Source organism: Streptomyces sp. NPDC001544 (genome assembly GCF_042894285.1).
Taxonomy (GTDB): domain Bacteria; phylum Actinomycetota; class Actinomycetes; order Streptomycetales; family Streptomycetaceae; genus Streptomyces.
This window is the reverse complement of record NZ_JBIAVN010000005.1, coordinates 413,779-464,160: the sequence shown is the minus strand read 5'-3', so window position 1 is coordinate 464,160 and position 50,382 is coordinate 413,779. Positions and strand designations below refer to the sequence as shown.

Below are 50,382 nucleotides of genomic sequence, written 5' to 3'. Positions count from 1 at the left end.
GGTTCTCGCCCGCCGACTGCCGTACCTGCCCCAGTCTCCGGGACTGCGTCAGCTCGCCCAAAGCCCAACGCAGGGAGATCACCCTGCGGCCCCGGGACGAGTACGAAGCCCTCCACCAGGCCCGGCAGCTACAGGCGACCGACGAGTGGAAGGATCGCTACAAGATCCGTGCCGGGGTCGAAGGAACCATCTCCCAAGGAGTGCAAGCCTGCGGCTTGCGCAGATCCCGCTACCGCGGACTCGCCAAGACCAGCCTCCAGCACCAGCTCACCGGCGCCGCGATCAACCTCATCCGCATCAACGCCTGGCTCAGCGACAAGCCACGCGCCCGGACCCGCACCAGCCCACTGGCAGCACTTCGCCCCGCCGCATAACGACGGGGCGAAGCATCAGGGCCGGGGATTAAGCCAACAGCGTCCCGTACGGCTTCCGGCCCCTCAGGAGTGCTGCGACCGGGATCAGGCGGCCACGCCCACGGTGCCGTGCAGACGCGCGACGACCTCGGTGAGCTGGGCGGCGACCTCGGAGTCGTCGACCGGGTGGGTCTCGGCGAAGCGGGTGACGGAGCCGGGGATGGACAGCTTGATGTCCTCGACCACCTTGCCGCCGGCGATGCCCACGGCCTTGCGGGCCTCGTCCTGCGCCCACACGCCGCCGTACTGGCCGAAGGCGGTGCCGACCACGGCGACGGGCTTGCCGCCGAAGGCGCCGGCGCCGTACGGGCGGGACAGCCAGTCGATGGCGTTCTTCAGGACGGCCGTGATGGTGCCGTTGTACTCGGGGGAGAAGAGCAGGAACGCGTCGGCGGCCCGGGCGGCCTCACGCAGCCTGGCGGCGGCGGCCGGGACGCCGCCCTCGACGTCGAGGTCCTCGTTGTAGAAGGGGATGTCGGCCAGGCCCTCGTACAGGACGACCTCGGCACCCTCCGGAGCCAGCTTGACGGCGGCCTCGGCGAGCTGGCGGTTGTGCGAACCGGCGCGGAGGCTGCCGACGAGCGCAAGGATGCGAACAGACATTGCGGTACTCCAAGGGTGGGGCTGAAACATCGTCGTTACGATCCGGACCGAGGTCCGTTTAACTTTCTACCACCCTAAGCGGACCGCGGTCCAGTTTTGTTCCGGATGCTTTACGCTGTCTTCATGTCCAGCGCCCTGCCGCCCTTCCCCGATCTCCAGGAGCCCCTCGACGAGCCCCGGCTGCTGGAGGTCGGCTCAGCTCCCGACGAGCCGTGCCTGCGCGCCGACGCCGCCCGCAACCGCGCCAAGCTGCTCCAGGCCGCGGCCCGGCTGATCGCGGAGCAGGGCGTCGCCGGGGTCACGATGGAGGCGGTGGCCGCGGCGGCCCAGGTGGGCAAGGGCACGGTCTTCCGCCGTTTCGGCGACCGCACCGGGCTGCTGCTGGCACTGCTGGACCACTCGGCAAGGCAGCTGCAGGCCGATTTCCTCGGCGGGCCGCCGCCGCTGGGCCCCGGTGCGCCGCCGCTCGAGCGGCTGAGGGCGTTCGGCGTCGCGGTGCTCCGCCACTCGGCCGAGCGACTGGACCTGCAGTTGGCCGCCCAGCCGGAACCGACCCGCCGATTCTCCCACCCCGCACTCAGGGCGCTGCGCGCGCACGTCGTGATGCTGCTGCGGCAGATCCAGCCGGACGCCGACTGCGAGCTGCTCTCCCTGACCCTGCTGGCGTATCTCGACCCGGCGCTGATCAGTCATCTGATCAGGCAGTGCGAGATGCCCATGGAGCGCCTGGAGGCCGGCTGGACCGACCTCGTCGACCGTGTGACGGGCGCCGCGCCACCCCGCTGACCGACCAGGTTCGTCCAACGGTGAACCACATTCCCCCGCCCGTCGTGCGCCCCGGGGCTTCTGCCAAGATGCGGTACGTCATGGTGCAGATACCCAACTCGCCCTCGCCCGGGTCGCCCGCACCGCGCTCCGTTCCCACGAGTGCCGATGTGGCCCGCCTGGCCGGCGTCTCGCGCGCGACCGTCTCCTACGTCCTGAACAACACCAGCGCCGTACGGATCAGCGAGCCGACGCGCCGCCGTGTCCGCCAGGCCGCGAAGGAGCTGGGCTACGTGCCCCACGCGGCGGCCCGCAGCCTGCGCGCCGGGCACAGCCGCATGGTGCTCATGCCGGCCCCGGCCGTGCCCGTGGGGCCGCTCTACGGCCAGTTCATCAGCGAACTGCAGTGGGCCCTCGGCCGTCTCGACTACACGGTCGTGCAGTACGGCAGCGTCGGGCTGCACGGTGACGAGGCCGCCCGGGCCTGGGCCGAACTGCGGCCCGTCGCCGTCCTGGTGCCCGGCGCCGGCCTCGGCCCCGAGGGGGTCGCCGTCCTCAAGCGGGCCGGTGCCCGCGCGGTGGTCACCCTCGGTCCCGAACGGGTCGAGGGCGCCCACGCGCTGCTGATGGACCACGCCGGCGTCGGCCACTGCGCGGGTGCCCACCTCCATGCCCGCGGCCGGCGACGCGTCGGCGTCGTCGTCCCCGAGGAATCGGGCCTGGAGGTCTTCTCCCGGCCCCGGCTGGAGGGCGTACGACGGGCCCTGCGCGACACGGACGCCACGGTCACCGGGCTCCCGCTCGCCCATGACGAGGAGGCCGCCGCACAACTCGCCCGGAGGTGGCGGGCGCTGGAGCTCGACGCGGTGTTCGCGTACAACGACGAGTACGCGATGCTGCTGATGCGCGCCCTGCAGGACGAAGGCGTCCGGATCCCCGAGGAGACGGCCGTGATCGGCGCCGACGACCTGATGCTCGGCCGTCTGCTGCGGCCCCGGCTCAGCACGGTCCACGTCGAGCTGCCCTCCGGCCGCGACCTCGCCGAACTGGTCGACCGCGCGGTGCGCGACCCCTCCGCCGCGCCCGAGACCCACAAGGTGCTCGGGGCGTCCGTGGTGCAGCGGGACTCCAGCTGATCGTCCGGCCGCAGGAAGCCTGTCGCGCCTTCCGGTTGCCTAGGATGTTGCTCGCTCAACCAAATGCACTTCCGGTGAACGGAGAGCCGCCATGCCGTTGCTCGACCCGAAGACTTGGCAGTCCCGCACTTCCCGCCCCCTGACCGGACCCCAGTACGCCGTCACCGAGCCCGCCACCGGCGACTCGCTCGCCGCCGTCGCCCTCGCCGCTCCCGCGGACGTCCGGACGGCCGCACGGGTCGCCGGCGCCGCCCAGCGGGAATGGGCCCGCGCCCCCCACTTCGTCCGCGCACAGGTGCTGCGCAAGGCCGGTGACCTGTTCACCGCGCACGCCGACGAACTGCGCGAGTGGATCGTCCGCGAGTCCGGATCCATACCCGACAAGGCGGACTTCGAGCTCCACGTCGCCGCCCAGGAGTGCTACGAGGCCGCCGCCCTCGCCTCCCGTCCCGCCGGACAGATCCTGCCCAGCGAGGCGCCCCGGCTGTCGTACACCCGCCGGGTTCCCGCCGGGGTGGTCGGCGTGATCTCCCCCTTCAACGCCCCGCTGATCCTCTCCATACGCTCGGTCGCCCCGGCCCTCGCCCTGGGCAACGCGGTCGTGCTCAAGCCGGATCCGCGCACCGCGGTCTGCGGCGGTCTCGCCCTCGCGGCCGTCTTCGCCGAGGCGGGCCTGCCCGAGGATCTGCTGCAGATACTGCCGGGCGGGGCCGAGGTCGGCGGCGCCCTCGTCGAGGACCCGCGCGTGCCGGTCGTCTCCTTCACCGGGTCGACCGCGGCCGGCCGCGCCGTCGGTGAGGCGGCCGGCCGCCACCTCAAGCGCGCGCACCTCGAACTGGGCGGCAACTCCGCCCTGGTCGTGCTGGAGGACGCCGACCTCGACGCGGTGATCTCCACGGCCGCCTGGGGCTCGTTCTTCCACCAGGGGCAGATCTGCATGACGACCGGCCGCCACCTGGTGCACGCCTCCCTCTACGAGGAGTACGTCGAACGGCTCGCCGCCAAGGCCGACTCCCTCGCGGTCGGCGACCCGCACCGCGACCAGGTGCACCTGGGCCCGGTCATCGACGAGGGGCAACTCGCCAAGATCCGCGGCCTGGTGGAGACGAGCACCGCCCGCGGCGCGAAACTCGCCGCGGGCGGTGTCCACGACCGGCTCTTCTACCGGCCGACCGTCCTGTCCGGCGTCGACGACGACACCCCCGCGTACGCCGAGGAGGTGTTCGGCCCCGTCGCGCCCGTACGCTCCTTCCGGACCGCCGACGAGGCGGCCGCCCTGGCGGCCGACAGCCCCTACGGGCTCTCCCTCGGCATCGTCACCAGGGACACCGCCCGCGGCCTGGACCTGGCCGAGCGCATTCCGACCGGCATCGTCCACATCAACGACCAGACGGTCAACGACGAAGCCGTGGCCCCCTTCGGCGGGATCGCCGCCTCCGGCACCGGCGCCCGCTTCGGCGGCGAGGCCAACCTGGAGGCCTTCACCGAGGTGCGCTGGACGACGGTGCGCGGGGACGTGGCGGCGTACCCCTTCTAGGGATGTTCCGCATTCAGGGATGTTCCGAATCAAGGGATGTTCGCATCCCGCCCGGGGCTACTCGCCCTGGGCCTCACCCTGCTGGGCGGCGATGCTCTTGCGGACCTCGTCCATGTCCAGGTTGCGGGCCTGCCCGATGACGTCCGTCAGGGCGGACTCGGGCAGCGCGCCCGGCTGGGCGAACACGGCGACCTGGTCACGGACGATCATCAGGGTCGGGATCGACTGGATGCCGAAGGCCTGGGCCAGCTCCGGCTGGGCCTCGGTGTCCACCTTGCCGAAGACCAGGTCGGGGTTCTCCTCGGCCGCCTTCTCGTACACGGGCGCGAACTGACGGCACGGCCCGCACCAGGACGCCCAGAAGTCGATCAGGACGAACTCGTTGTCCGTGACCGTCTGGTCGAAGTTCTCCTTGGTGAGCTCCACGGTGCTGCTCATGCGTCTACCTCTTCCTCGACATGGGGGCAAAAGCCGTGGGCAAAACACGGCCCTCTGAGTACATATTCCGGCCGCCTACCCATGTGGCCCCCCGGCACACCACCGACCAGACTGTGCCCATGACGGAAACGGAATCCATCGCTTACGACGTCGTGGTGCTCGGTGCCGGCCCGGTGGGGGAGAACGTCGCCGACCGCACGCGGGCGGCGGGGCTGACCACCGCGGTCGTGGAGAGCGAGCTGGTCGGCGGCGAGTGCTCCTACTGGGCGTGCATGCCCAGCAAGGCCCTGCTGCGCCCGGTGATCGCCCACGCCGACGCCCGCCGCCTGCCCGGCCTGAGCCAGGCCGTCCAGGGGCCGCTCGACGCCGCCGCGGTGCTCGCCCGGCGGGACGAGTACACCTCGCACTGGAAGGACGACGGCCAGGTCGGCTGGCTGGACGGCGTCGGCGCCGACCTCTACCGGGGCCACGGCAGGCTCGCCGGGGCCCGCACGGTGACCGTGACCGGTCCCGGCGGCGGGCTCACGACCCTCACCGCCCGGCACGCCGTCGCCGTGTGCACCGGTACCCGTGCCGGACTGCCGGACCTGCCCGGGCTCGCCGAGGTGAAGCCGTGGACCAGCCGGGAGGCCACCAGCGGGAAGTCCGCGCCGGGCCGGCTGATCGTGGTCGGCGGCGGTGTCGTCGCCACCGAGATGGCCACCGCCTGGCAGGCCCTCGGCTCGCAGGTCACCGTCCTGGTCCGCGGCAAGGGCCTGCTGTCCCGCATGGAGCCGTTCGCCGGTGAACTGGTCGCCGAGTCGCTCACCCGGGCGGGCGTCGACGTGCGCACCGGCACGTCCGTGGAGTCGGTGACCCGGGAGAACGGCACCGTCGTGGCCGTCACCGGCTCCGGCGACCGTATCGAGGCCGACGAGATCCTCTTCGCCACCGGCCGCGCTCCGCGCACCGACGACATCGGCCTCGACACCGTCGGACTGGAGCCGGGCTCCTGGCTGGACGTCGACGACAGCCTGCGTGTGAACGGCAGCGACTGGCTGTACGCCGTGGGCGACGTCAACCACCGAGCCCTCCTCACCCACCAGGGCAAGTACCAGGCCCGCATCGCCGGCGCCGCCATCGCCGCCCGTGCCTCCGGCGGGACCGTTCCGGACTCCGAACCCTGGGGCGCCCACGCCGCCACCGCCGACCACCACGCCGTACCGCAGGTCGTCTTCACCGACCCCGAGGCCGCCGCGGTCGGCCTCTCGCTCGCCGAGGCGGAGCAGGCCGGGCACCGGGTCCGGGCCGTCGACGTCGAGTTCTCCTCGGTCGCCGGGGCGGGCCTGTACGGCGACGGCTACCGCGGCCGCGCCCGCATGGTCGTCGACCTCGAGGCCGAGATCCTGCGCGGCGTCACCTTCGTCGGCCCGGGCGTCGGCGAACTCATCCACTCGGCGACCATCGCGGTCGCCGGCCAGGTCCCCGTCAGCCGCCTGTGGCACGCCGTGCCGTCGTATCCGACCCTGAGCGAGGTGTGGCTGCGGTTGCTGGAGGCGTACCGGGGCTGAGTTCACCACGCGGGGCGGCGCCGGCGCGAACCCCCGGGTCGTCTCGCCCCCGCCGCCCCTACCCTTCCCGTCCCCAGGGGCTCCGCCCCTTCGGCCCCGCCAGGGGGCTGCGCCCCCTGGACCCCCCTTCGGCCTGAACGGCGGGTGGTGGGTGGGCACAGGCCGGGGTGCCGGGGGCGGAGCCCCCAGCGGCCCGGACCGCCTACGGCAGCTCGAACCCCAGCTCCCGCGCGGCACGCTCAGGCGTCGGCTGAGGCCAGCGCAGCGCCATCGCCTCGTTCGACGACAGAGACCGCAGCTCAGCCCGGTCCAGGTACAGCGTGCCGTCGAGATGGTCCGTCTCGTGCTGCACGATCCGCGCGGGCCAGCCCGTGAAGACCTCGTCGAGCATCCGCCCGTGCTCGTCCTCCCCCCGCAGCCGCACCTCGGCGTGCCGGGCCACCACCGCCTGCCAGCCCGGCACGCTCAGACAGCCCTCGAAGAACACGGCCCTGCCGCTGCCGACGCCCTCGTACGAGGGATTGACCAGCACCCGGAACGGCTGCGGCACCCGGCCACGAGCCAGCCGGATCTCCTCCGGCACCGGCGCCGGGTCCTCGATGACCGCGATCCGCAGCCCCACCCCGACCTGCGGCGCGGCGAGCCCCACCCCCGGGGCCGTCTGCATGGTCAGACGCAGCGCCCGGACGAAGCGCTCCAGCAGCGCGGGCCCCAACTGGCCATCGAACGGCTCGGCGCGGCGCCGCAGCACCGGGTCACCGGCCGCCACGATCGGCAACGGGCCGTCGGCGGCGAGGAGTTCCTCTACCCGCTCGGCAAGGGACGTACCACCGGAGGGAGATGCCATCCCGTCAGGATCGCACGCCCACCGCCCGGCCCGCGTGACGCACGCCACTGCGGACATGGGGAACCTGCGCGTCAGCCGCCCCGACTACTGGACCACCGACAGTGAGAGAACGAACCCCGGAGAGCCCTGCCGATGTCCACCGCTCCCTCGCCCGCCAAGGACGAGGCCCCCCGACACCCCGCCCCGGCCCCCTCCCCAGGGCGCGCGGCCCCGCTCCGTCCCCTGGTCCTGCGTCTGCACTTCTACGCGGGCGTGCTGGTCGCGCCGTTCCTGCTCGTCGCGGCCGTGACCGGCCTGCTGTACGCCGGCTCGTTCCAGGCGGAGAAGATCCTGTACGCACACGAGACGACCGTCCCGGTCGGCAGGACCAAGCTGCCGGTCTCCCAGCAGGTGACCGCCGCGCGCAAGGCCCACCCGGAGGGCACGGTCTCCGCCGTGCGCCCCTCGCCGGAGGCGGGCGCGACCACCAGGGTGCTGCTGTCCGGCGTCGAGGGCGTCGGCGACGGCCACACCCTCGCCGTCTTCGTCGACCCCTACACCGGCGAGGTGCGCGGCGCGCTCGAACAGTACGGCTCGACCGGCGCGCTGCCGCTGCGCACCTGGATCGACGAACTCCACCGCGATCTGCACCTCGGCGACACCGGCCGTCTCTACAGCGAGTTCGCGGCGAGCTGGCTGTGGGTGGTCTCCGGCGGCGGGCTCGTGCTGTGGTTCTCCCGGCGCCGCGCCCTGCGCAGGGTGCGCGGCACCAGCGGGCGGCGCCGCACCCTCGGCCTGCACGGCACCGTCGGTGTCTGGGCGGCGGCCGGATTCTTCTTCCTGTCGGCGACCGGTCTGACCTGGTCGGCCTACGCCGGTGCCAACATCGACGAGCTGCGCACCTCCCTGGGCCAGGCCACCCCCTCGGTGTCGGCGACGGCCGGCGGTGAACACGCCGGCCACGGCACGGCCACCGCCTCCGGAGGGGACGCCGGGCACGGCGTCGGCCTCGACAAGGTGCTCGCCGCGGCGCGGGGGAAGGGCCTCACCGACCCGGTCGAGATCGTCCCGCCCGCGGACGCGGGTTCGGCCTACGTCGTCAAGCAGATCCAGCGCAGCTGGCCCGAGAAGCAGGACGCCGTCGCCGTCGACCCGGCCACCGGCCGCGTCACCGACGTGGTGCGGTTCGACGACCATCCGGTGCTCGCCAAGCTGACCCGCTGGGGCATCGACCTGCACACCGGCACCCTGTTCGGGATCGTCAACCAGATCGCCCTCGCGCTGCTCGCGCTCGCCCTGATCCTGCTGATCCTGTGGGGCTACCGCATGTGGTGGCAGCGCGGCCGGGGCTCGGCCTTCGGCCGCCCGATACCGCGCGGCGCCTGGGCGCAGGTGCCCCCGTACCTCCTGGTCCCGGCGCTGGCGGTGATCACGGTGCTCGGCTGGTTCGTCCCGCTGCTCGGCATACCACTGGCCGCCTTCCTGGCCGCGGACATCGTCCTCGGCGAGATCGCGCACCGTCGAGGACGCCGGACGTACGGGAGCGCCCCGACGTGAAGTGGCCTGGCGCGCCAGGGGTTGGCCGGACCGTGCCGCCGGTGACAGGGCCCGGTCCGGTGCTGGAACCCGGCCCCGAACGGTGATGCGTCACCCGTCGAGGGCGGCCAGTTCCGCGTTCGCCCGTTCGGTGACCAGGCTGAGCACGCGTCCCGCGGCGGCCCGGTCCGCTTCGGGGATGCCGGCGTAGAGCCTGGTGGCGACGGCCGTGGTCTCGGCGGAGCCCTTGGCGTACAGCTCCCGTCCGGCGTCGGTGACCCGTATGCGCAACGGCTCCTCGGGGGCCAGCAGCCCGGCGTCGACCAGTTCCTCCACCGTGCCGCGCACATCCGCCGGGCCCGCCTTCACGGTGGTGACGACCCCGTCGACGAGGTCGTCCGTCCGCATCGGTCCGTCCGCGACGGTGGCGAGCCGCAGGGTGACGAACTGCTGGAACGTGACCCCGTGGGGCGCCAGAACGCGTTCGAGGACGGCGCGCGAGGCGTAGTGGGCGAGGCCGATGACGCGGCCGTCGACAAGGGGTGTGGTGGTGGTCATGACTGCTCCGTCTCATTGCCGTTCGCGGTGAAGGGATCAAGCGGTGCGTCGAGCAGGGTCGCCAGGTCGCGGGTGAACTCACGGGCCCGTGCGCTGTCGAGCCCGCCGAGCGGCTCCAGCAGCTGACGCAGCAGTCCCTGGACGACCGTGATGGCCCGCCCGGTGACCTCGCGTCCCTGCCCGGTGAGGGCGAGCCGCACCGCGCGTGGATCCCGGGGGTCCCTGGTGCGTTCCAGCAGTCCCGCGGACTCCAGGGAGCGCGCCAGTTTGGACACGTACAGCGGTTCCAGACCGGTGTGATCGGCCAGCTCGCGCTGGCTGGGCCGCAGTCCCGAGCGATGCATGCCGTACAACGACGCCAGCAGCGAGTACTGGGCATGGGTGAGACCCAGCGGGGCCACCGCCCGGTCGACCGCGACCCGCCACTTCATGGACAGGCGCCACACCAGAAAACCGGGCGTGGCTCCTTCGGAACCCTTGCTCATGGCGCATACAGTACATGGCTATTATGTACATGGCTACTATCCGCTCGGCCGCGCGCCGTTGTCCCTGTCCGCAGAAACCGGCCCCGTACGTCGCGGCTGAATCGTACGGATCGATTCGGTGCCGCACAGGGGAGCAGCCGCGCCCGATGCGCGGACTGAGCCGCCGGCCGCCGGGACTCCGCGCCTACTATGGGTGGGCACACGTGCGGCCACAGTGATCAGGGCGGAACAGGAGAGGGATGTGACGGACGACGCCAGTGGCTTGGAGGATCCGCCCGCCGAGGTGCTGGCGGCCGCCGCTGCCGCGTTCGGGCTGCTCGCCTCTTCCGCACGGCTGCACCTGATGTGGGCGCTGTCCCAGGGCGAGAGCGATGTCACGCATCTTGCCGACCGGGTGGGCGGCGCGCTGCCCGCGGTCAGCCAGCACCTCGCCAAGCTGAAGCTCGCCGGTCTGGTCCGCTCGCGACGCGAGGGCCGGCGCCAGGTCTATTACATAGACGATCCCGGCGTCCTGACGCTGGTACGGGTGATGGTCGGTCAGCTGACCGCGCGCTCCCAGCACGCCGCCGCCCCGGTTCACCGGCTGCGCGGGATCGCCGCTCGGCCGGTGAGCCCCGGAGACACCCGGGCCGGCGCCCCCTCACACAGGTCTTAGGCACCCTGCGGTACAAGGGGGTTGGGCGGACCTGGGGGCAGGGAGACGAGTCATGTCCGATTCCGGGGCGCGAAAGCGCCGGCGCTGGATTCCCCTGTTGGTCCTCGCGTTGGCGCTGTACGTCATCGTGCGTGCTGCCAACACCCCGCAGGGCGGCACGTCGCCTCCAGTGCAGGCGCCCGTCTCCCCGCGGACCTCCTCGGCCGGTTCCTGAGCGCGGGCACCGCCGCCCTCCGAGGAGCCCGATCACGTACGCTGCCACCACACCGGGCCCGCACCGGGACGCGTCCTGTCCCAGGCGCATGCGATGCTCCAGCTGTGAATCGGGTGTGAAACGTGCTGCTCGGGGCCCCTGTTTGTTAGATTGCGCAATCACGCAACTGAGCGGGGCGGCGCCTCGCTCGTCCGTACACCGCCGCGCATGCCCGGCCGCCCCCGACGGCCCGGCCTGACGGGCCCGACCGTTCATGGGAGTGGTAAATGAGCGACCCGTGGGACGGCCCGGCCGGTCAGGGCACACGCAGCCGCACCGCCCGGTTGCCCGGGGGCCCCGGGTCCCGGGCCGACGGCATGCGCCCGCCGGGGGGCAGGGCCGCGGCCAGGGCGGCCTCCCGCTCGAGCGTCGGCTCCAGGTCGCGGCGCGGGACCCGTCCGGTGGGACGCGGCAGGCGGTTCCTGAAGACGGCCGCGGTCACCCTGTCCGCCCTCGTCATGGTCACCGCCGGTGCAGGCTGGTGGTTCTACGAGCATCTGAACGGCAACATCAACAGCGTGTCGCTGGACGGCAAGGGCGGAACCGAGAAGGCGGACGCGTTCGGGCGTACACCGATCAACATCCTGGTCATGGGATCGGACGGCCGGACCAGCAAGGCGGACTGCAAGCTCGGCGGCGGCTGTTCGAAGACCGGCGTCCAGACGGGCAGCAACGCGGATGTGGAGATGGTGGTGCACATATCCGCCGACCGCTCCAACGCCACGGTGATGAGCATCCCCCGGGACACCATGACCAAGGTTCCCGCCTGCCAGGACAGTGCGACCGGCCAGTCCACGCCCGGCTACTACGGACAGATCAACAGCGCGCTGGAGTACGGTCCGGCCTGCCAGGTCGCCACCGTGCACCAGCTCACCGGCATCCCCATCGACCACTTCGTCAAGCTGGACTTCTCCGGCGTGGTGAAGATGTCCGACGCGGTCGGCGGTGTCTCCGTGTGCGTCAGCGACGACGTCTACGACACCTACTCGCATCTGAAGCTGTCCAAGGGCAACCACACCCTCAAGGGCGTCGCGGCACTGGAGTTCGTACGCTCCCGGCACGGTTTCGGCGACGGCAGCGACCTGGGCCGTACGGTCTCCCAGCACATCTTCCTCAGCGCGATGATCCGCAAGTTCAAGAGCGCGGGCACGCTCACCGACCCGGCCGCCGTCTACGATCTCGCCGACGCCGCGACCAAGGCACTGACCGTGGACGACGGCCTCGACAGCGTCAAGAAGCTGATATCGCTCGCCGCCGACGTGAACAAGGTCCCCACCAAGCGCATGACCTTCACGACGATGCAGACGGCCCCCGACCCGACCAACAAGGAACGTGTGGTGGTGGGCCCAGGGGCCAAGACCCTCTTCGCCACCATGGCCGACGACCAGTCACTGACGACCGGTTCCGGCAAGAAGTCCTCGGCCGCCTCCGCGACCGCCGAAGCGACGGCCGCCGCCCCGGCCGTACCCGCCTCACAGCTCGCCGTGACGGTGGAGAACGGCACCCCCCTCACCGGCCGCGCCTCCGCCGTCGCCACCGCCCTCACCGACCAGGGATTCAACTCCGGCACGACCACCGCCAACGCGCCGAGCCCCGCCACGACCACGACCCTGACCTACGGCACCGGCCAGAAGGCACAGGCGCAGACGGTCGCCAAGGCACTCGGCCTGCCCGCCTCGCACCTCGAGCAGGGCACCGGCACGGGCCTGACCCTGGTGGTCGGCAGCGACTGGCCGAGCGGCACGCGTTACCCGGGCGGAGCGTCGTCGTCCGCTCCGGCCGACGCGAAGGCCGCGGTCGGAGGCGCCCACGCCCAGACCGCCGACCAGGCCAAGACCTGCGCCAAGGTCAGCCCGTACAAGACCGTCTCACTGAACGGCGTCCCCATGACCCCGTCCCAGGCGTACGCGGCCGCGAGGAACAGGCCCGACTCCGACAGCTGACAGGACGGCCGGGGGCGACCGGCCCGGCACAGGGTTGTACAGTTGCGCGATGTCGCAATCATGGCGGTAGGTGTGGCACGTCTGGCCCACACCGCCGTCGGCGTGAAGCATGAAGAAGGGGTGGGCGGGATGCTCCGCAACGGGCTGGAACCCTGGCACCTGCTGATCGTGGCCATCGTCATGATCCTGCTGTTCGGCTCCAAGAAGCTGCCCGAGGCCGCCCGCGGTCTGGGCAAGTCCATGCGCATCCTCAAGAGCGAGGCCAAGGCCATGAAGGACGACGGCACCGCTCGCCCCTCCACCACCCCCACCGAGAGCGCGGTCGAGGCCCGGACGGCTCGCTGAGACCCGCCCGCCCCGCCGGTCGGAGGCCGGCGATGTCGAAGCCGTACCTGAGACGCTCGTCGGCGACGGTGTGCTCCCCGCGTCAGACGTACAACGCTGCCGCGCACACCGGGCGGCGCGGCCTCCACCTGGTTTCCCGGTCCACGGTGCCGGTCGTCTCCACGCGGACATTTCAGGGGCGCTCAAGCAGGGCTCAGGACGGGCGACGACCCATCGCCCGTTCCGAGCGTTCCGCCATGCCGCTCGCACCACCCTGATGGCGGAATCCGAGAACGATGGATGTCTGGAGCATCACGGGTGTTTTCACGAATAAACGGCACAAACGGGTGGGCCGCATGGCGACAGCCGCGAGCGATGTTCTGGGTCACAGCGGGTGTGGCGGCGCTCGGAGTCCTCATCGCGCTGGAGATCGTCGCACGTCGCTACTGCGGCCAGCCGGGGCCGATCACCAATCAGGCGAGAGAGGTGATCTTAGCTCCCAAACCCGGGCCGCTGTACGGCGGCATGGCCTTGATGCTGGTGGTGCTCACCTGGCGGCAACGGTTCATCGCGGTCGCTGCCGCGATCGGCATCGACGCCGTCTTCGTGCTGGTGCGGTGGGCGGTCGGCGCCAGGACGAGCGGCAGTCATCCCTTCGGCAACGGGGCGTTGTGGGTGATGCTGGGCTGTGCGTTCATCGCCGTCACCCGCCGCACCGGTCAGGAACGGGTCCTGCTGCTGAAGGGCGTCGGGCTGGGCCTGCTGCTGGTGACCGGCCGCAAGATCGGTGACACCTGGCTGCTCATCACGTCCAGGACGCGACCGATGGTGCTCGACCAGTACGTGGCGGCCGCCGATCACGCGCTGGGCAACCCGTCGTGGCTGGCAGGCCGGATCGTCGGGGCCACCGACCCGATCGGCCCCCTTCTCCTCCACCTGGTCTACGGTCAGCTCGCGGTGGCCGCGGTCGTCGTCGCGCTGTACCAACTGCGCGACGTGGCGGCCGAGCGCCGCTTCCCGCGTCACCATCTGGTGCGGACCTTCCTGGTGATCGGCCTTCTCGGGCCGGGCATCTACATGCTCTTCCCGATGGTCGGACCAGTCTTCGCCTACGGCCCGGGCGCCTCCGGCACCGGCGGGGTGCAGTGGGCGGTGGCCGACCTGTGGCCCCACACGCCGCCGCCGATCCACACCCCGCACCCCATGCCCTACGACGAGATCACCCCGCGCAACTGCATGCCCAGCCTGCACACCGCGTGGGCCACCGCGATCTTCCTCCACACCCGCAAGGGCCCGAGGTTCCTGCGGTTCGCGGGTGCGTTCTGGCTGATCGCCACCCTCACCGCGACACTGGGATTCGGCTACCACTACGGCGCGGATCTGGTCGCCGGGGTCGTGTTCGCGCTCACCATCGAGGCAGCGCTCCGCTCGTTCGACCGCGGCTGGGACCGGGCCGGGCTCCGGCTGGTCGCGCACGGCACGACGGTCTTCGCCGCGCTCCTGCTGGCGTACCGCTACCTGCCCGTGGAGATGGCGGGACAACCGTGGCTGTCCGGCCCGCTTCTCCTTCTGGCGATGGCCTCGGTGATCCACGGCTTCATACGGACCACCAGGTCGTGGGAGCCGCGCCTCGCGCCAGTACGGCAGCGGGAGACTCAACCCGAACCGGTCTGAGAAGGGCACTCAAGGCGTAGACCCAACTGCCCATGCCGGCAGGGCAGTAGTACTTGCGACGGAGCTCCGGCGTCGTAGCGACGGGTGACGCACAAGATCATTCCAACGCCTAGCGTTGCATGTGATCGGAAACGGCCTGCGGGCCGACTGTGCTTCTGGTCGCCCCCTTCCGCGCCCATCCGGAGCTTCGTCATGCCCAGAGCACCGTTCATCGTGGTTCCACCAGCGGCCCTCACGCTCGTCCTCGGCACGTGGGGGCTCACGCGGGGGAACAGCATGTGGCGCGACGAGGCGGCGACGTGGGAGGCGACCCACAGGACCGTCCCCGAGATCTGGCACCTGCTGGGCCGGATCGACGTGGTCCACGGCCTCTACTACCTCCTGATGCACATCGTTTTCACGGTCTTCGGAGACAGCCTCTACTCCCTGCGACTGCCTTCCGTCCTGGCCATGGCAGGCGCCGCTGTCGTGGTCACCCTGCTGGGTTCCCGACTGGCCGGCCGCTGCACAGGACTGGCCGCGGGCCTGGCGTTCGCTCTTCTCCCCGCGGTACAGCAGTACGCGCAGGAGGGACGCCCGTACGCTCTGGTGACCGCCTGTGTGGCACTGTCCTGCCGGCTGCTCGTAGCGGCGATCGACAGCCCGGGCACAGGCCGCTGGGCGGCGTACGGCACGGCCGTGCTGGCGGCCGCGCTCCTCAACTGGTTCTCCCTCATGGTGCTGTGCGCGCACGCGCTGACCATGGTCCTCGCCGGCCCGCCGCGCGCGACGGTCGTGCGATGGGCACTCGCGGCGTGCGCCGCCGTGCTGGGCGCGGTGCCCCTTGTCGTGGCGAGCCGGGCACAGGCGGAGCAGATCGCCTGGATCCCTCCGACCGGACCGGGCACGCTGCTCGGCCTCTTACTGACACTGCCGGCAGGTGGGCTGTGCGCATGGCTCGCGCGACCCGGAACGGCCGGTGGCGGGCCGCGCGGCGCCCGGCCCACGCTCACCACGCTGGCCCTGCCGCTCCTCGTCGTCCCGCCGCTCCTGCTGACCGCCGTCTCCACGGTCCGCCCCGTCTACCAGGCCCGCTACGTCCTGTTCAGCCAGGTCGGACTCGCCCTGCTCATCGGCGCCGCGTGCCACGCACTCGCGTCTCGCGTCCGGACCCCACCCCGCCGCACCATCGCCGCGGTCACGGTTCTCGCCTTTCTCGGGCTGCTGCCCGTCGAGGTGTCACTGCGCGGCGCGAGCGGACGGATCGACGACGTGCTGTCCACGGCCCGGAACGTCGCCACGGTCCGTGAACCGGGTGACGCGGTGTTGTTCATCCCCGCGGCGCGCCGTGACACCGCCCTGGTCTCGCCTGCCGCGTTCACCGGGGCCGACGACGTGGCACTCGCCGAGAGCCCGCTGGGGTCCGGCACCCTGAACGGTGTGGAGGGCACCCCGCGGCAGATAGCGGACGCCATGCTGACCGCACGCCGCATCGTGGTCGTCACCGACGACAGCGCGGTGCCCCTGACCACGGCCCGAGACCGGACCAAACAGCGGGTCCTGCGCACCCACTTCGTCCGCTGCCTCGAAAGGAGCGGAGCAGGGCGCAAGGTCGTGGTCTACGAACGCCGTCCGGGCTGAACGGCCCCGCGCTCGGCCCCGCCCCGGGCGGAGGCCCCGCCCGACGCGGCCCGCCGGCCGGATCCGCGGACCGCCTTGCCGGAGGCGGCGCCGGTCGCAGCCCCGGCCCCGGACTGGCGGCCGGAACCGCGCCCGCCCGTTCCGGCGGCGCTACCGGGGGAACCGCCGGAACCCGCGCGGCGGGCAGAACCGCGCCCCCCGGTCGCCGAGGTGCCGGCGGACGCCGTCGTCCCGGCCGCGGCCCGGCGTTCGGAGCTCCGGCCCCCCGTCCTGGCGCCGGCACCGGTCGCCGCTTTGGCCCCTCCGCCGTTCCGGCTCCGGCGGCCGGCCCGCCTGCCCGGCTTGGCGTCCGCCTTCCCGTCCGGGCGGGATGCCGCCGGTGTCGCCGGCTGGGGGACCTCGATGGTGACGGGCACGCCGGACGGCTCCCGGGCGCCGGTGATGGCGGCCAGTTCCGCGTCGCTCGAACCGACGCGGGCCGCCCGAGGACGGATGCCCGCGTCCGACATGAGCCGGGTGACGTCCCGTTTCTGGTCCGGCAGGACCAGCGTGACCACGCTGCCGGAGCCGCCCGCGCGGGCCGTGCGGCCGCCCCGGTGGAGGTAGTCCTTGTGGTCGGCCGGGGGATCGACGTTCACGACGAGATCCAGGTCGTCGATGTGTATGCCCCGGGCCGCGACGTTCGTCGCCACCAGCGCGGTGACCTGACCGTTCTTGAACTGCTCCAGCGTGCGGTTGCGCTGCGGCTGGGAACGACCTCCGTGCAGCGCCGCCGCGCGGACACCGACGGCCAGGAGCCGCTTGGCGAGCCGGTCGGCCGACCTCTTGGTGTCGAGGAAGAGGATGACCCGGCCGTCACGGGCCGCGATGCGGGTGGTGACGGCCTTCTTGTCGGTCTCGTCCTGGACGTGGAGCACATGGTGCTCCATGGTGGTCACCGCTCCCGCGGACGGGTCCACGGAGTGCACCACGGGGTCGGTCAGGAACCGCTGCACCAGACGGTCGATGTTGCGGTCCAGGGTGGCCGAGAAGAGCATGCGCTGCCCGTCGGGCCGTACCTGCTGGATCAGCTTGGTGATCTGCGGCAGGAAGCCCATGTCGGTCATCTGGTCGGCTTCGTCCAGCACCGTGATGCGTACGTCGTCGAGCACGCAGTCGCCGCGTTCCACGAGGTCGTTGAGCCTGCCGGGGCTCGCCACGACCACCTCCGCGCCGCGCCGGAGCGCACCGGCCTGCTTGGTGATGGACAGTCCGCCGACCACGGTGGCCATCCGGAGGTTGACCGCCGTCGCGTACGGGGTCAGCGCGTCGGTCACCTGCTGGGCGAGTTCCCGCGTGGGCACCAGCACCAGGGCGAGGGGTGCCCTGGGCTCCGCCCGCAGCCCGGCCGTGCGGGCCAGGAGCGCCAGCCCGAACGCGAGGGTCTTGCCGGAGCCGGTGCGTCCCCGGCCCAGCAGGTCACGGCCGGCGAGGGAGTTGGGCAGGGTGGCGGCCTGGATGGGGAAGGGGGTGGTCACGCCCTGCGCGGTGAGGGTCTTCAGCAGCCCCGCGGGCATGCCCAGAGCGGCGAACTCCTCTACGGCGGGGAGCCCGGGTGTCGTGCTTTCCGGCAGCTTGAACTCCCTCGACGACGACGCGGACGGTGGGGGTGACGAGGCGCGTCGGTTCGGTTTCTGGGGCCTGCGGGACATGCGGTTGTCTGCCTTCCTGGAAACAGCACGAACCGGGGTCCGCACCATGGCGGTGCGGACCCCGGTGCGTCGATACGCGTCCGGCGCTCAGGCGGGGACGATGTTCTCCGCCTGCGGGCCCTTCTGGCCCTGCGTGACGTCGAAGGAGACCCGCTGGCCCTCCTGGAGCTCACGGAAGCCCTGCGACTGGATGTTCGAGTAGTGGGCGAAGACGTCGGGGCCGCCGCCGTCCTGCTGGATGAAGCCGAAACCCTTTTCGGCGTTGAACCACTTGACGGTTCCCTGTGCCATGACTTTCTCCTTCTGTAGGCAGAGGGCCCATCCGGAGATGCCGGAAAACAAATAATGCGCCCTAGGAGAAGCATTCCCGTCAGGCGCACATAAGTATATGGGTACCACAACTGCAACAACGAGACCGTAGCACAGCTCGGCGGTCGGTGCCGGACAATCGAGGCGCGCGTCGGCGGGGCGCCATGCCGGCACCGTGTCAGCACCCCTCCGGCACCCGGTCGTCGCACCCTTCCCCGCGGCTTCAACGGCCTCACGCCTTGGCCGGAGAGGCACCGGCGACGGTGGCACGGAGTGCGGCGTTCTGCAACGCCGTGACGCGCTCGACGACGAGTGCCGCCGGCACGGCCGCCGCGATCATGAGAGCCTCTGCCACCACGAGGAGGGCCATCGGCTCCGGGGCCAGGCGGCTTGCCACGACCACCAGCGCGTGCGTGACCCAGGCGGCCCACCACAGATTCACCAGTGTCGTGTCTCGCCGCTCCCCCCACGCGCCGGAGCTCGCCCGCCCGATGTCGAGGACGACCTGGCGGGGGGCGTAGAAGTTGACCACGGGTACGAACCACGCGCCGATCGTCCGACCCCTGCTCGGGACCGAGGCCTGGGGGGGACAGCTCCTGGGCGTTGTGCCGGCAACGGTCGAGCCACACGAGGAACAGCACGGTCGGGAGAGTCATCAGATCGACGAAGAGCATGGAGACGAGGCCCGACTCGTGCAGGGACGCATCCGTGTGGTGCAGGTAGTCGTTCCGGACGGCCACCGCGCGGAAGACGTCCGCCACGGCGGCCGCCGCTATCGCCGCCTGCGCGGAGCGGGCAAGGATACGGGGAGCTTTGCGGGCGGCACTCGTCATCGTCTTGTGGCCTGTCGCGGAGGCGTGGGCGGTCACGGCGGGGCACCAGGGCGGAGCGATCATATGGTCTGATCCCGGAGCCTTGGCCGTGTCGGGGGAGCAACTGTCAGGGCCCTCTGTCCGGAGGCGGTCTGACGGCGCAACACTCACCCCGCCCGTTGGAGCAGCGGCGATCACCGGCACACTCTCCCTGTCGCAGTCCCTTCACCAAGGATGAACCAAGCATGATCACGCTCACTAAGGAAGACGGCCCTGCGGACCTGGATGGAGTGACCCATCTGTCGATCGGAGTGTCCTGGGATCCCACGGGGGGTGCCAGTGGCGGCATCATGGGCGTGCTCCGCCGAAAGGCAGGAACCGACCTGGACTTGATCGCCATCGCCATGCAGGGTGCGGACCCGGTGCGCCTGGCCGGTCTGGACTCCCTCGACCCCATGGGCAACGGCTCACTCGTGCACAGCGGCGACAACCAGACCGGGCGCGGGGACGGGGACGACGAGACGGTGACCGTGGAGTTCGCGCGCCTGCCGGGCAACGTCACTTCGATCGTCTTCGTCGCCGCCGCCTTCAAGAAGGGCAGCTCCTTCCAGAAGGCGCGCAACATCAGCTTCAAGGTGTACGACGCGACCGGCGGCAGCTCTCAGCAGGTCGCCGACATCTGGCCCAGCCTGCTCACCCAGGACAACGGCTGCGCCGTGGCGAAGGCCGTGCGGGTGGGAGACGCATGGAAGCTGGAAGTGATCAACGTGACCGGGAAGATCAAGCAGGGCGACGAGCACGCCTTGATGCGTTTCGCGATCAGCAAGTAGCGCGTCCGCGTCGTCCGTCTCGCGTGGCGCAGGGACGCGCGGCGCGGATGGCAAGCACGGTGGGACCGGCGAGGTCCTGGACAACCCTGCTGTGAGCGCGGTGTCCCGTACCGGGCAGTACCGGCGCGACGGTCGTCCAGGTCCTCGTTCCACGCCCTCCGCCCCTGAAGAAGCATTGCCGTACGAGGGGTGTTGACGGGCCGCGTCGGCACCTTAAGATCCGTGCTGCTCGAAGTGCCGATCATTGTACGGGATTTCGAACGGGTCAGTTGACGGCTTCGGCAGGCTGCCCTGCTCCGGCCGTACGCAACGCAACGGTCCGTCACAAAGGAATGAGCCGCATGCCCTCAGAAGCCGGAGTGCCCCGCAGAACCGTCCTCACCGCCCTCAGCGCCGTCTCCCTCGCCGGGACCTTCGCCGCCGCCGCCCCGGCCGGGGCCGCCGAACCGACCGGCGCGACCGCGAGCACCACCGCCGGGAACCTCCCCGCCGCAGCCGCCCACTGGACCTTCGACGAGGGCTCCGGCACCCTTGCCGCCGACTCCTCCGGCAACGGTCGCACCGTGACGCTCCAGGGCGCGGCCGGGTGGGACACCGGCAAGGTCGGCGCCCACAGTCTCAACCTCAAGGCGGGCGGCAACGCCACGGCCTCCGGGCCGGCCCTCGACACCTCCAAGGGGTTCTCGGTGGGCGTCTGGGTCAACCTCGCTCAACTCGGCGGCTACCAGACCGCCGTCAGTGTCGACGGCAAGGTCGTCAGCTCCTTCTACCTGGGGCTGCGGGACGACACCGGCACCTTCGCCTTCGCCCGGCTCGACTCGGACGCCACCCAGGGTGCCGCGGTGGCGGCCGCCGCCTCAGCGCCCAGCACCGACACCTGGACGCACCTGACCGGCGTCAGCGACCCGACCGCCGGAGTCATCCGTCTCTACGTCAACGGCGTACTGGAGGGGGAGACCGCCTACACCGCGGGCTGGGCCGGCAGCGGCGACACCGCCATCGGCCGCGCGCTCTACGGCGGTGGGCACGTCGACCAGTGGCACGGCCTGATCGACGACGTGTGGATGTTCCCGTCCGTCCTCACCTCCGACCAGGTCGCGGCGCTGGCCGGGGTCCCGGTGGAGTCCACGACGCCGCTGCTCAGCGTCGACGTCGCCAACCCCGCGCACGCCGTGTCCCCCATCCTCCCCGGTTTGATGTTCGAGGACATCAACCACTCCGGCGAGGGCGGTCTCTACGCCGAACTCGTGCAGAACCGCTCGATGATGGCGGACGACAGCACGCCCGTCCACTGGTCGGCCGTCGGCGGAACGACCCTCGCACTCGACACCAGCACGCCGCTCAACACCGCGCTGAATCGTTCCCTCAAGGTCGTGCTGCCGAGCGGCACAGGGGCGGGACACCGGGCGGGCGTCGCCAACGACGGCTTCTGGGGCATACCGGTGCGGCCCAGAACCGCCTACACCGCCCGGCTGTTCGCCAAGGCGTCGCGGCGCCTCGGCCCGCTCACGGTGGCCATCGAGTCGGCGGACGGCGCGACGGTGTACGCGTCCGCCCACGTGTCCCACATCGGCACCTCCTTCCGCGACCGCCCGTTCGAGCTGACCCTGCGCACCGGTTCACGCACCCCCGTGGCCGGTGACGCGAGGCTGACCGTCACCACCGCCGACCCGGCCGCCGCGGGCGAGACGCTGTGGCTCCAGCACGTGTCCCTGTTCCCGCCCACCTACCACCACCGGCCCAACGGCCTGCGCGTCGACCTGATGGAGAAACTGGTCGCGCTGGGGCCGAAGTTCCTGCGCTTCCCCGGCGGAAACTTCCTCGAGGGCAACACCGTCGCGACACGCTTCAACTGGAAGCAGACCATCGGTCCCGTCTGGGAGCGCCCCGGCCACATGGACGACGCCTGGGGCTACTGGTCCACGGACGGCCTCGGCCTCCTCGAATACCTGCAATGGGCCGAGGACATGCACGCCCAGCCGGTCCTGGCCGTGTACGCCGGATACTCGCTCAAGGGCGAACACGTCACCGGCGACGCGCTCACGCCGTTCGTCCAGGACGCACTCGACGAGATCGAGTACGTCACCGGCCCTGCCACCAGCACCTGGGGTGCACGACGTGCCGCCGACGGACACCCGGAGCCGTTCCCGCTGGAGTTCGTCGAGATCGGCAACGAGGACTGGTTCGACTCCTCGGGGTCGTACGACGAGCGGTTCGCGGCCTTCCACGACGCGATCAAGGCGAAGTACCCGCATCTGAAGCTGATCGCCACGACGTCCGTGACGAGCCGCACGCCGGATCTGATCGACGAGCACTACTACCTCGCGCCGTCCGCCGCCCAGGCCTCCACCCACAAGTACGACAACCGGGACCGTGGTTCGACGAAGGTGTTCGTCGGAGAGTGGGCCGCGCAGGAGGGCCGCCCCACACCCGACCTCAACGCCGCGCTGGGCGACGCCGCTTGGCTGGCCGGGCTGATCCGCAACTCGGACCAGGTCCTCATGGAGTGCTACGCGCCACTCTTCTCGCACGTGAAGAACAACGTCTGGGCCACCAACCTGATCGCCTACGACAACCTCACCAGTTATGTGTCGCCCAGCTACTGGGCGCAGCAGATGCTGACGAGCAGGCTCGGCACAACCGTGCTGCCGGCCACCGCACGGGCGCTGCCCGGCCTCGCGACCGTGGCGACCCGCTCCGGGAACCGCCTCTACCTCGCGGTCGTCAACTGCGGGACCGAGAAGCTGAACGTACCGGTCGAACTGAAGGGGCTGGCCAAGGGCGTCAAGAGGCAGGCCACCGCGACGATCCTGACCGGCCCCTCACGCGCCGCCACCAACACGCTGACGGAACCCGACACGCTGGTGCCCAGGACGAGCCGCGTCACCGGCGCGGCAGCGTCCTTCACCAGCACGGTGCCGCCGCTCTCGGTCACCGTGCTGGAACTCGTCCTGACCTGATCGCCAACCACCCGACGCCCCGCACGGGGCGTCGGGTGGTTGGCGTCCGGGGCGGTCAGCGGCGGGTCAGCCGTCCCGGGCGTCCTGCGCGAGGGTGACGAACAGTGGCATCCTGTGCAGCGGCGGGGGCTCTCCCGGCAGGCCGAGTCGCTGCCAGGCCAGTCGGGCGGACAGCTTCAGCACCCGTCGGGCCCGCACGAGGAACAGGACGGCGAGGGGCAGCTCCACCAGCACGGCCGAGGCGACGCTCGCCCACACATCGTCCTGCCCCCAGCTCAGGGATATGTCGAACCAGGCGTCGCAGACGAGGAGCGTGGCCGCCACGTACGACAGCGGGACCATGGCCTGCCGTCTCAGCCACACCGCGGCGCCCGCCGCGGCCAGTGACGCGAGCAGCATCACGTCGAAGCCCACCCAGACCATGGGCCAGTACCGGGCTTCGAACCGATCCGGCAGCGACACCGCAAGGTAGGCGGTCCAGGGGACGAGCGCGGCCACGCACAGGCCGAGCTGCCAGAGCACCCGCCGTCGACGACGGCGCAGCGTGGAGCGGTCCGGTGCGAGTACGTCGGCCGTCATGTCGGTGGGGGCAGTGGGATCGCTTCGCTCACTCATCTCCGCCTGTTTCTGCCGGCAGCGGCCGACGCAGCGAACCGCCGTCGGCGGTGGTGAACCGCCCCTCCGGGCGCCCGTACGGGGGCAAACCCACCATGCATGGTACGGCGATGTCGCATGGCGACCACATCGCCTCCGTGCCCGTGCTCAGTCGGTCACTCGCAGCAGCAGCTTGCCCGTCGACGTACGCCCGCCCATCAGCCGATGGGCCTGCGCCGCGTCCGCGAGCGCGAACTCCGCGGTGATCGGAAGGGTCACGGTGCCGCCCGTGACCGTGCCGAAGGCGCGCTCGGCCAGTGAGCGCAGGGCCTCGGGCGCCGACTGAGCGAGGGCCAGAATGGAGAAGCCGCCGACGGCACGGCCCTTGGCATAGAGCTCGGCCTGTCCCACGTGCCAGGGCTCGGCCCCGCTCGCGTTGCCGAAGGACACCAGGCGACCGAAGACGGCCAGAACGTCGAGGCCGTGGCGAAGGGTTTCGCCGCCCACCGGGTCGAGCACCAGGTCGACGCCCCTGCCGCCGGTGGCACGGCGAACCTCGTCGGCGAAGGAGTCCGTGGTGAACACCTGGTCATAGCCGTGCTCGAGGGCGTGCCCGGCCTTGGCCGAGGTGGAGACCACGCCGTACACCGCACCGGCACCGGCCGCCCGTGCCAGCTGCCCGGCCACGGTACCGATACCTCCCGCGGCGCCGTGCACCAGCACGCTCTCCCCGGACCGAAGCCGTCCCACCTCGTGGACGAGGGCGTGCGCGGTCGGCAGCACGGTGGGAAGCGTGGCCGCTGTCCGCAGGTCCAGGCCCTCGGGCAGGGGGAACACGGTGGTGTGTTCGGCGACCACCACTTCCGCGTAGGCGCCGCCGTGGACGAGGGCGGCGACCTCCTGCCCCGGACGCAGCCCGTCGACGCCCTCGCCGACGGCCCGGATCCGGCCGGAGACCTCCAGGCCCGGACGGAAGGGCAGCGACTCCACCCGGTAACCCTCGGCGCGCGCCTTGAGATCCGCGTAGTTCACGCCGACGTAGGCCGCGTCGATGGTCACCTGGCCCGGCCCGGGCTCGGGAGTTCCCACCTCCACGGCCTTCAGCACCTCGGGACCGCCGTACTCCTGGAACTCGACTGCGCGCATGACGGAACGCACCTCCCCACGACTAGTTCGACGAAAAGCGAACACTATGAGTGTAAGACGTTCATCGAACACTGGGCAAGTGGAGGGGGCGCTCCAGGGCTTTGGGACGGGTCGCCGCGGCGGCGTGTCATGCCCCGCGGTGGCGGCTCCGGTGACGACGAGGGCATGACGCCCCGCTCCGTAAATCCGAGGCCCGGACGCAAGGCAGTCGGGCGAGTGCTCGGGCGAGGCCAGGGCCGACGTGGTGATCCCTGGGCGGGGGATCCCTCAGACGGCTTCCTTGCCGTCCTCTCTCGGGACGCCCGCCGAGTCGCCCCTCAGTACCAGGTCCAGCAGGCCGGGGAAGCGGGCGTCGAACTCCTCCCGACGCAGCCGGTTGAGCCGCTTGGGACCCTCGTCCCGCTGCTCGATCAGGCCGGCGCCGCGCAGCACCGCGAAGTGGTGGCTCTTCGCGGCCTTGCCGACCGATACGTCGAAGCTGCCACAGCTGCGTGTCCAGTCCGGGGACCCGGCCAACTCCCGTATCAGCTGGATGCGCACGGGATCGGCGACCGCGGAGAGCGCGGTGAGCAGGGGGACGTCGTCGGGATGTGTGTGGACCGGAGCCGACCGGTGACTTCCCCCCGCGGCCTGGTTCGACATACACCGCTCCCTGCTGTCCGTGCGCGCTCGGGCACTCCGCGAGGTCCCCTGCAGCCTGTTGAGTGTTCGATGAACATTTTACACTCCAGGCGAAGCGTCCGGCCCGGCAAAACCGTGGCGGCGAACCCGGTCATGGGCGGGGAGGCGAGTACTCGGCGGAATACCAGTGCGCGTTCTGGGACACGATGCCGGGCGCACGGCACTCCTGAGGAGGCCGGGGACCGGCCACGGAGCATCAGCCACCGTGCCGGTCCCCGCCCCTGCGGCCCCGCTACTGGAGAAGTGGCGGCACCTCCGGCACCTCGATCGCGTTCGCGATGTCGGCCGGCGTCAGCTGGAAGTTCTCGGGGTAGGCGTCGCGCCGCGTACGACGGGCGGGCTCGGTCGTACGCCAGGTGTAGAGGCAGCGGCCGCACTGGAGTACGTCCCACACTCCGGGGACGGGTGAGGTGGCGAGCCGGGCGACCGTCTCGAAGGCGCAGCGGGGGCACTGGGCAGGCAGATCGCTCATGGGGTCGTCCTTTCAGGAGAGCGGGGAGGGTGTTCAGGCGCGGTCCGCGAGCATGCGCTGCAGTCGGGCCGCCCACTGCGCGGTCTCCGGCAGGTCCTTGGCGGGCGTGGAGAAGTTGCCGCGGACGTCCGGGGAGACAGGCGTCGTCGCGTCGATGATCATCTTGCTGGTGATGCCGGCGGGCTGGGCCGCCGGGGCCAGCTCCAGGACGGACAGGTTGGGGATGACGACGACGTCGTCCTTCGGGTTGACCTTGGCCGACATCGCCCACATGACCTGCGGCAGGTCGAAGGGGTCCACGTCCTCGTCGACGAGGAGCACCTGGGACACGTAGCCGAGTCCGTGCGGCGTCGTCATGGCGCGCATACCGACGGCCTTGGCGAAGCCGCCGTACCGCTTGGCCGTGGAGATGATCACCATCAGGCCGTGCGTGTACATGGCGTTGACGGCCTTCACCTCGGGGAACTCGGCGCGCAGCTGCTTGAGCAGCGGCACGCACGTGTTGGGGCCGACGAGGTAGTCGCACTCCGTCCACGGCATGCCGAGGTAGAGCGATTCGAAGACCGGGTTCGTCCGGTACGAGACGCGGTCGACGCGGATGACGGGCATGCGGCGCCCGCCCGAGTAGTGGCCGGTGAACTCGCCGAAGGGACCCTCGATCTGCCGCTTGCGCGACTCGATGACGCCTTCGATGACGACCTCGCTGCCCCACGGTACGTCGAAGCCGGTGAGCGGCGCGGTGGCGATCGGGGCGGGCTCACCACGCAGGGCGCCGGCCATCTCGTACTCGCTCTGGTCGTACGCCATCGGCATCCCGGCGACGATCGCCATCACCGGGTCGTTGCCGAGGGTGATGGCGATGGGCAGGTCCTCGCCCTTCTCCTCGGCCTTGCGCAGGTGCTGCGCGACGTCGTGCATGGGGACCGGCTGGAAGGCGAGACGGTTGGTGCCGATCACCTGGATGCGGTACGTGCCGACGTTCTGCTTGCCGAAGTTCCCGGGATCCTCGGGGTCGCGCGAGACGACCGCGGCCTTGTCGAGGTAGAAGCCGCCGTCTCCGTCGTTGAGACGGAACAACGGGAGCACCGAGAAGAGGTCGACGTCGTCGCCCTCCCGGGTGTTCTCGCGCCAGGGCGCGTCCTCGCGGCGCTCGGGCGCGACGGGGAACGCGTCCCAGCGACGTGCGAACTCCTCCACCTGCTCCTTGACCGGGGTGTTCCTCGGCAGTCCGAGCGCGAGTGCGTGGTTGGCCCAGGAGCCGTGCACGTTCATCGCGATCCGGGCGTCGGTGAAGCCCTTGACGTTGTCGAAGTAGAGGGCGGGGGCGTTCTCGCCGATGCGGCCCGTCGCGTTGGCCGCGGCCGCGAGATCGGGTTCGGGCAACACCTCGTCGGTGATGCGCAGGAGCTGCCCCTGCTCGTCCAAGGTGCCGAGGAAGCTGCGCAGATCGTCGTAGGCCATGGGGAACTCCTTTGCCGTGGGCAGGGGGCTTCAGGCGGCGTCGCGGGAAGCGGTGCGGGCCGCGCGCATTCCGGCCCAGCGCCTGGCGGCGGGCGCGGGCAGCTCGAACTGGTCGAGAATGCGGGCCACCACGTGGTCGACGATGTCGTCGACGGTGCGCGGGTGGTTGTAGAAGGCGGGCATGGGAGGCACCAACTGCACGCCCATGCGGGCGAGTTCGAGCATGTTCTGCAGATGGATCTCGCTCAGCGGGGTCTCTCGGGGGACCAGTACGAGCCTGCGCCGCTCCTTCAGAACGACATCGGCGGCGCGCGCGACCAAGCCCTCCGCGTACCCGGTCCTGATTCCGGCGAGGGTCTTCATGGAACACGGCACGATCACCATGCCGTCGGTGCGGAAGGAGCCGGAGGAGATGGTGGCGCCCTGGTCGTCGGGGTGGTGGATGACGTCCGCGAGCGCGGACACCTCCGCCACGGACAGGCCGGTCTCCAGCTCGATCGTCGTGCGTGCCCAACGGGACAGGACGAGATGCGTCTCCACGTCCGGCAGCTCGCGCAGGTTCTCCAGGAGCCGGACACCGAACGGGGCGCCCGTCGCCCCGGTCATTCCCACGAGCAACCGCACAGGACCACTCCTCACACGTTGCTGACCTGTGCTTTCACGCTAGGAGTCGGTACGGCCGCGGCGGCGGTACCCTCGGGACTCACGATGGGGAAAAACGGACACGATCGACAGGATCGGCATACCGACGTCAGGGACCTGGCCTACACCCCGACCGTCGGCGCACCGGCCGGGGTCGAGGTGATGGAGCTCGCCGCCCTGTACGAGCGGGCCCGCCGCCACGGCAACGACCCGTACGCGCCGCTGCGCCCGTCCTTCCACCAGCTGATCAACGCCCGCGACCGGCCGCTGCTGGTAGGAGTGGACTTCGTCGAGTACGCACTGCGACCGGGGTCATGGCTGTGGATCCGGCCGGGGCAGGTGCAGCGGTTCGGCCCCGGCCTGAGGGCGGCGGACGGGGTGATCGTGCTGTTCGAGGCGGGATTCCTGCCGCCCGCGACCGTGGCGGCGGCCCACATGGACCCCCCGTACGAGCAGCGACCACTCACCCCCGAGGGCCCGGACGCGGAGGGCGTGCGCCGCGCCCTCGACCATCTCGGCTACGAGTACGGCCAGTTGGCCTCGCTGGAGCTGCGGACACACACCGAGGTACTGCGCGCCCTGCTGTCCGTCCTGGTGATGCGGCTCGCACAGGCCCGCGGCCCGGCTCCCCGGCCCGCCGCCTCCTCCGAGGCGTTCCGCCGCTTCCACGCGGCCGTCGAGCGGGACCACGCGGTGACCCGGCGCGTCGAGGACTACGCGGCGGCACTCGGCTACAGTCCGCGCACGCTGACCCGGGCCGCGTCCGCCGCGACGGGCCGCACGGCCAAGCAGTACATCGACGACCGGGTGCTGTTGGAGGCCAAGCGGCTGCTCCAGCACAGCCGCCTGGCGGCGAAAGAGGTCGCGGACCGCCTCGGCTTCGTCGACGCCAGCGACTTCACCAAGTTCTTCCGGCTGAGGACGGGTGTGACGCCGGGGACGTTCCGGGGTGTCCAGAGGTGATCAGTGGCCGGTGGTGGTGAAGTCGGCGAAGTCGTCCTCACTCGGGTAGCCCGGGTTGTGGGCGGTGCCGAAGAGGCCGACGTCCTGGGTGGCCGCCGCGGAGGGAATGTTCGCGGTGCTCAGCGGGGTCCAGACGGTGCCGTCGGTGGAGTAGTAGCCGGTGTAGGCGGTGCCGGAGCGGACCAGCCGGATCCAGCTGGGCAGCACCGGCTTGCCGACCCCGGAGCCGTTGGCGACGGTGCCGGAGTCGAGCCGGCCGTCGCCGTCGGCGTCCCACTGCATGAAGTAGCCCTTCTTCGCACTCACCCCTACGGTCACGTAGCCGGGTGAGCTGTTCGCGGCCGTGATGTCGTTGCGCACCATGATGCCGGTCTTCGCCCCGGAGTTCTGGTACTGCTGCCCGGTGACGCGGACCGTGGTGCTGGAGCCGTCCTGTTCCGCACCGGGGAGGTAGAGCGCCCCGTACCCGTTGTTCGATCCGTAGACGTCGGAGCCGGCCGCCCGGATGCCCAAGGCGGTGCCGACCTGCGAGAACTGCGCGGGCTCAGGGGTGGAGGCGAAGGCGCGGAACGGGGCCCGGACGGGTGCGCCGAGCCGGACGGAGGTGTGCCCGGCGGCGGAGCCGATGCCGGGGACAGGGGTGCCGGTGTGCCAGAGAAAGCCGGCGCCGGCGTCGAGGCGGGCGGTCGGGAAGAGCTGGGGGATGGATGACGGTGCCGTGACACGGTAGGTGGCGCGGACGGTCGCGCCGGGGGCGACGGAGACGAAGGAGGTGCGGGAGAGCGCGGTGGCCCTCCAGCCCTTCGGGACGCGCAGGGTCATGTGGACAGCGGTCGCGGCGGTGGTGCCCCGGTTGGTGAAGTCCGCGGTCACCGTGGTCTGCTGACCGATCGTCAGGGTGTCGGGAGCGCTGACGGTCACACCGGTCTGCGGGCGGGCCGGGGCCGTGCCGGTGGACCAGGGGCGGACCCGGAGCAGGGCCACGCCGTGGGCGGGGACGGAGGCGGCGACGGCGCTGCCGGAGGCTCGGGCGACCTGGTGCGTCCACAGGTTGTCGAGGCGGTACGAGGAAGAGGCGGGCAGGCCGGCCGTTCCCGGGGCGACGGAAACGGTCTGGGCGCCGGGCCCGGTGTTGAACAGCCCGATGATCACGTCGCCGTTCGGCTCCGTCTTGGCGAAGACCTGAGCGGTCGCGCTCTTGCTCACCCGGGAGGCGTCGGTCGCGTCCTGGTCGACGGCGATCACGTCACGGTTCGTCAGCAGCTCGAGGTCGGGGCCATAGAGCTTGGTGAGGTCCGTACCGAGGAGCAGCGGTGAGGCCGCCAGCGACCACAGGCTCAGCTGGGTCCGCCGTTCGTCGGGGGTCAGCCCGCCGTCGTCGCCGTTGCCGACCTCGATCGAGTCGTAGTCGTTGAACGCGCCGGGTCCGCCGTACGGCTGCCAGTCGGCGACCTGGTCGAACCGGGCCGACATCCGCTGCCAACTGGTCAGCGGGGTGCTGGAGCCGTTGACGCCGCAGTAGCACTCGATGTCGCCGCCGGTGCGCCAGCCGTTGCTGGTGGCCCGCCAGGTGGCGGCATCCGCGATGCTGAGCGAGTTGGACAGCTCCAGGTGCATCGGCCGGCCGGTGGCGGCGATGGCTTGGTGCCATGCCTTCATGTCGGGGCGGTTGTCGGTGGGGACGAGGCCGCCGCCGGGGCCGACGAAGTCCATCTTGATGTAGTCGACGCCCCAGGAGGCGAACAGATCGGCGTAGCTCTGGACGTACTCCTGCGCGCCGGGCTTGCCGAAGTCGATGCGGTAGGAGTCGTTGTGGGTGTTGCCGGGCCGCGTCGGGTCCGCCATGTCCTGCATGTGGTACGGGGTGCCGTGGACCGGCAGGTTCTTCTGGTACGCCTCGATCGGCACCCCCGGCGTGAGGTAGATGCCGAACTTCAGGCCCAGACCGTGCAGATACGACGCGAGCGCGGGCAGGCCGTCGGGGAAGCGGGTGGTGTCCCAGGCGTCGCGCCCGTACGCGTCCAGGTGGTCGGACCAGCCGGCGTCGATGTTGATGTACCGGTAGCCGTACCGCTGCAACTTGTCGTGCATGACCCGCGCCTGGGCCTTGATCCCGTCCTGGGTGAGGCTACCGCCTTCGCGCAGAGCGCTCCAACTGCTCCAGCCCATGGGCGGTGTGGACGACAGGGAGGGGGAGCTGTCCGCCGGGGCCCCGGGTGCGGGGGCGGCCACCGCGGACGACGCTCCGACGACCAGTCCCAGGGAGAGCACTACCGGTAACAGACGTCTGATCAATCTGGCATGCATGGGGCGGCTCCTCGGGATGGTCAAGGGCAAGGTGCCATGTCCTTACGGGTCGAACCGCACACGTTCTACGTGCGATCTACCGCCGCGTCAAGACATTCATCCGATGAATCATCTCGAGCCCGTTGATCTGTGAGGGGCCGCCCTCGCCGGTGTCAGTGGAGCGCGCTGCCCGCGACCCACTCGCTCCACGGCATGTTCCAGTCGCTGAGGCCGTTGTCCGGCGCCAGCGCGGCCTTGTCCTCGGAGTTCTTGACGATCACGACGTCACCGATCAGCGAGTGGTCGAAGAACCACGCGGCGGGCTGCGTGTCGTCGCCGCCGCCCTTGACGTCCTTCAGTCCCACGCAGCCGTGGCTGGTGTTGACGTTGCCGAAGACCGGGTCGGCGGCCCAGTAGTTGCCGTGGATGAAGGTGCCCGAGGAGGTCAGGCGCATGGCGTGCGGTACGTCCTTGATGTCGTACGCAGGCTTGCCGTCCTTCATGAGGCCGACGGTCGAACCGTTCATGTCGATGTGCCTGTACTTCTCGGCGATGACCATCTGGCCGTTGTACGTCGGGTGCTCGGGGCTGCCGGACGAGATCGGGACGGTCCTGATCGCCTTGCCGTCCCGTACGACGGTCATCGTCTTCGTCCTGGCGTCGACCGTGCTGATCTGGCTCCGGCCGATCTTGAACGTGACCGTCCTGTGGACGCCCTGGAGGTCGAGCCCGACGGTGACGGTGGAGCCGGGCTTCCAGTAGTTCCTGGGTCGGAAGTCCAGACGGTGGTCGTTGAACCAGTGACCGACGGCCTGCTGGCCGCTGCTGGAGCTGACCGTGATGCTCGACTGCACGGCGGCCTTGTTGCCGATCGCCTTGTCGAAGGTGACCGTCACGGGCATGCCCACGCCGACGGTCGAGCCGTCCGCGGGGGAGAGGTGTCCTAGGAAGTCGCCGGCCGGGGAGACCGTGGTGATGGTGGCGTTCCCGGTGGCGGGGCGGCCCTGGGCGTCCGCGGCCTGCGCGGCGATCTGATACGTGGTGCCCCCTTCCAGGGGGCCGTTCGGCTTCCAGGACGTGCCGTCCGCGGACAGGGTGCCCGGAATCTCGTCACCGGTGGCGACGGCCGTCATGGTCACCTGGGTGAGCGTGCCGTTGCTCACGGTGACCTGAACCGGGTAGTTGATCCCGACATAGTGGGCGCCCGGCCGGGGACTGATGTCTATTCGGGCGTCGGACGCGTCCTGGGCCGCCGTCTGATTCGCGGGCGCCTGCGGCGTCGGGTGAGCGCCGGCGCCGTTGCCGCCGTCGGCGGCGTGACCGGTGCCGCCGGTCGTGACGGCGAGCACGCCGCCGAGTACGCCGGCCGCAGCCGCCAGTCCGGTGCGTCGCTTACGTGCCGTGATCAAACGCTTCTCCCATGCCGCTGGTTCTGTGAGTCCCTGGAGCAGGTTGCCGGAGTGTGCGACCAGCCCTTAGAGCTACTTATCCATACATCCGGCTGAAAAGGGACAGATTATGGTGAAGCTCACGTTCCGTGCCGCCCTCGAAGGGTGCGGTGACGCGGATCGCCGGCGCGTCGGTTTCGGCCGCCCCGGTACCGTGTGAGGCGCCCCCGTGGCGTCCGGTGCCGTGACCGCTTCGTATATGACCGCGGCGGCAGCGGAGCGCCGACGGGGACGGACAGGACGCTGATGTGAACGCCCACTCCCAGGCCGGGCCGACCGAACCCCCGCCGACCGGACCCCGGTCGGCGGATGCCGACGCCACGGGGAGCACACCCGTGGCACGTGAGCCGCGGCTCAGGCGGTGGCTGCGACGCGCGGTGTCCGTCTGCACCGTCCTGCTGGCCGTCGTCACCACGGCCTCCCTGGTCTTCAACGCTTTCACCGCGGGGCGTGCCGCACCCCCCAAGGGGCTGCGCTACGTGCAGGCGGCCGATGTCCGCACCCGGTACCGGACCTGGGGCACGAGCGGGTCGCCCGTCGTCCTCGTCCACGGCGCCTTCGAGCAGGCGGACACCTGGTCACGCCTCGCGCCGCTCCTCGCCCGCGATCACCGGGTCTACGCGCTGGACCTGACCGGAGACGGCTACAGCGAACGCCGTGGCCCCTACACCGTCGACCACTTCACCCGGCAGCTCCTGGGCTTCCTCGGCGCCCTGCACCTCGGCGGCCCGGGCGAACGCCCCCTTCTGGTGGGCCACTCCAGCGGAGCCGCGGTCGTCACGGAGGCGGCTCTGCGAGCTCCGGGGCGGATCGGGGGCGTGATGCTGCTCGACGGGGACGCGTTGGACACGGGCGCCGGTCCGCCGTCCGCCTTGAAGTACGTGCTGATCGATCCGTACCGCACCAGCCTGCTGCGCCTCGGCCTCGGCAGCGACTGGCTGATCCGCTCGTTCTACGACACCCAGTGCGGGCCGGCCTGTCCGCGCCTGGACGCCGCCGGAGTGGACGAGTGGCGTCGGCCGTTGCGGGTGCCGGGGGCCGAAGCCGCACTGTGGGACATGCTCGGCCAGGGCGTGCCCGGCCTCCCCGCCGACCAGGTGGCCCGACTCGCCGCCGTCCGCATCCCCAAGTCCGTCGTGTTCGGTGCCCAGGACGACGTGTTCAGCGAGCAGACCCCGCAGCAGACCGCGCGGCGCGTCGGCGCCCCACCACCCACCCTCGTTCCCCGGGCCCGCCACCTCACCATGATCTCCAGCCCCCGCGAGGTCGCGGCGGCCGTGGAAGCCCTCGCGGACACCCGTGCCACCGCGCGCAGGCGCAGCCGGTGACGCCGGCCCCGGCCGGGAATGTCCACCGGGGCATGCTCGGGCGTGCCGGAAGCGTCCCGCCCGGTCGCCGGCGTTCGGCCGTCATCCCCGTCCAGGTGCTCCCGCGCGCAGGCCGGCCATGACCAGGTCCAGAAGCCGGTCCGCCTGGGTGCGCCAGTCGTCCGCTCGCCGCGTACGTCCGCGAGGTGGCCGCCGCCGGGCCCGGCTCCCGCGTCACCGTGCTGATCCCGGAGACCGAGCCGGATCGGCTGCCGCAGCGGCTGCTGCGGAAGCAGCGGGGCACGGCCGTCGCACACGCGGTAGCGGCGGGACACCGACGCGGCGATCTGCCCGCTGCGCCCCCGGCTGCCGTGAGCGGGTCGGCGACCGCCACGCGTCCTACTCGCCGGTGAGGATCAGCTGCCGTAAGGGTCCCGTCAAAGCCGTAGGGACCGCCGTAAGAGAGCCGTCAACGGACGACCGGATCCGGCCGGCCAGGGGTCTCCTCTAGTCGTCCCCTTGAACCGAACCTCACTCCAGGAGTTCGCGATGGCCGATCTGGCCTTCGTCGTCATCACCCTCGCGGGTTTCGCGCTGGTGGCCCTCGTCGCCAAGGGGGTGACGAAGCTGTGACCGCCGAGAACGTCGTCGGCCTGGTCGTGGCCGTCGCCCTGCTGGGCTATCTCGTCCTCGCCCTGATCTTCCCGGAGAGGTTCTGAGCGCAGACATGAGTCCCGTACTCGCCGGCGTCCTCCAGCTGCTCGCCCTCATAGGTGCACTGGCGCTCGCCTACATCCCTCTCGGCACCTACATGGCCGGGGTCTACTCCTCGAAGAAGCACCTGCGGGCGGAGAAGTGGATCTACAAGGCCATCGGTGCCGACCCGGACACCGAGATGACCTGGCTCGCGTACCTGCGCGGTGTCCTGGCGTTCTCGGTCGTCAGCGTCCTCTTCCTGTACCTGCTGCAGCGACTCCAGGGTGTCCTGCCCGGCTCGATGGGCTTCTCCTCCGTCAACCCGGCGCAGTCGTTCAACACGGCCGTGTCCTTCGTGACGAACACCAACTGGCAGTCGTACTACGGCGAGCAGACCATGGGCCACGTCGTGCAGACCGCCGGTCTGGCCGTGCAGAACTTCGTCTCCGCGGCCGTCGGGATCGCCGTCGCGGTCGCGCTGGTGCGCGGCTTCGCGCGCTCGCGCACCGGTGAGCTCGGCAACTTCTGGTCCGACCTGGTCCGCGGCACCGTCCGCATCCTGGTGCCGGGCGCGGCGATCGCCGCCGTCGTGCTCGTGGCCTGCGGTGCGATCCAGAACTTCTCCGGCATCCACGAGGTCGGTCAATTCTTCCATGGGCACAGCATGGGCGGTGCGCAGCAGTGGAACGGCGGCGCGGTCGCCTCCCAGGAGGCCATCAAGGAGTTCGGCACGAACGGCGGCGGCTACTTCAACGCCAACTCCGCCCACCCGTTCGAGAACCCGACCCCGTTCACGAACCTCTTCGAGATCTTCCTGCTGCTGGTGATCCCCTTCTCGCTGACCCGCACCTTCGGGGTGATGGTCGGCAGCGTGAAGCAGGGCTACGCGATCCTCGCGACCATGTTCACGATCTGGCTGGGCTTCGTGGCCCTGATGATGTCGACGGAGTTCGCCCATCACGGCCCGGCGCTCCAGGCGGCCGGCGGGGCGATGGAGGGCAAGGAGGTCCGCTTCGGCGTCGGTTCCTCGTCGATCTTCGCGGTGTCCACGACCCTGACCTCGACCGGCGCGGTGGACTCCTTCCACTCCTCCTTCACGGGGCTCGGCGGCGGCATCGCCATGCTCGGCATGATGCTCGGCGAGATCGCGCCCGGCGGTACCGGTTCCGGCTTGTACGGCATGCTGATCATGGCCGTCATCGCGGTGTTCATCGCCGGTCTGATGGTCGGCCGGACGCCCGAGTACCTGGGCAAGAAGATCGGCGGCCGCGAGATGAAGCTCGCCGCCGCCTACATCCTGATCACGCCGGCGCTGGTGCTGGTCTTCACGGCCGCCTCCATGGCGTTGCCGACCCCACCGCACTCGATGCTGAACTCCGGGGCGCACGGCTTCTCCGAGGTGCTGTACGCCTTCACGTCGGCGTCGAACAACAACGGCTCGGCCTTCGCCGGTCTGAACGCGAACACCGACTGGTTCAACACCATGACCGGAGTCGCGATGCTGCTCGGCCGTTTCCTGCCGATGGTGTTCGTCCTGGCGCTGGCGGGCTCACTCGCCGAGCAGCAGCCGGTGCCGGTCACCGCGGGCACCCTGCGCACCGAGAAGCCGCTGTTCACCGGGTTGTTGGTGGGCGCGATCCTGATCATCACCGGTCTCACCTACTTCCCGGCCCTCGCACTGGGACCGCTCGCCGAGGGGCTGGCGTCATGACCACCCGTACAGAGAAGCCAGAGAAGCCAGAGAAGCCAGAGAAGCCAGAGAAGCCAGAGGACCCGATGTCCACAGTCACCCCGGCCCGGGCGCCGCACAGCGACGTCCCCACCGGTCACCGGCCCGCCGAGGGCCGTGTCGGCGCGGGCCTGTTCGACCCCAAGCAGCTCGTCAAGTCGCTGCCGGACGCCTTCCGCAAGCTGGATCCGCGGGTCATGGTCAAGTCGCCCGTGATGTTCGTGGTGTGGATCGGCTCCGTCCTGACCACCGTGTTCTCCTTCAAGGATCCAGGTGACTGGTTCGGCTGGACCATCAGCGCCTGGCTGTGGCTGACCGTGGTCTTCGCCAACCTGGCGGAGGCGGTCGCCGAGGGCCGTGGCAAGGCGCAGGCCGACACGCTGCGCAAGGCCAAGACCGACACGGTCGCCCGACGGCTCGTGGGTGACAGTGAGGAGCACGTACCCGGCACGGAACTCAAGATCGGCGACCTGGTCGTCTGCGAGGCGGGCGACGTGATCCCCGGAGACGGTGACGTGGTCGAGGGCGTGGCCAGCGTCGACGAATCGGCGATCACCGGCGAGTCGGCCCCCGTCATCCGCGAGTCGGGCGGTGACCGGTCCGCGGTGACGGGCGGTACGAAGGTGTTGTCCGACCGGATCGTCATCAGGATCACGACCCGGCCCGGCGAGACGTTCATCGACCGGATGATCAACCTGGTCGAGGGCGCCGCGCGGCAGAAGACGCCGAACGAGATCGCCCTGAACATCCTGCTGGCCTCGCTGACCATCGTGTTCCTGCTGGCGGTGGCGACCCTGCCGCCGTTCGCGGACTACGCGGGCACCCACCTGACGATGGTCGTGCTGGTCGCCCTGCTGGTCTGCCTGATCCCGACCACCATCGGCGCCCTGCTGTCCGCGATCGGCATCGCGGGCATGGACCGCCTGGTCCAGCGCAACGTCCTCGCCATGTCGGGGCGGGCGGTGGAGGCCGCCGGTGACGTCTCCACGCTGCTGCTCGACAAGACCGGCACGATCACCCTCGGCAACCGGCAGGCCGCCGAGTTCCTGCCGGTGTGCGGCACCACCGAGGCCGAGGTCGCCGACGACGCCCAGCTGTCCTCGCTGGCCGACGAGACCCCCGAGGGCCGCTCCGTCGTCGTACTGGCGAAGGAGCGGTACGGGCTGCGCGAACGCCACCAGGGTGAGCTGGCCCACGCCGAGTGGATCGCCTTCACCGCCCAGACGCGTATGTCGGGCGTGGACGTGGACGGCCGCAAGGTCCGCAAGGGCGCGGCCGGCTCCGTCATCGCCTGGGTGGAAGAACGGGGCGGCGAAGTCGCCGCGGACGCTCAGGAACTGACGGACCGCATCTCGGAGGCGGGCGGCACTCCGCTCCTCGTCGCCGTCGAGGACACCGACGGCGCCCGCGTCGTGGGTGTCATCCACCTGAAGGACGTCGTCAAGGACGGCATGCGGGAGCGGTTCGAGGAACTGCGCCGCATGGGCATCAAGACCGTCATGATCACCGGCGACAACCCGCTCACCGCCAAGGCCATCGCCGAGGAGGCCGGTGTCGACGACTTCCTCGCCGAGGCCACCCCCGAGGACAAGATGGCGCTGATCAAGCGGGAGCAGGCGGGCGGCAAGCTGGTCGCGATGACCGGTGACGGCACCAACGACGCCCCGGCCCTGGCGCAGGCGGACGTCGGCGTGGCGATGAACACCGGTACGTCGGCCGCCAAGGAGGCCGGCAACATGGTCGACCTCGACTCCAACCCGACCAAGCTCATCGAGATCGTCGAGATCGGCAAGCAACTGCTCATCACTCGGGGCGCGTTGACGACGTTCTCCATCGCCAACGACGTCGCCAAGTACTTCGCGATCATCCCGGCGCTGTTCGCGGCGGTCTATCCCGGCCTGGACAAGCTGAACATCATGCACCTGTCCTCGCCCGACTCCGCCATCCTCTCGGCCGTCGTCTTCAACGCGCTGATCATCATGGCGCTCGTGCCGCTGTCCTTGAAGGGCGTGCGGTACCGGCCGCTGAGCGCGGACCGGATGCTGCGCCGCAACCTCGGGATCTACGGCATCGGCGGCCTGATCGCCCCGTTCATCGGCATCAAGATCATCGACCTGCTCATCTCCCTGATCCCCGGGCTGTAATTCCTGAAAGGCGTGATGAAGGACGTGAACAACTCCTTCGTGAACACTGCCCGGTTGCTCGGCGCGGGCCTGCGCGCCCTGCTCGTGCTGACCCTGGTGACCGGCGTCGTCTACCCGCTGGTCGTCACCGGCATCGCCCAGGGCCTGTTCCACGACAAGGCCAACGGCTCCGAGATCAAGGCGGACGGCAGGGTCGTCGGCTCCTCCCTGATCGGGCAGCAGTACAACCTGCCGCTGAAGAAGGGCCAGGAGACCCCGGACCCGGATCCGAAGTGGTTCCAGGGCCGCCCGGCGGACGGGCTCGGCACCAACAGCGTCAACACCCGGTACAAGCTGATCCTGTCCGGCGCCACCAACCTGTCCGCCGACAACAAGGACCTGATCAAACAGGTCGAGGCCGCCAAGGCCGCCGTCGTCAAGGACAACTCGGTGCCCGGATACACGGTCAAGCCCTCCCAGGTCCCCGCCGACGCGGTGACCTCCTCCGGCTCCGGCCTGGACCCGGACATCTCCCCGGCCTACGCCGACCTCCAGGTCCACCGCGTCGCCGAGAGGAACCGTCTGCCCGCCGCCCAGGTGGAGAAGCTGGTCAAGGACCACACCGAGGGCCGCACCCTGGGCTTCATGGGCGAACCCCGGGTGAACGTCCTGCAACTCAACATCGCGCTCAAGGATCTCGTGGCGAAGCGGTGACGGCCTGACGCGAACCACACGGGAGCCGGCGGCCCGGGAGTCGTCCCGGATCCGCCGGCTCCCGCCGCCATGCAGTCGGTCGCCCCGCCCCCGGCGCGCAGGGCCCGACGCACGACAGGAGGGGCAGACCCCATGCCCCAGGTACTCGTGGTGGGGGACGACCCGCAGCTCGCGCGGGCCCTCGTCATCGACCTGCAGGCACATCACCAGGGCGCGACGCCGCCCCCGTCGACGAGGCCGAGGACCGCATCCTCGAGCCCTTCCGGCGGTACGGCGACTCGCCCCGCGGTGTCGGCGTCGGGCGAGCGTGTGGTGGCCCTCCGCGGTTCTGGCTGCGGCGGCGGGCGATGATGCGCACCGAGGGGGGTCAGGAGCTTGAGACGACGGCTTCGGCTTCGGGTTCCGGCTCGGTGACGGTGTCGCTCCGGCCCAGGCGGAGGTGTTCGACGTGGTACAGCGCCTGGTCGAGGAGTTCGCAGACGTGGTTGTCGTAGAGGGAGTAGACGACGGAGCGGCCCTTGCGGGTGCCGACGACGAGGTCGAGGTTGCGCAGCAGGCGCAGCTGGTGGGAGCAGGCGGACTGTTCCATGCCGACCTCGGCGGCCAGCTCGGTCGCCGGCAGCGGGCCCTCGCGCAGGCGGGAGAGGATCAGCAGCCGCGACGGGGTGGCCAGCGCCTGCAGGGTGGCGGCCACCTTCGCGGCGTTGTCCGCGGTGAGGCGGATGCGCGGGACGCGGCTGGCGGGGGATGCGGCTCCATGACCCATGCGGCCCATCGTACGCCTCCGAATGAACGTATGAATCGATGTTCATTCGTTCCTGTTACGGTGAAGGTGTCGGACGCTGCCCACCCCGCCTCGAAGGAACCCCTGTCTCGATGTCTTCCACCCTCACGCGCCCGGCGCCCGTCGGCGACGCCGCCCGTGACGCCGTGGCGCCCAGGCGCCGCACCCGGATCTTCGCTCTGCCCGAGGCGCGCTGGGCGGCAGCCTCGCTGATGTTGTTCCTGATCGCGCTGCCGCTGTATCTGCTGGGCGCGCCGGTCTGGGCGTGGGGGCCGCTGTTCGCCCTCACCTACGCCACCGGTGGCTGGGAGGCGGGCTGGGCGGGCTTGCGGGCGCTGAAGGACAGGACGCTGGACGTGGACCTGCTCATGGTGGTCGCCGCGCTGGGGGCGGCGGCGATCGGGCAGGTGCTGGACGGCGCGCTACTGATCGTCATCTTCGCCACCTCCGGCGCTTTGGAGGCCATCGCCACCGCCCGCACCGCGGACTCGGTCCGCGGTCTGCTGGACCTGGCGCCCGCCACCGCGACCCGCCTCGCTGACGACGGAGCCGAGGAGAGCGTGCCGACCGGGCAACTGGCGGTGGGAGATGTGCTCCTGGTGCGCCCGGGTGAGCGGATCGGCGCCGACGGCCGGGTGCTGGACGGGGCGAGCGAGGTGGACCAGGCCACCATCACCGGGGAACCGCTGCCGGTGGTGAAGCGGGCCGGGGACGAGGTGTTCGCCGGCACGCTGAACGGCACCGGCGCGCTGCGGGTGAAGGTCGAGCGCGATTCGTCCGATTCGGTGATCGCCCGGATCGTGGCCATGGTCGAGGAAGCCTCCGAGACCAAGGCACCGACCCAGCTGTTCATCGAGAAGGTCGAGCAGCGTTACAGCCTGGGCATGGTCGCCGCGACGATCGCGCTGTTCGCCCTGCCGCTGGTCTTCGGTGCCGCGTTGCAGCCGACGCTGCTGCGGGCGATGACCTTCATGATCGTGGCCTCGCCGTGCGCGGTGGTGCTGGCCACCATGCCGCCACTGCTGTCGGCGATCGCCAACGCGGGCCGCCACGGCGTGCTGGTCAAATCCGCCGTGGTCATGGAGCAGCTCGGCCAGGTCGACGTGGTGGCGCTGGACAAGACCGGCACGCTGACGGAGGGAACCCCCCGCGTGACCGACATCCGCCCGCTGCCCTCCTCCGGCCTGGACGAGGCCGCCCTGCTGCGGTACGCGGCGGCAGCCGAGCACCCCAGCGAGCACCCGCTCGCCCGTGCCGTCGTGGACGCCGCACGCACCCGGAATCTGGACATCCCGCTGGTGGAGGACTTCGCCTCCGCCCCCGGCAGCGGGGTCACCGCCACCGTCGACGGCAAGGCGGTCGCGGTCGGCAGCCCCGCCCGGCTCCGCGGCGGCTCCGACGACCCGGTCGTCGCGATGGCCGCCCGGCTGGAGGACGAAGGCCGTACCGCCGTCATGGTCGAGATCGAGGGCGTCCCGGTCGGGCTGCTGGGCATCGCCGACCGGCTGCGCGAGGAGGCCGCCGCCACCGTCACCGCGCTGACCGGTCTGACCGGCTGCGCGCCGGTGCTGGTCACCGGCGACAACCCGCGCGCCGCCGCCCACCTCGCGAGCGAGGTCGGCATCACTGACGTCCGCGCCGGTCTCCTGCCGCAGGACAAGGTCAGCGCCGTGAAGGAGCTGGAGCAGGACGGGCGCAAGGTGCTGGTGGTCGGCGACGGCGTCAACGACGCCCCGGCCCTGGCCGCCGCCCACACCGGGATCGCCATGGGGCGCACCGGATCCGACCTCGCCCTGGAGACCGCCGACGCCGTCGTGGTCCGTGACGAGCTGGCCACCGTCCCCACGGTCGTCGCGCTCTCGCGCCGGGCCCGGCGCCTGGTGGTGCAGAACCTCGTGATCGCCGGGACGTTCATCACCGGCCTGGTCATCTGGGACCTGGCCGGCACCCTGCCGCTGCCGCTCGGTGTCGCGGGCCACGAGGGCTCCACTGTGATCGTGGGCCTCAACGGCCTACGCCTGCTGGCCGATGCCGCCTGGCGCCGCGCCCACGCCGGGACGGTCCAGTGAGCCGCCGCACCCGCAAGGGCGCCCCCGCCGCGGCGGGGGCAGCCCGCTGCACGGTCACCGTCTGCCGCGGTTGCTGCTGCGGAACCCCCAAGATCCCTGGCCTGGACCATGACGCGCAGCTCGCCCACCTGCGCCGATCCCTCGCCGGGACGGCGCAGGTGCGGGTGACCGGCTGCCTGGACGCCTGCGAACACGGCAACGTCATCGTCGTCCAGCCCTCGGCGGCCGGCCGCGCGGCGGGCGGGCGCCCGGTGTGGCTGGGCCTGGTCAACGACACCGACGCCGTCGGCGACATCGCCGCCTGGGTCGAGGCCGGCGGGCCGGGTCTCGCCGATCCGCCCGGCGTACTGGACCTGTACGCCTTCACCCCGTCCCGCCGCATCCGCCAGGCCCTGACAGACTGACCGGCCACCACCCCCGGTCAGGGCCTGCTCGCGCAGCGGGGTGAAGTCGACGGCGAGCTTTGACGGTGTTGGTGGCGGTGTCCATGACGGACACGTTGTTCGAGCCCTGGTTGGCGACGTGGGCGTGGGTGCCGTCGAGGGTGAACGCGACCCCGTAAGGGGTGGTGCCGACGGGGATGGTGGTGGTGACGGTGTTGGTGGCGGCGTCGATGACCGACACGGTGCCCGAGCCGGAGTTGGTGGCGTAGGCCCGGGCGCCGTTGGGGGTGAACGCCACCCACCGGGGACTGGCCCCGACGGTGCCGGTGACGGTGTTGGTGGGTAGGGCTCGCCTGCAGCGCACACCGGGGGGCGGCCCGGTAATCGGGGCGCGCCCTCAGTCGGTACACGCCGGCGGGGGCGCAGCGCCGCCCTTGCCGGTATCAGCGCGTGTGGCCGGCCCCCTGGGCCCGGCGGGCGACCTCGGGGAGAAGCGCCCCGGCGTTCTTTCCGCGGAGCCGAGCACCGGCTCCGGGTCGCCGATCCGGGCCGGGTCTGGGCGATGCGCTTCACGCCGGTTCCCCTGTCGCCTCGTCGGAGTCGGCCCGCTCGGCCGCGGTGTCGAACGGCGTGCGGTAGCTGGGAGTACGGGTGCGCAGTCCGAGCCGCAGGGTGAGCCGGATGCGCGTGGAAGCGGGCAGACGCACCGTCAGGAACGGTGAGTCACACGGGACTTCGTCCTCGGAGACCACTGGCTCGGTGTGGCCGTAGTCGTACATGTCCCCGATCCAGCCGTCGTCCGTGCAGGTCGTGTACCGGACGCCGGTGATGGTGTGTTCGGCGAAGGCCCCCGCCTGGACGATCACCGTGCGGTCGGTGCCGGGGGAGAGGTTGACCAGTTCGACGGTGGTCGCCTCGGGGGCGATGGAGGTGACCAGGGCGGCGACGTCCGCCGGCAGGCCCGCCCGGCGGGCGTCGGCGTCGTGGTAGCGCAGCCGCGCCTGCTGCAGACCGCCCTGGTACAGCACCTGCGGGCCGCCCCAGGTCAGCTGCACCAGGGCCTCGGTGACCACCGGGTTGCACAGCTGCCACACATGGATGTCGGCCTCGGGCACGTCCAGGTCGCCGTAGCGGTCGATGCGCCGCAGCCGGTGCCGGACCTGGGCCTGGGCGGCCGCGAGGATCCGTTCCGGATAGCCCGGGTCGTCGCCGGCGAGGAAGGCGAACCACGCCTTCTCGTGCCCGGATTCCTCCTTGGACCGGAACGGCCGGACGGTGCGCCAGTCGATTCCGTCCGCCTCGCGCAGCCGCTCCAGCCGGGCGCGGTCGGCGTCCGAGGAGGTGTGGTGCCACAGGGCGACCGGCACGGGGGGCGTGGCCGGGTTGTAGTCGAACCAGCCGGAGTCGTTGTGCCGGAACGGCAGGTGGAGCGTGGGCGTGTGACGGTCCGGACCGAGTTCCACCGCCCACTTGGAGGGCAGGCTCGAGTCCGCCTCCGTGTGGGGCATGACCTTGCCGCGGCCGATGAGGGCGTCGAGCGAGGTCGCGACCATGGAGAGGTAGTCGTCGTCCCCGGTCACCGTCGCCGCCGCGAGCGCCGCCACGCAGGCCGCGTGTCCGACGCTGTGCCAGCCGTGCGGCCAGGACCAGCCGTAGTGGCCGCCGTACCAGCGCCCTTCCAGCAGGCTGCCGACGATCCCGTCCGGTCCGACGTTGTCCGGGATCAGACCGCCGTGTTCGTGGGTCCGCTCGCGCCAGGCGCCCACGTACTCGACGATCCAGGCCCGGTAGCGCTCCTCTCCGGACAGGATCCAGGCGTTGAGGACGAGGCCTGCCGCGGCAAGGTTGACCGCGGTGTCGCCGACGCCCATCCGGTCCCGCATCTGGTCGCCCAGCCGCGGGTCCGCCGACAGCGGGAAGGGGCCGTTCGCTGCCTCGGGCAGCCAGTCGAGGGGGAAGCCGTAGGTCTCCGCCTCCTTCCGCAGCCAGGGATACACGTCGCCGTCGAACAGGCCGGTGCGCTCGGGGTCGCTGCCGTTGTGCGGGCGGGTGATGATGCGGTGTTCGGGGTCGTAGTTGCCCTTGGCGGGGTCGACGTACAGCTCGGCGAAGCGCAGGGCGCGCTCCCGCCAGCGGTCGGGGGCGGCCATGCACAGGAAGTAGAGCAGGAGCAGGCTCTCGCCCTGGTGGAACCAGTCGTAGCCGCGCTCGAACCCGTCGCGCAGCATGTTCAGTTCGGTCAGCTGCCTGGTCACGCCCTCCCAGTGCTTCTCGCTGGCGGGCAGGAGGTCGTCGGCGCCGCCGAGGAGGTACAACTGGGGCCAGTTGAAGAACACTTCGTAGAAGTCGTCCGCACCGTCGCGGGTGGTCAGCCGGTCGTGGTAGTTCAGCCGTCCGTCGGGGCCGGTGAAGGCGTGTTCGAAGCGGCGCCAGGCGTGGTCGAGCAGGTCGAACAGCGCGCGCTGGGCGACGGCCCAGCCGGGGGGTTCGAGCAGCGGCACTCCGGCCAGGATGTCGGCTGCGGGCCGGTCGGAGGCCGGGGTGTCGTCCCCGGACGCGTGGGGGTGAGGGCTGAAGGGCATGAGGGCTGTCACTCCTTGGTGGCGCCGGAGAGCATTCCGCTGACCAGGAAGCGCTGGGCGAACAGGAACACGACGAGTACCGGTGTGATGGCCACCAGCGTCGCCAGTGCCAATTGCGGGCGTTGGATCGCGAGGTCGCCGACGGTGGGGTTGAACGACGGCACGTTGCTGAGCAGGTTGCCGACGCCCACCTGGATGGGCATCTGGTCGCTCTCGGGGAGCATCACGTACGGCAGGAAGTAGTTGGTCCAGTTGGCGACGAAGCTGAAGAACCCGACCAGCGCGATGACGGGTGTCGCCAGCGGCAGGGCCACATGACGGAAGACACCGAACTCCGAGCAGCCGTCCATCCGTGCCGCGGCCAGGAGGTCCCTGGGCACTGCGGTGGTGAAGTAGATGTACGTCAGGTACACCCCGAACGGGTAGAACGAGTACGGCAGGATGATCGACCACATCGTGCCGATCAGGCGCACCGCGTTGATCTCCAGGAACAGCGGCACCACCAGCGTGGCGTTCGGCATCAGCATCACGACCAGGGTCGCGATCAGCAGCGCGCGCCGCCCCCGGAACTCGGTCATGGCCAGCGCGTATCCGGCCGGTATGGCCAGGCAGAGCGTGATGACCAGCGATATCGCCGCGTAGACGGCGGAGTTGCGCAGCCACACCAGGATGGCGTCGTCCTGGAAGGCCGTGAGCGCGTGCCAGTTGACCGTCAGCGCGTGCCAGGACCCGAAGGACAAGGGGTTGTCGTGGATCAGCTGCTGGTCGGTCTTGGTCGCCGCGAGCAGCAGCCACAGCACCGGCAGTACGAAGAAGACCACGAACACGGTGAGCACCGAGCCCGCCAGCAGCCGGGACGTCACGTGCCGCGGTGGACGGTGGCGCGGCCGTGGTTCCCCGAGTCGGCTTCCGACGCTCCGATCCCGTTTCGCGCGAGGAGCGTCGGCAAGAGGGGTGGATCGCGTGTCAGTCGGCATCGAAGAACCCCGATCGTGCGACGAAGACACCGGCGACCGACACGCTGACGACCAGGAGCTCCACGGACACCGCGGCGGCGCCGTTGATGTTGTTCATCTGAAAGGCGAAGTCGTAGGTCAGCTGGTTGAGCGAGTAGTCGCGGCCGGCCACGCCCACGCTGGCCAGGGAGAGCAGCTGCGGTTCGACGAAGAGCTGGGCGCCGCCCGCGAAGGCCAGGATCACCATGTACACGATCCACTTGCGGAGCATCGGGATCTGCACCCGCCAGGCGGTCTGCCAGCCGTTCGCGCCGTCGATGCGCGCGGCTTCCATGACGTCCTTGGGGATGTTGTTCAGGGCGCCGTACATGACGACGATCCAGCCGCCGGCGCCGGTCCAGAACGCGATGACCGTGAACAGCAGGGCCAGGTTGCCGGGGGCGATGACGTCGCCGAAGGTGTGGAATCCCAGCGTGTCCAGCAGCGAGCTGACCGGGCTGACCGTCGGGTCGAGCATGAACAGCCACACCAGGACGCTCGCGGCGCCGGCGAGGGCTCCGGGGATGTAGTAGAGGAAGCGCAGCGCCTGACCGACCGGCCCGGAGGACAGCCGGTGCAGGAGCAGCGCCAGGATCACCACGAACACCACGAGCGACAGCAGCCAGAAGACCAGGTACAGGGCGACATGGCCCAGGGAGTCGACGAAGCGGAAGTCCTGAGCCGTGGTGACGAAGTTGGAGAAGCCGGTGAACGCGCCTCCGGCGTCGGTGAACGCGAAGTAGACGGCGTAACAGGTCGGAAGGACGCCGAAGGCGATCAGCAGCAGTACGTAGCCGGCGACGAATGCCACGCCGGCCCGGCTCTGCCGGGAGGTGCCGCGCGGGCGCCCCCGGACCGAGCCGGCCGAGGGGGGTGTGAGGGTCACTGGGAGACCTTGTATCCGTTGGACTTGGCGTACTTGACGACCGAGTCCTGCCAGGCGGGCAGCATCGATTCGATGGTCCTGCCCTGCGTCAGGGCGGGCTTGACGGTGGCGGCCCAGATCGCCTCCTGGCTGAACTGGCCCGAGCCCCAACCGGGCCACACCTGCGAGGAGGCGTCCTTGAGAGGCGTGAGGTCCCCGGCGAAGTACCCGGAAGCGGCCTGCGCCTTCAGCCAGTTCTCGGCGGCGGGAGCGTACGCGGGGAAGCCGGGGGCCTTCTCGCCCTGGTAGGCGTTGTCGGTGGTGACCCACTTCAGGAATGCGGTGGCCGCCTTGATGTGGGCCGAGTGCTTGGACAGCAGCCAGGTACCGCCGCCGACATTGCCGGTGGACGGCGAGGCGTCGCCCTCCCACTGCGGGATGGGCGCCACCGCGATCTGCTTCGCCGGGGTCTTGAGGCCGTCCTTGAAGACCGCGCCGCCGTACCACGCCGGGCCGGGCATGAGCAGGACCTTGTCGGCCTCGTTCTTGGCGAAGTCGGTGCTGAAGACGCCGCTGATCGACATGGACTTGTTCTTGATCAGTACGTCCAGCAGCTTGGCCATCTTGGTGCAGGCCTCGCTGGTGGTGTCGACCGAGACGGCCTTGGGACCGGTGATGTGGTTGGCGCCGCACTTGCTCGCCCACAGGTAGATCTCGGGCGTGAAGGTGTCACCCGCGTCGCCCACGAGGTAGCCGGGGTGTTCGCCGGCGACCTTCGTGCCGAGCCTCTGGTATTGCTCCCACGTCGTCGGGACCTTGTAGCCGAACTTCTTCATCAGCGGCGCGTTGTACCAGAGCACCGCTTGGGAGAGGTCGTTGCGCAGGCAGTAGAGGGTCCCGTTGACCGTGCAGACGTCGTTGGCACCCTTGGCGAACCCGCCGAGGACGGCGTCCGGGATCAGACCCTTGTTCAGCGGTGCCGCGAAGCCCGCGTCGACCGCCCAGGTCACCTCGTTGTTCTGGGAGCTGAAGACGACGTCCGGCCAGCCCTTGCCCGTGCGGTTGAACAACTGGACCTTCGTCTGGAGGTAGTTGGACCCGTTGGCGTCGCCGTCGTAGCTGACGATGTTCATCTTCACGCCCGGGTGCGACGCCTGGTACTGCTTCGCGGCGTCCATCCGGGTCGCGTCCACCCAGACGGTCAACGCCCCGTCGTTCTGCGCGACTTGGGCGAATCCGTCCTTGGTGGTCGTGCCGGCGCCGCCACCGCTGCCGCAGGCGGCCACAGTTGACAGCACGGTGGCGGCACAGCAGGCCAGCAACGTGGTGCGTCTCCTGCTGGTCCCTGTCTCCTGGTCGGCCGAAGGCTTGTACACGGACATGGGCGACTCCACTGGGTCTGCATGAGGCTGCTGACGGCTCTGTCCTACTGCCGAAGAAGAAATTAGCCGCCATATCGAAGGGTGGGTCAAGGGGTGTGTACGTCTTTTCTTGACCCGCGACGCGCATGCCAAGGTGACCATTGCGAGTCATATACGCAGCTAAAACGGTCTAAAAGCCACGATCCGCATGCAGGCTCAGCGGCGAAGACCCCTCGATGAGTACGACTCATTTGGCTCTGAGGTACGATGAGCGCGGCTTCAGGCCGATCGGTCACCGTCGTCGCAGTCACCCGGAGGCAGCACACATGAAGGACACGCCCGCCGTGGCAGCGGTGGTGAACGGCGCGGACGAGCGGCGCGACTACCGGCCCGGATACGAGGTCGTGGCGGAGCGGATTCTCGAGTTCATCGCCGCATCGCGCCTGGTCCCCGGCGACCGGCTGCCCACAGAGAACGACCTGGCCCAGCAGCTTGACACCAGCCGAGCGGTCGTCCGGGAAGCCGTGAAGATCCTCTCCGCGCTCGGCCGGGTCCGGGCCCACAAGGGGCGCGGACTCTTCGTGGCGGACGACGAGGGCATGCTCCTCACCAGCCGCTGGGGCGGCTTCTTCCGGCCCGTGGACCTCGATCACGTGCTCATGCTGTTCGAGTTCCGCAGGGTGCAGGAGACGGCCGCCGCCAAGCTCGCGGCCACCCGGGCCACGCCCGCCGAACTGCGCACCATCGAGGTCGCCATGCAGCAGTGCCGGCACGGGTACGCCCATGGCGAGGTCGACGTCTTCAACCAGGCCGACGACGACTTCCACGCCGCGGTGGCGGCGGCCTCGCACAACACGTTCCTCCGTAGCGCGGTGCGCGACGCCCGCCGGCTGCAGCGCCAGTCCAGCGCGATCGGCATCCACGACACCTTCGGCGAGGGCACCGCAGCCGCGGTCGAGGAACACGAGGCGATCTACCGCGCCATTCGCGACGGCCGACCCGACGAGGCCGCCGCGGCCACGGCCGTACACCTCGACCGGACGCTGGAAGACTACCGACGTGAGATCCAGCGACGCCTGTTCGGCTGACCCTTGGGCCGGCACATGCCGCGGAGGCTGTCACAGAGTGACGAGTCGCCGGTTCTGATCGGCGCCACCGGCGACCGGCGGCTGCTGCCGTCGTTCGCGCACGGGCTGCCAGGTCAGTGGGGTACTTTTATGCCGTGACGCGCGCGGTCAAGCCGTCCACGATGAGGGAAAGTCCCGCCTCGAAGGCCGATTCGTGATCGATTCCCGGGGCGGCGGTCGGTCCGTCCGGGCTGCCCCCGGGGCCGGAGTCCGCCTGTTCTTCCAGGACGCTGCCGACCGTGAAGCGGCCGGCCGTCAGCATCGCCATCTGTGCGTCGCGCTCTGGCACGCCTGAGGCGACGAGGAAAGCCATCTTGTGCCGGATCCGGTCGAGGTCCGCGGTGGGTGTGGAGCCGGCATGGAGGCGTGCGCCGTCGCGGCGCATCAGCAGGGTGCGCCTGAAGCTGCGGGTGTTCTCCAGGAACCATTCGCGCCAGTCGTCCTCAGGCGTGGGCAGCGGTTCCCTCGCATGGGGCGCCATCGCGGCCTGGGCCATGGCGGCCATGAGGTCCTTCTTGGTGCGGAAGTACCAGTACAGAGACGGCTGCTCGACGCCCAGTCGCTTCGCCAGCTGCCGAGTGCTGACGCCCTCCAGGCCCACCTCGTCGAGCAGGTCGAGCGCCTCGGCGACCACGGTCTCACGGTTCATCTTCGTCACGTTGACAATCTATCGCTGATAGACAACCCTCGAAAGGAATCATTCACTGATAGATTCTGGAGTGAGGGACATGACACAAGGCTCGAAAGCGCGGTCCTTACGCGTCCTCATCGCCGGCGGCGGAGTCGCGGGGCAGGCGCTGGCCTTCTGGCTGACGCGGGGCGGCCACCGGGCAACTGTCGTCGAACGCTTCCCTGCGCTACGGGCCACCGGCGCCCAGGTCGACCTCCGGGGTCAAGGCATCGAGGCCGTCCGTCGCATGGGACTCCTCGACGCAGTCCGGAGCAGGCTCGTGGACGAGAAGGGCGTCGCCTTCGTGGACGCCCGCGGCAAGGCCAAAGCGACGATCATGGCCAACACCTCCGGGCAGGGTCGCCA

At 70.7% G+C, this 50,382-nt stretch carries 47 protein-coding genes and 1 pseudogene (1 of these 48 only partly in view); 25 read left to right on the top strand and 23 right to left on the bottom strand.

Annotated features, from left to right (window positions below; all coding sequences use genetic code 11):
* Positions 1-374 (top strand): transposase (locus ACFY0F_RS17220; RefSeq protein ID WP_388794043.1); only part of this gene is annotated, 374 nt, incomplete at its 5' end.
* Between the two features lie 84 nt (positions 375-458).
* Here ACFY0F_RS17220 and ACFY0F_RS17215 read toward each other — a convergent pair.
* The gene (locus ACFY0F_RS17215; RefSeq protein WP_388794041.1) at positions 459-1,016 is read right to left on the bottom strand and encodes an NADPH-dependent FMN reductase; all 558 of its coding nucleotides are present in this window, start codon (positions 1,014-1,016) and stop codon (positions 459-461) included.
* Positions 1,017-1,121: 105 nt separating this feature from the next.
* On the opposite strand from ACFY0F_RS17215, the gene ACFY0F_RS17210 reads away from it, so the two are divergent.
* The 3 genes from ACFY0F_RS17210 to ACFY0F_RS17200 all read left to right on the top strand — a co-directional run bounded on the left by ACFY0F_RS17210 (position 1,122) and on the right by ACFY0F_RS17200 (position 4,454).
* A complete protein-coding gene (locus tag ACFY0F_RS17210; protein WP_388794038.1) occupies positions 1,122-1,802 on the top strand; it encodes a TetR/AcrR family transcriptional regulator in 681 nt (226 codons plus the stop codon).
* Between the two features lie 68 nt (positions 1,803-1,870).
* Positions 1,871-2,917, top strand: a complete 1,047-nt coding sequence (locus ACFY0F_RS17205) for a LacI family DNA-binding transcriptional regulator (protein ID WP_388794109.1) — start codon at positions 1,871-1,873, stop codon at positions 2,915-2,917.
* A 91-nt stretch (positions 2,918-3,008) separates the two neighbouring features.
* Positions 3,009-4,454, top strand: coding sequence for a benzaldehyde dehydrogenase (locus tag ACFY0F_RS17200; protein ID WP_388794035.1), 1,446 nt, complete (start codon positions 3,009-3,011; stop codon positions 4,452-4,454).
* Positions 4,455-4,511: 57 nt separating this feature from the next.
* Here ACFY0F_RS17200 and trxA read toward each other — a convergent pair whose 3' ends face one another.
* Positions 4,512-4,892, bottom strand: coding sequence for a thioredoxin (trxA, locus tag ACFY0F_RS17195; RefSeq protein ID WP_388794032.1), 381 nt, complete (start codon positions 4,890-4,892; stop codon positions 4,512-4,514).
* A gap of 119 nt (positions 4,893-5,011) precedes the next feature.
* On the opposite strand from trxA, the gene ACFY0F_RS17190 reads away from it, so the two are divergent.
* The gene (locus tag ACFY0F_RS17190; RefSeq protein WP_388794029.1) at positions 5,012-6,442 is read left to right on the top strand and encodes a dihydrolipoyl dehydrogenase family protein; all 1,431 of its coding nucleotides are present in this window, start codon (positions 5,012-5,014) and stop codon (positions 6,440-6,442) included.
* 202 nt (positions 6,443-6,644) lie between these two features.
* Here ACFY0F_RS17190 and ACFY0F_RS17185 read toward each other — a convergent pair whose 3' ends face one another.
* Positions 6,645-7,289 carry a peptide deformylase gene (locus tag ACFY0F_RS17185; protein ID WP_388794026.1) on the bottom strand — a complete coding sequence of 215 codons (645 nt, stop codon included), beginning with the start codon at positions 7,287-7,289 and terminating at the stop codon, positions 6,645-6,647.
* A 132-nt stretch (positions 7,290-7,421) separates the two neighbouring features.
* On the opposite strand from ACFY0F_RS17185, the gene ACFY0F_RS17180 reads away from it, so the two are divergent.
* Positions 7,422-8,825: a PepSY-associated TM helix domain-containing protein gene (locus ACFY0F_RS17180; protein ID WP_388794023.1), complete on the top strand. Its 1,404-nt coding sequence runs from the start codon at positions 7,422-7,424 to the stop codon at positions 8,823-8,825.
* Positions 8,826-8,915: 90 nt separating this feature from the next.
* Here the strand turns inward: ACFY0F_RS17180 and ACFY0F_RS17175 are convergent, their stop codons facing one another.
* The gene (locus ACFY0F_RS17175) at positions 8,916-9,362 is read right to left on the bottom strand and encodes a MarR family winged helix-turn-helix transcriptional regulator (RefSeq protein WP_388794020.1); all 447 of its coding nucleotides are present in this window, start codon (positions 9,360-9,362) and stop codon (positions 8,916-8,918) included.
* Positions 9,359-9,847, bottom strand: coding sequence for a MarR family winged helix-turn-helix transcriptional regulator (locus tag ACFY0F_RS17170; protein ID WP_388794017.1), 489 nt, complete (start codon positions 9,845-9,847; stop codon positions 9,359-9,361). The genes ACFY0F_RS17175 and ACFY0F_RS17170 overlap by 4 nt, the downstream gene beginning before the upstream one ends.
* Positions 9,848-10,088: 241 nt before the next feature.
* On the opposite strand from ACFY0F_RS17170, the gene ACFY0F_RS17165 reads away from it, so the two are divergent.
* The 6 genes from ACFY0F_RS17165 to ACFY0F_RS17140 all read left to right on the top strand — a co-directional run bounded on the left by ACFY0F_RS17165 (position 10,089) and on the right by ACFY0F_RS17140 (position 16,316).
* Complete coding sequence (locus ACFY0F_RS17165) at positions 10,089-10,502, top strand: ArsR/SmtB family transcription factor (RefSeq protein ID WP_388794014.1); 414 nt, start codon at positions 10,089-10,091, stop codon at positions 10,500-10,502.
* Positions 10,503-10,554: 52 nt separating this feature from the next.
* A complete protein-coding gene (locus ACFY0F_RS17160) occupies positions 10,555-10,716 on the top strand; it encodes a hypothetical protein (protein WP_388794012.1) in 162 nt (53 codons plus the stop codon).
* 266 nt (positions 10,717-10,982) lie between these two features.
* A complete protein-coding gene (locus tag ACFY0F_RS17155) occupies positions 10,983-12,698 on the top strand; it encodes an LCP family protein (RefSeq protein WP_388794009.1) in 1,716 nt (571 codons plus the stop codon).
* Between the two features lie 129 nt (positions 12,699-12,827).
* A complete protein-coding gene (gene tatA, locus ACFY0F_RS17150; RefSeq protein ID WP_388794106.1) occupies positions 12,828-13,043 on the top strand; it encodes a Sec-independent protein translocase subunit TatA in 216 nt (71 codons plus the stop codon).
* A 354-nt stretch (positions 13,044-13,397) separates the two neighbouring features.
* Positions 13,398-14,696, top strand: a complete 1,299-nt coding sequence (locus ACFY0F_RS17145) for a phosphatase PAP2 family protein (protein WP_388794006.1) — start codon at positions 13,398-13,400, stop codon at positions 14,694-14,696.
* A gap of 192 nt (positions 14,697-14,888) precedes the next feature.
* Positions 14,889-16,316 (top strand): glycosyltransferase family 39 protein, encoded by a 1,428-nt coding sequence (locus ACFY0F_RS17140; protein WP_388794003.1) that lies wholly within the window; start codon positions 14,889-14,891, stop codon positions 16,314-16,316.
* On the opposite strand, the gene ACFY0F_RS17135 is transcribed toward ACFY0F_RS17140, so the two are convergent.
* From ACFY0F_RS17135 to ACFY0F_RS17125, 3 genes are all read right to left on the bottom strand, one after another.
* Complete coding sequence (locus ACFY0F_RS17135; protein ID WP_388794000.1) at positions 16,295-18,007, bottom strand: DEAD/DEAH box helicase; 1,713 nt, start codon at positions 18,005-18,007, stop codon at positions 16,295-16,297. The two genes, ACFY0F_RS17140 and ACFY0F_RS17135, sit on opposite strands and share 22 nt — an antisense overlap.
* Positions 18,008-18,094: 87 nt before the next feature.
* Positions 18,095-18,298, bottom strand: a complete 204-nt coding sequence (locus ACFY0F_RS17130) for a cold-shock protein (RefSeq protein WP_016578941.1) — start codon at positions 18,296-18,298, stop codon at positions 18,095-18,097.
* A gap of 250 nt (positions 18,299-18,548) precedes the next feature.
* Positions 18,549-18,848, bottom strand: a complete 300-nt coding sequence (locus tag ACFY0F_RS17125) for a DUF4328 domain-containing protein (protein ID WP_388793998.1) — start codon at positions 18,846-18,848, stop codon at positions 18,549-18,551.
* A gap of 525 nt (positions 18,849-19,373) precedes the next feature.
* On the opposite strand from ACFY0F_RS17125, the gene ACFY0F_RS17120 reads away from it, so the two are divergent.
* Together ACFY0F_RS17120 and ACFY0F_RS17115 are read left to right on the top strand one after the other, a co-directional pair.
* Complete coding sequence (locus ACFY0F_RS17120; RefSeq protein ID WP_388793995.1) at positions 19,374-19,958, top strand: TerD family protein; 585 nt, start codon at positions 19,374-19,376, stop codon at positions 19,956-19,958.
* 341 nt (positions 19,959-20,299) lie between these two features.
* Positions 20,300-22,918 (top strand): alpha-L-arabinofuranosidase C-terminal domain-containing protein, encoded by a 2,619-nt coding sequence (locus ACFY0F_RS17115; RefSeq protein ID WP_388793993.1) that lies wholly within the window; start codon positions 20,300-20,302, stop codon positions 22,916-22,918.
* A 66-nt stretch (positions 22,919-22,984) separates the two neighbouring features.
* On the opposite strand, the gene ACFY0F_RS17110 is transcribed toward ACFY0F_RS17115, so the two are convergent.
* The 6 genes from ACFY0F_RS17110 to vdcB all read right to left on the bottom strand — a co-directional run bounded on the left by ACFY0F_RS17110 (position 22,985) and on the right by vdcB (position 27,896).
* Entirely contained in the window at positions 22,985-23,533 is a 549-nt protein-coding gene (locus ACFY0F_RS17110; protein ID WP_388793990.1) for a hypothetical protein, read from the bottom strand.
* Between the two features lie 147 nt (positions 23,534-23,680).
* A complete protein-coding gene (locus tag ACFY0F_RS17105; RefSeq protein ID WP_388793988.1) occupies positions 23,681-24,658 on the bottom strand; it encodes a zinc-binding alcohol dehydrogenase family protein in 978 nt (325 codons plus the stop codon).
* 267 nt (positions 24,659-24,925) lie between these two features.
* Positions 24,926-25,300, bottom strand: coding sequence for an ArsR/SmtB family transcription factor (locus tag ACFY0F_RS17100; RefSeq protein WP_388793985.1), 375 nt, complete (start codon positions 25,298-25,300; stop codon positions 24,926-24,928).
* A gap of 271 nt (positions 25,301-25,571) precedes the next feature.
* Positions 25,572-25,811, bottom strand: a complete 240-nt coding sequence (locus tag ACFY0F_RS17095) for a non-oxidative hydroxyarylic acid decarboxylases subunit D (RefSeq protein ID WP_388793982.1) — start codon at positions 25,809-25,811, stop codon at positions 25,572-25,574.
* A gap of 33 nt (positions 25,812-25,844) precedes the next feature.
* Entirely contained in the window at positions 25,845-27,272 is a 1,428-nt protein-coding gene (locus ACFY0F_RS17090) for a non-oxidative hydroxyarylic acid decarboxylases subunit C (RefSeq protein ID WP_388793979.1), read from the bottom strand.
* A 30-nt stretch (positions 27,273-27,302) separates the two neighbouring features.
* The gene (vdcB, locus tag ACFY0F_RS17085) at positions 27,303-27,896 is read right to left on the bottom strand and encodes a non-oxidative vanillic acid decarboxylases subunit B (RefSeq protein ID WP_388793976.1); all 594 of its coding nucleotides are present in this window, start codon (positions 27,894-27,896) and stop codon (positions 27,303-27,305) included.
* 84 nt (positions 27,897-27,980) lie between these two features.
* Between vdcB and ACFY0F_RS17080 the strand changes: the two genes are divergently transcribed.
* On the top strand, positions 27,981-28,877 hold the full coding sequence (locus tag ACFY0F_RS17080) for a helix-turn-helix transcriptional regulator (protein ID WP_388793973.1): 897 nt from the start codon (positions 27,981-27,983) through the stop codon (positions 28,875-28,877).
* On the opposite strand, the gene ACFY0F_RS17075 is transcribed toward ACFY0F_RS17080, so the two are convergent.
* Both ACFY0F_RS17075 and ACFY0F_RS17070 read right to left on the bottom strand, forming a co-directional pair.
* Positions 28,878-31,184: an NEW3 domain-containing protein gene (locus ACFY0F_RS17075; RefSeq protein ID WP_388793970.1), complete on the bottom strand. Its 2,307-nt coding sequence runs from the start codon at positions 31,182-31,184 to the stop codon at positions 28,878-28,880.
* 152 nt (positions 31,185-31,336) lie between these two features.
* On the bottom strand, positions 31,337-32,572 hold the full coding sequence (locus ACFY0F_RS17070; protein ID WP_388793967.1) for an Ig-like domain-containing protein: 1,236 nt from the start codon (positions 32,570-32,572) through the stop codon (positions 31,337-31,339).
* Between the two features lie 374 nt (positions 32,573-32,946).
* Between ACFY0F_RS17070 and ACFY0F_RS17065 the strand changes: the two genes are divergently transcribed.
* The 6 genes and pseudogenes from ACFY0F_RS17065 (at position 32,947) to ACFY0F_RS17040 (ending at position 39,180) form a co-directional block, all read left to right on the top strand.
* Entirely contained in the window at positions 32,947-33,939 is a 993-nt protein-coding gene (locus tag ACFY0F_RS17065; protein WP_388793964.1) for an alpha/beta fold hydrolase, read from the top strand.
* Between the two features lie 158 nt (positions 33,940-34,097).
* A pseudogene (locus ACFY0F_RS17060) lies at positions 34,098-34,293 on the top strand (amino acid permease); the annotation flags it as partial.
* A gap of 254 nt (positions 34,294-34,547) precedes the next feature.
* Entirely contained in the window at positions 34,548-34,637 is a 90-nt protein-coding gene (kdpF, locus tag ACFY0F_RS17055) for a K(+)-transporting ATPase subunit F (RefSeq protein ID WP_009326374.1), read from the top strand.
* Between the two features lie 8 nt (positions 34,638-34,645).
* Positions 34,646-36,325 (top strand): potassium-transporting ATPase subunit KdpA, encoded by a 1,680-nt coding sequence (kdpA, locus tag ACFY0F_RS17050; protein ID WP_388793960.1) that lies wholly within the window; start codon positions 34,646-34,648, stop codon positions 36,323-36,325.
* Positions 36,326-36,390: 65 nt separating this feature from the next.
* Complete coding sequence (kdpB, locus tag ACFY0F_RS17045) at positions 36,391-38,487, top strand: potassium-transporting ATPase subunit KdpB (RefSeq protein ID WP_388793957.1); 2,097 nt, start codon at positions 36,391-36,393, stop codon at positions 38,485-38,487.
* 24 nt (positions 38,488-38,511) lie between these two features.
* Positions 38,512-39,180, top strand: a complete 669-nt coding sequence (locus ACFY0F_RS17040) for a potassium-transporting ATPase subunit C (protein ID WP_388794103.1) — start codon at positions 38,512-38,514, stop codon at positions 39,178-39,180.
* Positions 39,181-39,547: 367 nt separating this feature from the next.
* On the opposite strand, the gene ACFY0F_RS17035 is transcribed toward ACFY0F_RS17040, so the two are convergent.
* Positions 39,548-39,946 (bottom strand): ArsR/SmtB family transcription factor, encoded by a 399-nt coding sequence (locus ACFY0F_RS17035; protein ID WP_388793954.1) that lies wholly within the window; start codon positions 39,944-39,946, stop codon positions 39,548-39,550.
* A 110-nt stretch (positions 39,947-40,056) separates the two neighbouring features.
* On the opposite strand from ACFY0F_RS17035, the gene ACFY0F_RS17030 reads away from it, so the two are divergent.
* The gene (locus ACFY0F_RS17030; RefSeq protein ID WP_388793952.1) at positions 40,057-42,033 is read left to right on the top strand and encodes a heavy metal translocating P-type ATPase; all 1,977 of its coding nucleotides are present in this window, start codon (positions 40,057-40,059) and stop codon (positions 42,031-42,033) included.
* Positions 42,030-42,437 (top strand): (2Fe-2S) ferredoxin domain-containing protein, encoded by a 408-nt coding sequence (locus ACFY0F_RS17025; RefSeq protein WP_388793949.1) that lies wholly within the window; start codon positions 42,030-42,032, stop codon positions 42,435-42,437. Before ACFY0F_RS17030 ends, ACFY0F_RS17025 begins: the two co-directional genes overlap by 4 nt.
* Here the strand turns inward: ACFY0F_RS17025 and ACFY0F_RS17020 are convergent.
* The 5 genes from ACFY0F_RS17020 to ACFY0F_RS17000 form a co-directional block, all read right to left on the bottom strand.
* On the bottom strand, positions 42,397-42,714 hold the full coding sequence (locus tag ACFY0F_RS17020) for a YncE family protein (protein ID WP_388793947.1): 318 nt from the start codon (positions 42,712-42,714) through the stop codon (positions 42,397-42,399). The two genes, ACFY0F_RS17025 and ACFY0F_RS17020, sit on opposite strands and share 41 nt — an antisense overlap.
* A gap of 271 nt (positions 42,715-42,985) precedes the next feature.
* Positions 42,986-44,998, bottom strand: a complete 2,013-nt coding sequence (locus ACFY0F_RS17015) for a hypothetical protein (RefSeq protein WP_388793944.1) — start codon at positions 44,996-44,998, stop codon at positions 42,986-42,988.
* Positions 44,999-45,006: 8 nt separating this feature from the next.
* A complete protein-coding gene (locus tag ACFY0F_RS17010) occupies positions 45,007-45,861 on the bottom strand; it encodes a carbohydrate ABC transporter permease (protein ID WP_388793941.1) in 855 nt (284 codons plus the stop codon).
* Between the two features lie 103 nt (positions 45,862-45,964).
* Complete coding sequence (locus ACFY0F_RS17005) at positions 45,965-46,879, bottom strand: carbohydrate ABC transporter permease (RefSeq protein WP_388793938.1); 915 nt, start codon at positions 46,877-46,879, stop codon at positions 45,965-45,967.
* Complete coding sequence (locus tag ACFY0F_RS17000; protein WP_388793935.1) at positions 46,876-48,240, bottom strand: ABC transporter substrate-binding protein; 1,365 nt, start codon at positions 48,238-48,240, stop codon at positions 46,876-46,878. Before ACFY0F_RS17000 ends, ACFY0F_RS17005 begins: the two co-directional genes overlap by 4 nt.
* 305 nt (positions 48,241-48,545) lie before the next feature.
* Here ACFY0F_RS17000 and ACFY0F_RS16995 point away from each other — a divergent pair, with 305 nt between their 5' ends.
* Complete coding sequence (locus tag ACFY0F_RS16995; protein WP_388793932.1) at positions 48,546-49,307, top strand: FadR/GntR family transcriptional regulator; 762 nt, start codon at positions 48,546-48,548, stop codon at positions 49,305-49,307.
* Between the two features lie 127 nt (positions 49,308-49,434).
* Here ACFY0F_RS16995 and ACFY0F_RS16990 read toward each other — a convergent pair whose 3' ends face one another.
* A complete protein-coding gene (locus tag ACFY0F_RS16990) occupies positions 49,435-49,995 on the bottom strand; it encodes a TetR/AcrR family transcriptional regulator C-terminal domain-containing protein (protein ID WP_388794101.1) in 561 nt (186 codons plus the stop codon).
* Between the two features lie 79 nt (positions 49,996-50,074).
* On the opposite strand from ACFY0F_RS16990, the gene ACFY0F_RS16985 reads away from it, so the two are divergent.
* Positions 50,075-50,382: the start of an FAD-dependent monooxygenase gene (locus ACFY0F_RS16985; protein WP_388793929.1), read on the top strand. It continues 931 nt past the right edge of the window; only the first 308 of its 1,239 coding nucleotides appear in the window; its start codon is at positions 50,075-50,077; its stop codon lies off the right edge, out of view.

What these genes read in the sequence shown, in the direction of transcription:
- ACFY0F_RS17215 (WP_388794041.1), bottom strand. Translation starts at nt 1,016, where the DNA reads ATGTCTGTTCGCATCCTTGCGCTCGTCGGCAGCCTCCGCGCCGGTTCG.
- ACFY0F_RS17210 (WP_388794038.1), top strand. Translation starts at nt 1,122, where the DNA reads ATGCTTTACGCTGTCTTCATGTCCAGCGCCCTGCCGCCCTTCCCCGAT.
- ACFY0F_RS17205 (WP_388794109.1), top strand. Translation starts at nt 1,871, where the DNA reads ATGCGGTACGTCATGGTGCAGATACCCAACTCGCCCTCGCCCGGGTCG.
- ACFY0F_RS17200 (WP_388794035.1), top strand. Translation starts at nt 3,009, where the DNA reads ATGCCGTTGCTCGACCCGAAGACTTGGCAGTCCCGCACTTCCCGCCCC.
- trxA (WP_388794032.1), bottom strand. Translation starts at nt 4,892, where the DNA reads ATGAGCAGCACCGTGGAGCTCACCAAGGAGAACTTCGACCAGACGGTC.
- ACFY0F_RS17190 (WP_388794029.1), top strand. Translation starts at nt 5,012, where the DNA reads ATGACGGAAACGGAATCCATCGCTTACGACGTCGTGGTGCTCGGTGCC.
- ACFY0F_RS17185 (WP_388794026.1), bottom strand. Translation starts at nt 7,289, where the DNA reads ATGGCATCTCCCTCCGGTGGTACGTCCCTTGCCGAGCGGGTAGAGGAA.
- ACFY0F_RS17180 (WP_388794023.1), top strand. Translation starts at nt 7,422, where the DNA reads ATGTCCACCGCTCCCTCGCCCGCCAAGGACGAGGCCCCCCGACACCCC.
- ACFY0F_RS17175 (WP_388794020.1), bottom strand. Translation starts at nt 9,362, where the DNA reads ATGACCACCACCACACCCCTTGTCGACGGCCGCGTCATCGGCCTCGCC.
- ACFY0F_RS17170 (WP_388794017.1), bottom strand. Translation starts at nt 9,847, where the DNA reads ATGAGCAAGGGTTCCGAAGGAGCCACGCCCGGTTTTCTGGTGTGGCGC.
- ACFY0F_RS17160 (WP_388794012.1), top strand. Translation starts at nt 10,555, where the DNA reads ATGTCCGATTCCGGGGCGCGAAAGCGCCGGCGCTGGATTCCCCTGTTG.
- ACFY0F_RS17155 (WP_388794009.1), top strand. Translation starts at nt 10,983, where the DNA reads ATGAGCGACCCGTGGGACGGCCCGGCCGGTCAGGGCACACGCAGCCGC.
- tatA (WP_388794106.1), top strand. Translation starts at nt 12,828, where the DNA reads ATGCTCCGCAACGGGCTGGAACCCTGGCACCTGCTGATCGTGGCCATC.
- ACFY0F_RS17145 (WP_388794006.1), top strand. Translation starts at nt 13,398, where the DNA reads ATGTTCTGGGTCACAGCGGGTGTGGCGGCGCTCGGAGTCCTCATCGCG.
- ACFY0F_RS17140 (WP_388794003.1), top strand. Translation starts at nt 14,889, where the DNA reads ATGCCCAGAGCACCGTTCATCGTGGTTCCACCAGCGGCCCTCACGCTC.
- ACFY0F_RS17135 (WP_388794000.1), bottom strand. Translation starts at nt 18,007, where the DNA reads ATGTCCCGCAGGCCCCAGAAACCGAACCGACGCGCCTCGTCACCCCCA.
- ACFY0F_RS17130 (WP_016578941.1), bottom strand. Translation starts at nt 18,298, where the DNA reads ATGGCACAGGGAACCGTCAAGTGGTTCAACGCCGAAAAGGGTTTCGGC.
- ACFY0F_RS17120 (WP_388793995.1), top strand. Translation starts at nt 19,374, where the DNA reads ATGATCACGCTCACTAAGGAAGACGGCCCTGCGGACCTGGATGGAGTG.
- ACFY0F_RS17115 (WP_388793993.1), top strand. Translation starts at nt 20,300, where the DNA reads ATGCCCTCAGAAGCCGGAGTGCCCCGCAGAACCGTCCTCACCGCCCTC.
- ACFY0F_RS17110 (WP_388793990.1), bottom strand. Translation starts at nt 23,533, where the DNA reads ATGAGTGAGCGAAGCGATCCCACTGCCCCCACCGACATGACGGCCGAC.
- ACFY0F_RS17105 (WP_388793988.1), bottom strand. Translation starts at nt 24,658, where the DNA reads ATGCGCGCAGTCGAGTTCCAGGAGTACGGCGGTCCCGAGGTGCTGAAG.
- ACFY0F_RS17100 (WP_388793985.1), bottom strand. Translation starts at nt 25,300, where the DNA reads ATGTCGAACCAGGCCGCGGGGGGAAGTCACCGGTCGGCTCCGGTCCAC.
- ACFY0F_RS17095 (WP_388793982.1), bottom strand. Translation starts at nt 25,811, where the DNA reads ATGAGCGATCTGCCTGCCCAGTGCCCCCGCTGCGCCTTCGAGACGGTC.
- ACFY0F_RS17090 (WP_388793979.1), bottom strand. Translation starts at nt 27,272, where the DNA reads ATGGCCTACGACGATCTGCGCAGCTTCCTCGGCACCTTGGACGAGCAG.
- ACFY0F_RS17080 (WP_388793973.1), top strand. Translation starts at nt 27,981, where the DNA reads ATGGGGAAAAACGGACACGATCGACAGGATCGGCATACCGACGTCAGG.
- ACFY0F_RS17075 (WP_388793970.1), bottom strand. Translation starts at nt 31,184, where the DNA reads ATGCATGCCAGATTGATCAGACGTCTGTTACCGGTAGTGCTCTCCCTG.
- kdpA (WP_388793960.1), top strand. Translation starts at nt 34,646, where the DNA reads ATGAGTCCCGTACTCGCCGGCGTCCTCCAGCTGCTCGCCCTCATAGGT.
- kdpB (WP_388793957.1), top strand. Translation starts at nt 36,391, where the DNA reads ATGTCCACAGTCACCCCGGCCCGGGCGCCGCACAGCGACGTCCCCACC.
- ACFY0F_RS17035 (WP_388793954.1), bottom strand. Translation starts at nt 39,946, where the DNA reads ATGGGTCATGGAGCCGCATCCCCCGCCAGCCGCGTCCCGCGCATCCGC.
- ACFY0F_RS17030 (WP_388793952.1), top strand. Translation starts at nt 40,057, where the DNA reads ATGTCTTCCACCCTCACGCGCCCGGCGCCCGTCGGCGACGCCGCCCGT.
- ACFY0F_RS17015 (WP_388793944.1), bottom strand. Translation starts at nt 44,998, where the DNA reads ATGCCCTTCAGCCCTCACCCCCACGCGTCCGGGGACGACACCCCGGCC.
- ACFY0F_RS17000 (WP_388793935.1), bottom strand. Translation starts at nt 48,240, where the DNA reads ATGTCCGTGTACAAGCCTTCGGCCGACCAGGAGACAGGGACCAGCAGG.
- ACFY0F_RS16995 (WP_388793932.1), top strand. Translation starts at nt 48,546, where the DNA reads ATGAAGGACACGCCCGCCGTGGCAGCGGTGGTGAACGGCGCGGACGAG.
- ACFY0F_RS16990 (WP_388794101.1), bottom strand. Translation starts at nt 49,995, where the DNA reads ATGAACCGTGAGACCGTGGTCGCCGAGGCGCTCGACCTGCTCGACGAG.